The organism is Pseudomonas reinekei (assembly GCF_001945365.1).
In the GTDB taxonomy this organism is placed as follows: Bacteria; Pseudomonadota; Gammaproteobacteria; order Pseudomonadales; family Pseudomonadaceae; genus Aquipseudomonas; species Aquipseudomonas reinekei.
Window position 1 is genome coordinate 1 of sequence record NZ_MSTQ01000023.1, and the last position, 56,963, is coordinate 56,963.

At 57.8% G+C, this 56,963-nt stretch carries 56 protein-coding genes (1 of these 56 running past the window's edge); 33 read left to right on the top strand and 23 right to left on the bottom strand.

From position 1 onward, the window contains the following. Positions 1-111: 111 nt before the first annotated feature. The 5 genes from BVK86_RS25535 to BVK86_RS30240 form a co-directional block, all read right to left on the bottom strand. Positions 112-984: a DEAD/DEAH box helicase gene (locus BVK86_RS25535; RefSeq protein ID WP_231977846.1), complete on the bottom strand. Its 873-nt coding sequence runs from the start codon at positions 982-984 to the stop codon at positions 112-114. Positions 985-1,498: 514 nt separating this feature from the next. Continuing rightward, complete coding sequence (locus BVK86_RS29885) at positions 1,499-1,675, bottom strand: hypothetical protein (protein WP_167371520.1); 177 nt, start codon at positions 1,673-1,675, stop codon at positions 1,499-1,501. 104 nt (positions 1,676-1,779) lie between these two features. Beyond that, positions 1,780-2,277: a JAB domain-containing protein gene (locus BVK86_RS25540; RefSeq protein ID WP_075949024.1), complete on the bottom strand. Its 498-nt coding sequence runs from the start codon at positions 2,275-2,277 to the stop codon at positions 1,780-1,782. Between the two features lie 126 nt (positions 2,278-2,403). After that, positions 2,404-3,372: a DUF932 domain-containing protein gene (locus BVK86_RS25545; protein ID WP_075949025.1), complete on the bottom strand. Its 969-nt coding sequence runs from the start codon at positions 3,370-3,372 to the stop codon at positions 2,404-2,406. Positions 3,373-3,465: 93 nt separating this feature from the next. After that, positions 3,466-3,795 (bottom strand): hypothetical protein, encoded by a 330-nt coding sequence (locus tag BVK86_RS30240; protein WP_075949026.1) that lies wholly within the window; start codon positions 3,793-3,795, stop codon positions 3,466-3,468. Positions 3,796-4,403: 608 nt separating this feature from the next. Between BVK86_RS30240 and BVK86_RS25555 the strand changes: the two genes are divergently transcribed. Continuing rightward, on the top strand, positions 4,404-4,631 hold the full coding sequence (locus tag BVK86_RS25555; protein ID WP_075949027.1) for a helix-turn-helix transcriptional regulator: 228 nt from the start codon (positions 4,404-4,406) through the stop codon (positions 4,629-4,631). Between the two features lie 395 nt (positions 4,632-5,026). Further along, a complete protein-coding gene (locus BVK86_RS25560; RefSeq protein ID WP_170287967.1) occupies positions 5,027-6,085 on the top strand; it encodes a YagK/YfjJ domain-containing protein in 1,059 nt (352 codons plus the stop codon). A gap of 89 nt (positions 6,086-6,174) precedes the next feature. Here BVK86_RS25560 and BVK86_RS25565 read toward each other — a convergent pair whose 3' ends face one another. Both BVK86_RS25565 and BVK86_RS25570 read right to left on the bottom strand, forming a co-directional pair. Then, entirely contained in the window at positions 6,175-6,894 is a 720-nt protein-coding gene (locus BVK86_RS25565; protein ID WP_075949029.1) for a hypothetical protein, read from the bottom strand. Between the two features lie 66 nt (positions 6,895-6,960). Next, positions 6,961-7,833 (bottom strand): helix-turn-helix transcriptional regulator, encoded by an 873-nt coding sequence (locus BVK86_RS25570; protein WP_075949030.1) that lies wholly within the window; start codon positions 7,831-7,833, stop codon positions 6,961-6,963. A gap of 118 nt (positions 7,834-7,951) precedes the next feature. Between BVK86_RS25570 and BVK86_RS25575 the strand changes: the two genes are divergently transcribed. From BVK86_RS25575 to BVK86_RS25625, 11 genes are all read left to right on the top strand, one after another. Next, positions 7,952-8,206 (top strand): hypothetical protein, encoded by a 255-nt coding sequence (locus BVK86_RS25575; protein ID WP_075949031.1) that lies wholly within the window; start codon positions 7,952-7,954, stop codon positions 8,204-8,206. Between the two features lie 11 nt (positions 8,207-8,217). Beyond that, positions 8,218-9,270 carry an ADP-ribosylglycohydrolase family protein gene (locus BVK86_RS25580; protein WP_075949032.1) on the top strand — a complete coding sequence of 351 codons (1,053 nt, stop codon included), beginning with the start codon at positions 8,218-8,220 and terminating at the stop codon, positions 9,268-9,270. Positions 9,271-9,281: 11 nt separating this feature from the next. Next, the gene (locus BVK86_RS29625) at positions 9,282-9,695 is read left to right on the top strand and encodes a DEAD/DEAH box helicase (protein WP_139315805.1); all 414 of its coding nucleotides are present in this window, start codon (positions 9,282-9,284) and stop codon (positions 9,693-9,695) included. 122 nt (positions 9,696-9,817) lie between these two features. Then, positions 9,818-10,888 (top strand): helix-turn-helix transcriptional regulator, encoded by a 1,071-nt coding sequence (locus BVK86_RS25590; protein ID WP_075949034.1) that lies wholly within the window; start codon positions 9,818-9,820, stop codon positions 10,886-10,888. Further along, complete coding sequence (locus BVK86_RS25595; RefSeq protein WP_075949035.1) at positions 10,885-12,450, top strand: hypothetical protein; 1,566 nt, start codon at positions 10,885-10,887, stop codon at positions 12,448-12,450. Before BVK86_RS25590 ends, BVK86_RS25595 begins: the two co-directional genes overlap by 4 nt. A gap of 49 nt (positions 12,451-12,499) precedes the next feature. Next, positions 12,500-13,075, top strand: a complete 576-nt coding sequence (locus BVK86_RS25600) for a hypothetical protein (protein ID WP_075949036.1) — start codon at positions 12,500-12,502, stop codon at positions 13,073-13,075. Between the two features lie 10 nt (positions 13,076-13,085). After that, on the top strand, positions 13,086-14,114 hold the full coding sequence (locus BVK86_RS25605) for a hypothetical protein (protein WP_017849559.1): 1,029 nt from the start codon (positions 13,086-13,088) through the stop codon (positions 14,112-14,114). Positions 14,115-14,198: 84 nt separating this feature from the next. Next, on the top strand, positions 14,199-14,522 hold the full coding sequence (locus BVK86_RS25610) for a YkgJ family cysteine cluster protein (protein ID WP_075949037.1): 324 nt from the start codon (positions 14,199-14,201) through the stop codon (positions 14,520-14,522). Between the two features lie 191 nt (positions 14,523-14,713). Continuing rightward, positions 14,714-15,913, top strand: a complete 1,200-nt coding sequence (locus tag BVK86_RS25615; RefSeq protein ID WP_231977847.1) for a DUF6361 family protein — start codon at positions 14,714-14,716, stop codon at positions 15,911-15,913. Then, positions 15,907-17,682 carry a phospholipase D family protein gene (locus tag BVK86_RS25620; RefSeq protein WP_075949039.1) on the top strand — a complete coding sequence of 592 codons (1,776 nt, stop codon included), beginning with the start codon at positions 15,907-15,909 and terminating at the stop codon, positions 17,680-17,682. The genes BVK86_RS25615 and BVK86_RS25620 overlap by 7 nt, the downstream gene beginning before the upstream one ends. Continuing rightward, positions 17,679-20,891, top strand: coding sequence for a DEAD/DEAH box helicase (locus tag BVK86_RS25625; RefSeq protein WP_075949040.1), 3,213 nt, complete (start codon positions 17,679-17,681; stop codon positions 20,889-20,891). Before BVK86_RS25620 ends, BVK86_RS25625 begins: the two co-directional genes overlap by 4 nt. 264 nt (positions 20,892-21,155) lie before the next feature. On the opposite strand, the gene BVK86_RS25630 is transcribed toward BVK86_RS25625, so the two are convergent. The 9 genes from BVK86_RS25630 to exaC form a co-directional block, all read right to left on the bottom strand. After that, positions 21,156-22,421 carry a tyrosine-type recombinase/integrase gene (locus BVK86_RS25630; RefSeq protein WP_075949092.1) on the bottom strand — a complete coding sequence of 422 codons (1,266 nt, stop codon included), beginning with the start codon at positions 22,419-22,421 and terminating at the stop codon, positions 21,156-21,158. 392 nt (positions 22,422-22,813) lie between these two features. After that, on the bottom strand, positions 22,814-23,566 hold the full coding sequence (locus tag BVK86_RS25635) for a LexA family transcriptional regulator (RefSeq protein WP_075949041.1): 753 nt from the start codon (positions 23,564-23,566) through the stop codon (positions 22,814-22,816). A 222-nt stretch (positions 23,567-23,788) separates the two neighbouring features. Further along, positions 23,789-24,316 (bottom strand): inorganic diphosphatase, encoded by a 528-nt coding sequence (gene ppa, locus BVK86_RS25640; protein WP_003205933.1) that lies wholly within the window; start codon positions 24,314-24,316, stop codon positions 23,789-23,791. A 113-nt stretch (positions 24,317-24,429) separates the two neighbouring features. Next, the gene (locus tag BVK86_RS25645; RefSeq protein ID WP_075949042.1) at positions 24,430-25,242 is read right to left on the bottom strand and encodes a M90 family metallopeptidase; all 813 of its coding nucleotides are present in this window, start codon (positions 25,240-25,242) and stop codon (positions 24,430-24,432) included. Between the two features lie 6 nt (positions 25,243-25,248). After that, positions 25,249-25,905, bottom strand: a complete 657-nt coding sequence (locus tag BVK86_RS25650) for a DedA family protein (RefSeq protein ID WP_075949043.1) — start codon at positions 25,903-25,905, stop codon at positions 25,249-25,251. Positions 25,906-26,216: 311 nt separating this feature from the next. Then, entirely contained in the window at positions 26,217-26,678 is a 462-nt protein-coding gene (locus BVK86_RS25655; protein WP_034148104.1) for a GNAT family N-acetyltransferase, read from the bottom strand. A gap of 116 nt (positions 26,679-26,794) precedes the next feature. After that, positions 26,795-27,619, bottom strand: coding sequence for an ethanolamine ammonia-lyase subunit EutC (gene eutC, locus BVK86_RS25660; RefSeq protein ID WP_075949044.1), 825 nt, complete (start codon positions 27,617-27,619; stop codon positions 26,795-26,797). An 8-nt stretch (positions 27,620-27,627) separates the two neighbouring features. Continuing rightward, on the bottom strand, positions 27,628-29,022 hold the full coding sequence (locus BVK86_RS25665) for an ethanolamine ammonia-lyase subunit EutB (RefSeq protein ID WP_075949045.1): 1,395 nt from the start codon (positions 29,020-29,022) through the stop codon (positions 27,628-27,630). Between the two features lie 342 nt (positions 29,023-29,364). Then, positions 29,365-30,885: an acetaldehyde dehydrogenase ExaC gene (gene exaC, locus BVK86_RS25670; protein ID WP_075949046.1), complete on the bottom strand. Its 1,521-nt coding sequence runs from the start codon at positions 30,883-30,885 to the stop codon at positions 29,365-29,367. A gap of 325 nt (positions 30,886-31,210) precedes the next feature. Between exaC and BVK86_RS25675 the strand changes: the two genes are divergently transcribed. From BVK86_RS25675 to BVK86_RS25690, 4 genes are all read left to right on the top strand, one after another. Beyond that, a complete protein-coding gene (locus BVK86_RS25675; protein ID WP_075949047.1) occupies positions 31,211-33,124 on the top strand; it encodes a sigma-54-dependent Fis family transcriptional regulator in 1,914 nt (637 codons plus the stop codon). Between the two features lie 96 nt (positions 33,125-33,220). After that, complete coding sequence (gene mpl / locus BVK86_RS25680; RefSeq protein WP_075949048.1) at positions 33,221-34,570, top strand: UDP-N-acetylmuramate:L-alanyl-gamma-D-glutamyl-meso-diaminopimelate ligase; 1,350 nt, start codon at positions 33,221-33,223, stop codon at positions 34,568-34,570. After that, complete coding sequence (gene ubiX / locus BVK86_RS25685; RefSeq protein ID WP_075949049.1) at positions 34,567-35,199, top strand: flavin prenyltransferase UbiX; 633 nt, start codon at positions 34,567-34,569, stop codon at positions 35,197-35,199. Before mpl ends, ubiX begins: the two co-directional genes overlap by 4 nt. Continuing rightward, positions 35,192-35,476: a YceK/YidQ family lipoprotein gene (locus BVK86_RS25690; RefSeq protein WP_075949050.1), complete on the top strand. Its 285-nt coding sequence runs from the start codon at positions 35,192-35,194 to the stop codon at positions 35,474-35,476. The genes ubiX and BVK86_RS25690 overlap by 8 nt, the downstream gene beginning before the upstream one ends. Before the next feature lie 117 nt (positions 35,477-35,593). Here the strand turns inward: BVK86_RS25690 and BVK86_RS25695 are convergent, their stop codons facing one another. From BVK86_RS25695 to BVK86_RS25705, 3 genes are all read right to left on the bottom strand, one after another. Further along, positions 35,594-36,235 carry an oxidoreductase gene (locus BVK86_RS25695; RefSeq protein ID WP_075949051.1) on the bottom strand — a complete coding sequence of 214 codons (642 nt, stop codon included), beginning with the start codon at positions 36,233-36,235 and terminating at the stop codon, positions 35,594-35,596. Between the two features lie 27 nt (positions 36,236-36,262). Further along, positions 36,263-37,981 carry a C13 family peptidase gene (locus tag BVK86_RS25700; RefSeq protein ID WP_075949052.1) on the bottom strand — a complete coding sequence of 573 codons (1,719 nt, stop codon included), beginning with the start codon at positions 37,979-37,981 and terminating at the stop codon, positions 36,263-36,265. A gap of 113 nt (positions 37,982-38,094) precedes the next feature. After that, positions 38,095-38,550, bottom strand: coding sequence for a MaoC family dehydratase (locus BVK86_RS25705; RefSeq protein ID WP_075949053.1), 456 nt, complete (start codon positions 38,548-38,550; stop codon positions 38,095-38,097). A gap of 192 nt (positions 38,551-38,742) precedes the next feature. Here BVK86_RS25705 and BVK86_RS25710 point away from each other — a divergent pair, with 192 nt between their 5' ends. Genes BVK86_RS25710 through BVK86_RS25720 form a run of 3 tightly spaced genes read left to right on the top strand, consistent with a single transcriptional unit; the run spans position 38,743 to position 40,420 of the window. Beyond that, positions 38,743-39,105 carry a CidA/LrgA family protein gene (locus BVK86_RS25710; RefSeq protein ID WP_075949054.1) on the top strand — a complete coding sequence of 121 codons (363 nt, stop codon included), beginning with the start codon at positions 38,743-38,745 and terminating at the stop codon, positions 39,103-39,105. Then, on the top strand, positions 39,102-39,818 hold the full coding sequence (locus BVK86_RS25715) for an LrgB family protein (protein WP_075949055.1): 717 nt from the start codon (positions 39,102-39,104) through the stop codon (positions 39,816-39,818). The genes BVK86_RS25710 and BVK86_RS25715 overlap by 4 nt, the downstream gene beginning before the upstream one ends. A gap of 11 nt (positions 39,819-39,829) precedes the next feature. Further along, entirely contained in the window at positions 39,830-40,420 is a 591-nt protein-coding gene (locus BVK86_RS25720; RefSeq protein WP_075949056.1) for an LON peptidase substrate-binding domain-containing protein, read from the top strand. 88 nt (positions 40,421-40,508) lie between these two features. Here BVK86_RS25720 and BVK86_RS25725 read toward each other — a convergent pair whose 3' ends face one another. Together BVK86_RS25725 and BVK86_RS25730 are read right to left on the bottom strand one after the other, a co-directional pair. Next, positions 40,509-41,825, bottom strand: coding sequence for a bifunctional DedA family/phosphatase PAP2 family protein (locus BVK86_RS25725; protein ID WP_075949057.1), 1,317 nt, complete (start codon positions 41,823-41,825; stop codon positions 40,509-40,511). A 77-nt stretch (positions 41,826-41,902) separates the two neighbouring features. Next, on the bottom strand, positions 41,903-42,601 hold the full coding sequence (locus BVK86_RS25730; protein WP_075949093.1) for a DNA-3-methyladenine glycosylase: 699 nt from the start codon (positions 42,599-42,601) through the stop codon (positions 41,903-41,905). A 190-nt stretch (positions 42,602-42,791) separates the two neighbouring features. Here BVK86_RS25730 and BVK86_RS25735 point away from each other — a divergent pair, with 190 nt between their 5' ends. From BVK86_RS25735 to BVK86_RS25795, 13 genes are all read left to right on the top strand, one after another. Next, positions 42,792-44,063, top strand: coding sequence for a glutamate-5-semialdehyde dehydrogenase (locus tag BVK86_RS25735; RefSeq protein WP_075949058.1), 1,272 nt, complete (start codon positions 42,792-42,794; stop codon positions 44,061-44,063). 46 nt (positions 44,064-44,109) lie between these two features. After that, entirely contained in the window at positions 44,110-44,754 is a 645-nt protein-coding gene (gene nadD / locus BVK86_RS25740; protein ID WP_162279063.1) for a nicotinate-nucleotide adenylyltransferase, read from the top strand. A gap of 73 nt (positions 44,755-44,827) precedes the next feature. Next, positions 44,828-45,322, top strand: coding sequence for a ribosome silencing factor (gene rsfS / locus BVK86_RS25745; protein ID WP_075949060.1), 495 nt, complete (start codon positions 44,828-44,830; stop codon positions 45,320-45,322). Between the two features lie 9 nt (positions 45,323-45,331). Beyond that, complete coding sequence (gene rlmH / locus BVK86_RS25750; RefSeq protein WP_007937439.1) at positions 45,332-45,799, top strand: 23S rRNA (pseudouridine(1915)-N(3))-methyltransferase RlmH; 468 nt, start codon at positions 45,332-45,334, stop codon at positions 45,797-45,799. A gap of 10 nt (positions 45,800-45,809) precedes the next feature. Next, positions 45,810-47,705: a penicillin-binding protein 2 gene (mrdA, locus tag BVK86_RS25755; RefSeq protein WP_075949061.1), complete on the top strand. Its 1,896-nt coding sequence runs from the start codon at positions 45,810-45,812 to the stop codon at positions 47,703-47,705. Positions 47,706-47,736: 31 nt separating this feature from the next. Beyond that, complete coding sequence (gene rodA, locus BVK86_RS25760) at positions 47,737-48,840, top strand: rod shape-determining protein RodA (RefSeq protein WP_162279064.1); 1,104 nt, start codon at positions 47,737-47,739, stop codon at positions 48,838-48,840. Positions 48,841-48,857: 17 nt separating this feature from the next. Next, positions 48,858-49,868: a lytic murein transglycosylase B gene (gene mltB / locus BVK86_RS25765; protein ID WP_075949063.1), complete on the top strand. Its 1,011-nt coding sequence runs from the start codon at positions 48,858-48,860 to the stop codon at positions 49,866-49,868. Continuing rightward, positions 49,868-50,875, top strand: a complete 1,008-nt coding sequence (locus tag BVK86_RS25770) for a septal ring lytic transglycosylase RlpA family protein (protein ID WP_075949064.1) — start codon at positions 49,868-49,870, stop codon at positions 50,873-50,875. The genes mltB and BVK86_RS25770 overlap by 1 nt, the downstream gene beginning before the upstream one ends. A 196-nt stretch (positions 50,876-51,071) precedes the next feature. Next, positions 51,072-52,229, top strand: coding sequence for a D-alanyl-D-alanine carboxypeptidase family protein (locus BVK86_RS25775; RefSeq protein WP_075949065.1), 1,158 nt, complete (start codon positions 51,072-51,074; stop codon positions 52,227-52,229). 83 nt (positions 52,230-52,312) lie between these two features. Then, positions 52,313-52,588, top strand: coding sequence for a DUF493 domain-containing protein (locus tag BVK86_RS25780; RefSeq protein WP_056855803.1), 276 nt, complete (start codon positions 52,313-52,315; stop codon positions 52,586-52,588). Beyond that, complete coding sequence (gene lipB, locus BVK86_RS25785) at positions 52,588-53,235, top strand: lipoyl(octanoyl) transferase LipB (RefSeq protein ID WP_075949066.1); 648 nt, start codon at positions 52,588-52,590, stop codon at positions 53,233-53,235. Before BVK86_RS25780 ends, lipB begins: the two co-directional genes overlap by 1 nt. 1 nt (position 53,236) lies before the next feature. Next, positions 53,237-54,259, top strand: a complete 1,023-nt coding sequence (lipA, locus tag BVK86_RS25790; RefSeq protein WP_075949067.1) for a lipoyl synthase — start codon at positions 53,237-53,239, stop codon at positions 54,257-54,259. Between the two features lie 174 nt (positions 54,260-54,433). After that, positions 54,434-55,384 carry a S66 peptidase family protein gene (locus BVK86_RS25795; protein ID WP_075949068.1) on the top strand — a complete coding sequence of 317 codons (951 nt, stop codon included), beginning with the start codon at positions 54,434-54,436 and terminating at the stop codon, positions 55,382-55,384. A gap of 92 nt (positions 55,385-55,476) precedes the next feature. Here BVK86_RS25795 and BVK86_RS25800 read toward each other — a convergent pair whose 3' ends face one another. Together BVK86_RS25800 and arfA are read right to left on the bottom strand one after the other, a co-directional pair. Next, entirely contained in the window at positions 55,477-56,799 is a 1,323-nt protein-coding gene (locus BVK86_RS25800; RefSeq protein WP_075949069.1) for a lytic murein transglycosylase, read from the bottom strand. 62 nt (positions 56,800-56,861) lie between these two features. Further along, positions 56,862-56,963: the 3' portion of an alternative ribosome rescue factor ArfA gene (gene arfA / locus BVK86_RS25805; protein WP_056855798.1), read on the bottom strand. Its footprint extends 63 nt past the window's final position; 102 of the gene's 165 nt are visible here — the last part of the coding sequence; the start codon falls outside the window, past its right edge — the gene reads right to left on this strand; it ends in the stop codon at positions 56,862-56,864.

Sequence of the window (56,963 nt, forward strand, 5' to 3'; positions counted from 1 at the left end):
GCGACATCAGTCATTACCTGATGCATCGGTACAACTGGATTAGACCGCACCAATTCAACAACGGACTGGCCCCAGCTCAGGCCGAGAAAAAACTTAACGTCGTGTCCGGGATTAGTTGACCACTACATAAAGCCTCTGCTCGTCGTCGCTCGGGGTAAATGGGGTGGTCAGCGCATGGCGCTGGGTATAGGGCACGTACTCAAGTACATCCCTACGCAGGGTGCGCTTGATAAAGTGTTGCAAACGACGGCGTAGAGCTGCCAAGTCACCATCAGTGTTGTTGTACTGAGCACGAAAGCTGCGCTCATCGCCGAAGATGTCCTCGTCAATCAGCGAGCTGAGACCATACAACTCCATGAGTGAGTTCTGCAGCGGTGTGGCAGTTAGTAAGAGCTTGCGTCGCCCGGCCAGTGAGCGCTTGAGGGATTGCCCCGTTTCGTTGCTTTTTCTGTGGGCATTACGCAGCTTGTGGGCTTCATCAATGACGACTAGATCCCAGGGAATATTGCCTAGCTGCTCCTCCATACGGGCAGCGAAGTGGAGTGACATGATGCTGATAACGTCGCGGTCCAACGGATCGTAAATGCTGTCTTGGCGAAGCTGTTTCCAGGTGCGGGCATCCAGCACTTGAGCGGGTAAATTGAATTTGTCGGAAAGCTCCTGCGCCCATTGCTTGCGCAGTGCCGCAGGGCAGATAACCAAGAGGCGGCGACGGCGTTCGGCCCAGAGCTGTCCTAAGACCAGAGCGGCTTCAATTGTTTTACCCAGACCGACTTCATCAGCCAGCATCACGCCTTTGCTCAGTGGGTTTTGCAGGGCAAAAAGGGCGGCATCAATCTGATGAGGGTTGAGGTCGACACTGGCATCGAAAAGCGACTGGGAAAGCCGGTCCTCCTCGCTGGCTGCACGGCGACGTGTTAACTCCCAAGCGAAATACTTGGCGTGGTGGGGGGTGAGCGAACCTTTTGATTCAATGGTCGGCATTGATTGCTCTCGATGGTTTCTATCAACCTGTTCTGCTTCAAAGTGGCTTGGTATGCAGAGTTTTATTGAAACGACTATAGCCAGTTGCTTGGGAGTTACAGGAGATGGTTTTTTCGCTACCCGTTCTAGGTGGCTGATATTGCATGGTGTCGAGCTGTGTCAGCAGGCTGCCATGTTGAGCGTCTATCCGACAAGGTTTTCAGCTCAGCCAGGTTGTGCATCCCCAAGCAATGGAGGTTGTCCCTGCTTAGTGCGATTGCAACAACGTCGCTTGGCGGTTATTGCCGAGTACATGGTTTGTTCAACGAATGACGGGTAAGCCTAGAGCTTATTCAGTATGTGGTGGGGGTCTGGGATTTCGACCAGGTACGGAAACTCAAGCTTGAGCGCGTGATTGCGCCTGTGCCTGCGTGAGCTTGATATCCTGGGTCAAATGTCACCGCAGTCCGGATAAAAAAGAAAATAGCACTTGGCAGACAGGAGGCGCTTCAGCCTCCTGTCTGCCTTATGTTGTTTATCCGATTGTGGGGAGGCGCTTGAGCACCCAGTGAAAGACTACGAAGGCAATGCTTACTGCGATCAATATTGGCGGAAACCGCAGCATCAGAATCACAGCCAGCACTACCAGTGAAGCACTTGCCAATACACCGATGAAGGTGAGAAGTACGATCAGGAAACGTATCAGCGCCATGGGAGTCTCTTTGAATTGAGGCGATATTGGTTCATGTAGGGGGCGTAGCTGCCGCCCTCCTTGCTGGGGCGGCTTGCCTAGTGCATGCCAAGGGTAAAGCGCTTCTACGGATGTCTCTGTTCTGCCAGCGATACACAGCCCTCATCACCCACGACGACATGATCCAATATTTGGGTACCAATCATGTTGAGGGCAATTTTGAGGATTACGGCCAATGCGCGATCTGCTTGACCGGGCTTCGCATCACCGGAAGGACGGTTATGCACTAGGATCACCGCCGAAGCGTTGTGCTCCAAGGCGATCTTGACCACCTCTCGAGGTGACACGCAGGCAACTTCCAATGCGCCCCTGAATAGTTCCTTGAAGCCAATAACCCGGTGCTCGGTATCCAGCAATAACAAAGCGAAGACTTCGTATTCATGGAATTGCATTAGCGTTTGTAGGTGACTGAAGACGAGTCTGCGCTCAGTCAACGACCGTCCTTTAGACAGACGATACATTGCGAGTTGTTGAGCCATCTGCAGGATGTCGGCCTCAGTGACCGGTGACTCCATGACATAGGTGTCGGGCGTTTCGCCAACTTTGAGCTTGGGATATTTCATGCTGGTATTCCTATCCGAACGCGTAAAAATACTGGAGGGGCGGAGTTATTGGAGGGGGTGTGGGGAATAGATGATTCCGGACGCCCCTATAGGCGAGAGCGCTCGCGAGTGCTGTAGCTCGGTGGTTCAAGCAACGAGTTGTAAAGCTGCATCTAGTGCCTTTTGCTTGATTAATGCGCCTTGCCCAAACCACGCCGAATCCATTCGATACTCGGAGCTTGTTGCACGTCTTTCATGGTCCACGTATTCAGTCACTGCGTTCAGTAAGCCCCATGCTGTTCCGCGGGCAGACTCCAAATCAGATCCTCGGCCTTTACCTTCGTACAGGTTTTGTACCTTCTCCAAAGCTCGCTTGTTGGGCAGTACAGGGGGAATGGGAGCATGGGCGTTGGTGTCGCACAGCACGTCCATAAAGAAACCGAGGGCCTCTTTCGTCTGAACCTTTCGTTCGGCGAGGGTGCGCATCCGGTACATGAATTCGTCCCAATGCGAGACGGCGATGCCCAGTTGCTTTTTGACCGTTCGCGGATCAAAACGTGTGCTGTGCGGAGCCTTGATGGCGTGAGTGGTGCCGTTCAGGGAAATGCTCAAAGTGTTATTGCAGACCACGCGAACGGTGGTGGGAGTGGCGGTGGTCGCCAGTGTGCCGTCGCAGGAAGTTGCAAGCAGCAGATAGCCGTTTACCTGATCATTGCCTTTCAGAGCTGTTGCCTGACCGGTCTTGGCGAGTGCCCAGAACTTGCGACCACCTTTGAGCACGCCAGCAGTTTCCAACTCGTAACCCGAGAACTCCGTCAGGTCTCGATAGAACTCCAGAACGTCACGAGGCTGCACGACCTGATACCGATGCGAGACCACTGACAACGGTGCTTTGGTGTCGGAGCGGTACAGCACTTTTTGTTCCGGGAACGAGTGAGTGCTGCCCAGATGGCCAGCGGCATCGGCCTTGAAATGAACCGGGCTGTCCTGAATCTGCCAATTCATGCCTGCTTCACGTTGCCAGACTTCCAGTGGTTGTTTCGGTGACAGCGCAGAGCCCAGGCCATGCCAAGGGGTAGCGCCAACGTAAGCCATTTGTTCAATTAGATGAGCCATGGGAAAGATTCCTTTGGATGCAGGTCGGCATAAGCGCTGCGCAGAGCGCAGCACGGACCGGGATTAATGTGAGGGAGAGGAGTTGGTTGCTGATTAAGTAGGCAGGTTGAAGCGATGTCCGCAGACCAAGCAGAGATTGTTGGCCAGCACATGGCGATCCAGATTTTCGCCGAGTTGAGCGCCAAGAGCGCAGCCACGCACACCGGCAACTAGGCGTCCGAGGATGGCGCTGAAAACTGTACCGATAATGATGCCAGATGGACCAGCAATAGCGTCGAAAGTGGCACCCATTTGACTGCCGGCGAATGCGGGGTTCGCGCTTCGTGCAGCACCGCCGATGGAGCCAACAATAGCGCCAACCGTCATGGCTGTTCTGAGAGAGGCGACTTTTCTAGAGTTACAGCAAGGGCACTGAAATGACATGGTATTGGATTCCATGATGGATATTCAGTGTCGTGATATAGGTGTGAAATGCGTTTCAATGTGGCGTTTGAATGGAAGCGAGGAGTTGGTAATACCCCGAGCGGCCAGCGTTTTTCAGCCAAAAACGTGCGGAGTTAGTTCCTGTCAGCTACGTAGTTAGTTCCTATGGCACAGAAATGGCAAATTGCGAGCCACTGTAGGTTCTTGATCAACGGCTTGGAATGGATCGCATCGCAGGTAAAAAACTACGCGTGAGTGCTATGGCAAGTTCATTGACTAACCTTCCAAATAGCGCCTCCTGATTGATCAGTACGCTACCCCAAATGGGGTGCGACTCTGGAGCCCAGTCAGATACAGTCGGTGGACTTTTAACAAAACCAGCAGGGCTCACTCCGCTTTTCTCGGGGTAGGGGCGGAAGGCAATACCGGTGGTTTGTCGCCAGCCAGCAGCTCAAGCGGCTCTTCTGGGTAGATACCGTGCTCGCCACGCTCGTTTCTGAGCATGCTCCGGAATCTCGGGAAAAAAATACTTGTCGCTGTAGCCTTTTTGCAAGGGTGAGAGAGGCTTAAGGTTTCATCCCCGCTAGATATCCAACGAGAATGCAGTGATGAGCACACCGACTATTTTCTACCCGAAGATTTTGCGCCTCAAGCAATTAACCGAGCGTATAGGTCTAGGGCGGTCAACGATCTATGACCGCATGGACGTCCACTCCCCGAGGTACGACGCTACGTTTCCTAAACCGATCAAGCTGGGGGCTGCGGCCATAGGTTGGATTGATTCAGAAATCACTACTTGGATTGAGCAACGTATGACTGCCAAGGATATGCACTAATCATGGAAAGGCTGCTTAAGTGGTGAACATGCTGAAAAAAACCTTGCTGTTTAGTGCGGAATTCGAGCGCTAACTCTGTATAGCTTTTAAATACGTATTTTTGCGGCGAAGTGTACTGCTGGCAGTGCTTTGAATGCTGCTTGTCCGTCCTGATAATATTGGTTTATATGTTATTAGTTGTTGTTAGTTATATTGATGATTAAATATTGAGGGTGGCCATTGATAGTCAGTTGTTAGTATTCAGCCGATATTGATGAGTAGCAAACCTTGATAGTTCAATATCCTAGTGGTTGGTGGCGTATGCCTACTGATGGAGTGATAGAGCGACTTGATATTCAGTCAAGTCGATCGCTGTTGTTTCTAATGTATTTTTAATTAGTGGGTGGAGTGCCATGGTGGATATTGGTGAAGAGCGCTTTATGGCGTTAGCATGTAAGGAGGCAGTGGCGGTAGAGGGTGTTGGGGAGATGGGATCCCTAGACTTAAAGCTAATTTGCCTCTTGAATAATTCATCAGCTTTAGTACAGGAGCTTATTGAGTCGACGGGGGATGCATTTGGGATTACTCCCAAAGCTGATGGTATTGCTTGCTTGAGCGTTAACAAACCGGGAAGGATACTGAAAAAGATAGCCAACATGTCAATTCCTGATGATCCTCGGTTCAATGCTTTGTATAAGCTTGAGCCGTATGTCGGGATGGTGGTAAATCGCTTTAAGGAATGTGGTGTTCATCAAGTTTTACCTGCGGCGAGCTTGGATGCATATGTCGATACTGCTGTCTTGCGTATGAATTATTTAAATGATTTTGTGGAGGCCCTTCGTCAAGAGGTGAAGTCTACTCGGTTTCAATCTAAGCTCAACAGCTATCATCGGTCGAGCAATAAAAATTACAAAGAGCTAATGAAATACGTGGAGGTGTTGTTTGAGCGTTATTCCAGACTGCTGGTGCTGAGAGTTGATCTGTCCTATTCGAAAGAAAACTCCAATGTTACGCAGGCTGAAGCTAAGCGTGACCGAGAGCGGTTATTCCAAAACGCAAGATCGAATAATCTTTTTGACGCGATGGTGGGCTATATCTGGAAACTGGAGCATGGACCAGAAAAGGGGTTTCACTACCATGTTATGTTTTTTTTTGATGGGGCAAGAGTTCGAGAGGATGTGACTCTAGTCATGCGGATTGGCCAGTATTGGATGGATGTGATCACGAAAGGTCGCGGGCTTTATTTTAACTGTAATGCTGATAAGCGAAAATATAGAAAATGTGGTATCGGCATGCTCAACTACTATGATGAAACCCTGCGTGAAGGTTTGCGCGAAGCGGTAGTCTACCTTGCCAAGACGGATCTTTTTATGAAGCTACAGACTGAAGGGCGTGGTATGGGAAAAGGGTTGTACCCAAGCCCCAAAGACCCCCGTGGTAGGCCTAGGGCTGCCCCTCTTTCAAAAAACGCATGACCTAGGGGGGGACGCCGTCAAGGCCCTCAATCGAACTGAGGGCCTATGGTCACCGTCAAAGCCGTATTCGCGGCGTATCTAAATTTTTATTATTTTATTGAGTGATTTTTATTTTTCTCCCAAGCGCGAGCGACGAGCTTATCCTCACGTAACCAATCCCCTAGCCAACTTTCAATATTTGATACGCGTATGCGAGGGATTTTGTTTTTTTTGATAAATTCAGCCAAAGGCGGCTCAAGCGAAACAAGTACTTCCGACTTAGATGGCCAGCCTGTTTCTGGCCTCATCGCCACTAGCAATTTTGCAACTTCCTCTTTGACCAGTAACGTAGATTTGTTTCCTTCCATGGCATTTTTACTATTTTGCTTGGAGACTCTGTCAGACTCCATTTCGTTGAGGTGGGTGTTTATTTTTTCTAAAATACCACCGACTATCATCGTCGCATAATTGTTGAACGCCCAAGCTCGCTCATGGTTTTGTCCTTCCTCGGCAACGGTTGCCAGTTCTAGGTATAGGCTCGCATGCCTGACGTCTTGCAGTAGCATAGTGAATGCTCCGCTATGCTGACTTATCTCATTTTCCCAGCTTTGCACGAGCTCTGCTTGTAGCGCGACGTTGCTTGTGACTGCACGAATGTCCTCTAGAAGCTTGAGGTGTTCGCTGCGCTCAAAAAGCGGTTCAAAAAAATGCTCTCGGAGCAATAGTTTATTTCTGCCAATAGATGAGCTAATAGTAATATTGGTAATTTGCTCATTGCTTATCGTTGTGTATTGAGTTGGAGAGAATAGCGGTGGCTTAGCTTCTGTCATTCTCTATCTCTTGATGAAGGTTGTCAGGTGGTTGTCTGGAAATACTAAAGTCTGCAAATACCCGAGTCATTCGTAGAGCCAAGGTTTCAGCTCCTTAAGGTTCGTCACCACGATCTGCTGCGCCTCAGGATTTGGGTTGAGGTTTTTTGGATCGATTTGATAACGCTGCAGTATGTATTTCACCAACGCCCTACGACTCGGCACCATTAATTGGCCGTCAACCATGCCGAAGTCGGTCTCAATTATCGCCTGCTGCGCCTTGTTCAATCGCTCATCCGGAGCGATGACGACAGGAAGTTTAGTATTCCAGTCATCATCCATCGCGCTGAGGTTGTCAGACTTGCCGAGTAACCCCGGCTCACCACGCAACCGGCTGAGTACAAAGTCACGGTACTGCCGATTTTTTTCGCAGTACGCGCGCACATGCCATCGCATACCGGTGTAGATCAGCGTATGCGGAGCGATAAGGCGGATTTCGGTGTCAGGGTTCTTAAGCGAGACGTACTCGATTTCCAAGCGTAGTCCGTCACGACACGCCTTCAGCAGCGGACGCAAGATCTCGGGGCGAATTGAACGGTCCGGTACTTCCAGCACCTTAGTATGCGCATACGCTAGCGCCAGGCCTTCAATATGGGGCGCGCGCTCATTGTTCTGATTAAGGAGATGCAAATAGGCGCTGGCACTGTCGTCGATGAAAAGCGGTTTAAACACCTTGCTCGGCACGTAACCTTTTATTTTTTTGTCATATGTAAGGTTTTTAGGCGCGTGTTCGGTGATGTAGGTGTTGATGTCTTTTGATGCCTGTTGCCGGCTGATTCCGAAGCTCTGGATCAGGTGTCCCGTGGTAAGCCGGCCTTCCCACCAGGCCACGGTTTCGATCAAACGATAGCGAAGTGCCAGATCCCAGCGGACCTGTTCAATGGATTGCTTGCGTTTCATGTCCCCTCCATGTGCGTGAATACTTTACCTGTATAAGTCTACATTGTAGACCTGTCGCTTAACGCTACATATCGTGTGGGTGTCTTCGAGATTTCTCGAACTCACCAAGGAAGCGGACATGAACGTGTTAGACGTAGTTTCTATAGGTGCATTGATATTGCTGGTAGTGATCCTGCTGGTGCTGGTAATGCAGGCCCTGAGGTTACGAGAAATCTGGCAGATGTTGCTCGGCTGCCAAAAAACTGCGCGCTTGGCGAGCATCTGGGAACTGGAGAATAAAGAGCTGCGTTCGGCCTTGCGAGCGGAGAAAGAGCATGTCGAACAGCTCAAGGGGAAGGTGGTGATTTTACAGGCACTGGTACCGGCGGTTTGAGGTGGAATGACATGAACAGACTCGACAGAATCAAAGGTTGCTTGCTGGGTGGTGCCGTTGGCGATGCATTGGGTGCCCCAGTGGAATTCCTTGAATGGCCTGCCATCGAAGCGAAATTCGGCCCCGCTGGTATCATCGATTTTACGCTGGCTTATGGTCTCACCGGCGCGATTACCGACCACACACAGATGATGCTGTTCACCGCTGAAGGCCTGCTGCGTGCTTTTGTGCGAGGTAGCCTGGGGTATACCTGCCACGTGCCCAGCGTTATTCATCATGCTCTGCTGCGCTGGCTGATGACCCAAGACTGCCAGTCTGCAATACCTGTGAGTAGAGACGGCTGGCTAATCGACGAGCTCGCCCTTTGGTCCCGTCGTGCCCCCGGCACTACTTGCCTGAGCGCCCTCAAAGCCAGCACCCGACTCGGCATGCTGGCAGACAATGACAGCAAAGGTTGCGGCGCAGTCATACGCATCGCGCCCTGCGCCTTCTTCGGCAACGCTTTTGAATATGCCGCCGAATCCGCCCGCCTAACTCACGGGCATCCTACGGGGTACATGGCCGCTGGACTGTTCGCTGACATTCTCCAGCGCATGGTTGATCGTCAAGGCAGCCTGGAGCATGTGGTGACTGAAAGCCTAGCAAAACATGGGCAGAAAGTGGGAATTGAAGAGACCCGCAGCATGCTCGAACGTGTGTTGTTCTTTTTCTACGAAGACTATCGCCCGACGCCGCAACGCATAGCCGACTTCGGAGCGGGGCGGGTGGCGGAAGAAGCTTTGGCCATTGGGTTGTGGTGTGCCCTCAGCGCCGACTCCTTCGAACAAGGTGTGATCAACGCAGTGAACCACAGTGGGGACAGTGGCTGTACCGGGCTGATCGCCGGGCATCTGCTCGGTATTCAATATGGCCCAGTCGCGATCCCAGCGCGCTGGTATGAAAAGCTGGAATTACGCGACGTTATTGAACAAGTCGCCAAGGATATCGAAAGCGTACCTCGAGATTTCAGCGGGTACGGCGGGGATTTTGATTCGCAGATCGAGCAAGCCTATCCCCATCACTGAGAGGGAAGGTAATGCAAAACCCATTAAGTAAAGACGTGATGCTGGCTGACGAAGTCGGACTGAGTAAAACGATTGAAGTTGTCCAGGTGCTCTGCCTGCTGAGAGCCGTCGCTGGCTATTGTATCTGCCCAGCAGCACTGCGTAAGCAATGGGCACGTCAAGATGTGCACCACATAGTCGTTGTGGGTCAGGTACAGCGCCATCCAGCAAGCGACGCAGAATGTCGCATGGCTGGTGGAGCATGTTCCCCAGTATCCCAGTCAACCTGCGAGGAGTTCCCCATGAAGGAGTTGGTCTGCTTTGCCATCGGTTTGGTGATCGGTGCAGTGGTGATGAAAAAAAGCCAGGCGATCGATGAGCTGAAGAAAGAATTGGACCGCGAAAGGTTTCGTAACAGTCCTTCGAGCAGCCCCGAGCAGATATGAGGCTGCTATACGCTAATGGCGAACAGAGCTAGATAGTGTTAAAAAGCCATTAAATGGAATGTTCGCCGGGTATGTGATGCCCGCGAACCATTAGGTCAAGGTCGATTCGAGCACAGTCCCTCATGTCAGATCCCAAAGACAGGTTGTTCAGGCACCTAGCCTTGCTCCGCCTCATCCCGCGCGCGCCCAAGAGCATTTCCACCACAGAACTGCTGCAAAGACTTAAGGCCGAGAATTTCGACATTGACCGTCGGACCTTGCAGCGGGACCTCATCGGCCGCCTCGCTCTAGACTTTCCACTGCTCTGTGACGAAAGCCATCGCCCGTATCTCTGGAGCTTTCCCAAGGACACTCCACAATTCGACTTTCCGGCACTGGACACCCCCACCGCACTGGCATTCGTACTCGCCGAAAGTCACCTGAGCAAGCTGCTGCCGCCCAGTGTGCTGAGCCTGCTGGCGCACCATTTCGACCTGGCGCACCGGCAACTCCAAGGGCTAGAACATAATAACCTGGCGCACTGGGCCAAACGTGTACGCACTTTGCCCAACGGTAAGGCGCTCCAGCCCGCCGAAGTGGACTCGGCCATCTGGTCCCAGGTGGCGACTTCGCTACTGGAAATGCGACAACTGGAGATCGTTTATCTCAGCCGCAGCAAAGGCGAGCACAAGACCCTACGCATACACCCCGCTGGCATGATCTCGCGCCACTCCGTCAGCTACCTGATAGGTACTGTCGAAGGCTACACAGACGTTCGCCAATTCGCCCTGCACCGCATCCAGCAGGCTGCGTGCCTCGATGCGCCGACCCGCGAACAACCCGACTTCGAGATCGATCATTACATCCAGAGCGGCGGCTTCAACAGCTCCGGCCCGATCAAACACAACGAACTGATCGCCGACGTATCCCCGCATATCGCCTGGCTGCTGAACGAAACCCCGCTTAGCCCCGAGCAAAGCCTGAAGCCGTTGCCAGGCAGCGACTGGCAACGCCTGCGCGCGCGAGTGCCGGACGATCAGGAAACGCTTTGGTGGGTGTTCGGGCTGGGGGAGAGCGTTCACCTGCATGAGCCCAAACGTTGGGTAGATGTAATCAAAGAGAAGCTGACAAAAATGAGTGGGCTGTATACGCAACCTATGCAACACCACTCCGCCACCATTATCGATGCACACGCCTGCCAGGAGGCCCCATGAAGTCCCACGACACTTTTACGCCTGCTTCAACTGCGAGCGTGCAAGACGACAGCAGAGACGAAATCAAGCGGGATATCGGGCACACCGCAACGGCACTTTCCACGAGTGAAACCGTCAGCCGCTATGGCAGTGCCAATGCCGAGTTCGTCAAAGCCTATAGAGGCGTCGACAATGAAGCCGGGAAAGTACTGAGCAAGGGCCTGAAAGGCATCAGCCAGGAAAAAACCGGCGTCAAACAACGAGCGGGCTGGGCTGGCGAAGTTGCCGGTACCAGTCGTGACAACGCCGAAGCCATCATCAACAAATCTTCTGAGCGCACGATTCGCAGCGATGATTTGAAGCATTACGGCATTGATACCGATTCCAAGTACCGCGAAGCGGTGGATCGGGTCCGCGTGGATGAAAACGGCAAGATTATTTACGAAGCCCAGACCAAGTTGGAGGCTAGCGGAAACAAGGTTGCCAACCAGGTTAGTCATGAGGATCACAAGTACAGTAAATACTTCGGCAAAAAGCTGGAGCTACCCAGCGAACAGGTCGAAGACGCCAAGACTTACTGTCACAAGCGTGCAGAAGGCTTGAGAAAACACGCACTGCTGGCGGAGCAGAAGGGAAAACCGGAACTCGCCGAACAATTCCGCGACCGTGCCGACAGATTCGACAAGCTTGCCGAAGAAGACATCGTTGACCTTGGCTTCACTACCAAGCAGGCCATCGACTACGCTGAAAAGCCGCTGCGCGAGACGGTGAAAGATATCGCCCGTACCAGCCATCGGGCCGGTATAGAGGGCGCGAAGTATGGCGCGGTGATCGGTGGTGTTATTTCGCTGTTGACCAATGCGTTCAACGTCGCCCAAGACAAAAAGCAATTGGGTGAAGCTGCCCAGGATTTAGCCCTCGACACAGTTAAAGCCGGTGCCCTTGGATACACCACGGCTTTTGCTGGCTCCGCGCTCAAAGGTGGCATGCAACAATCAAGCAACCAAACCTTGCGTACGCTCGCCGGCACCAACGCTCCAGCGCTGGCGATCAACATCTGCCTGTCACTGGGCAGTTCGGTGAAACGCTACGTCACCGGCGAGATCAGCGAGGCACAATTACTAAGCGAAGTGGGTGAGAAAGGCGCAGGCATGCTTTCCAGCAGCATGATGGCTGCACTCGGACAATTGGCCATTCCCGTGCCCTTTGTCGGTGCTGCCATTGGCGGCATGATCGGCTACACCCTCTCTTCGCTCTTCTACCAAAGCGCATTGGACGCCGCCCGTGGCGTCGAGCTTTCCCGTCAGCAATTGGCACGCATTCGTGCTATTGAGGCCGCCGCCCGCGACCAAATTGCTGAAGAACAAGCGCAACTGAATGACTTCACGCGCCGCGAAATCCCCCAATTGCAGCAAGAAACTCAACACTTGTTTGCCATTGTGAATGTCGCCGGCAGCGGCAGCGTTGATGCCTTGGCAGCCGCTATTAATCAATACGCCACTTTGCTGGGAAAACAGCTGCAATTCCAATCAATTGAAGAATTCGACGACTTTATGGGCTCCGACAGCCCGCTGTCGCTGTGACCAACGTTGCTTGCCCTGACAATTCACCTGAAAAAAGGACGCCCCTACAATGCTGATCAAACTTCTGTCCGATTCGGACAAAAAACATCTGCTTGAACTTTCGAAACTGCTGGCCCTTGCCGACAAACCGCTGCTATGGGACGGAAAGACATCAGATGAATTCACTTCCAGTACCGATCTCAGTGCGCTTTCCATTCAGGAAGGCGCACAAGAGCGCGAGCTGATCGCCGAACTTGAAAAGTCTATCTCCCCTCCCTCCTCCACCGTTAGCTTACCTAGGATGATGAGGCCCGTTGACGTAGGGACACGACTCATCGAAGCCCTCAAAAAGTATCCCATTCCCAAAGCGGAAAAGCCTGAAACCCGCGTACAAGCTGCCACGACCGTTCTGAAAGAGATACTCAAAGGCAAGAAATTTGAGCTGCCGACCGCGCCCAAGGTCATCCTATTCGAGTTGCTATTGGTCGCCCTCCGTGACGGCACTATCACCAGCGTTGAATGGGCACTCCTCAAAGAGTTTCAGCTTCACCATCAATTGGAAGACTTCATTTTCGATGATCTCTTGGAGCGTGCAGAAACGCTGAATCAGGAAGTCAGCAAAACCATTTCGATTATTCTTGAGTAAGGAAACGACCATGCCTATTCCCCTGATCATTGGTGCTGTCGCAGCGGCTGCTGGTATTTACGGTGCGGCCAAAGGCGTCAGCGGTGCGATCGACCATAGCAACGCCAAAGACTTAAATAACGATGCACGCTCCATGGTGGATGCTGCCAACCACAAGGTGGAAGCGCAGCGCAAGGCCGCTAACGCCACACTGGAAGACTATGGCCAGCGCAAGCTGCGCGCGTTCAATGGTGTAATCGCCGAGTTTATTGAAACCTTCGAGCGCCTGAAAAACATCGAGCTCAGTCAGAGTCCAGAGTTGGACAAACTGAACGCTGGTGACTTTTCCAATAAGACCCTTGCTGGTCTGCGTCAAGACTATCAGGCACTCAAGGATGCAGGCCTCGGCCTGGGTGCTGGCATGGGTGGTGGTGCAGCGCTGGCCTTTGGTGCCTACAACGGCACCATGCTGTTGGCCACGGCCAGCACGGGCACGGCCATTTCCTCGCTCGGCGGCGTGGCAGCCACCAACGCCACACTGGCCTGGTTGGGCGGCGGTTCGTTGGCAGCCGGTGGTTACGGCATGGCCGGCGGCATGATGGTACTGGGTGGTATTGTCGCCGGGCCGGCGCTGGCCATCTTTGGCCACGTGCTGGGTAACAAGGGTGAAGAAGCCCTGAACAATGCCCGCAGTAACCTTGAGCAGGCCCGCACCATAAGCGATCAAGCCAATTTAATGGCCGGCAAACTGCAAACCATTGAGAGCGTGACCTCCCTGGCGAACACCACGTTCTCCAAGATTAGTTCGCAACTGCGCCGGGCCGTGAGCGAGCTGAAGAAAGTCATCGAGAACAATGGTGTGGATTACCGGACCTTCTCGGATGAAAGCAAGGAGGTCGTTTTCCGCTCGGTCAAGTTTGCTCAGTTACTCAAGGCCATGATCGACACTGCGATCCTGGATCAAGACGGAAATCTGGTACTGGCAACGGAAAAGCGCATCAAGGATGTCGCAGCCGTGGCGAGCGGGCAGAAAGCGAGCCTGGACACACCCTCTGCATAAAAACATTGCCCGCGTGTATGCGCGGGCAACTCCCCAACTGCTCCGGTTGCTTATGGCACTACTTCATCGCGGTAATACTTTTATATGCACAGCCATATCACGCCACCCTCCACCTTCCCATGCACCCAATGCGGGTTGTGCTGCAAGCACGTGCATGTGGCTGCGGAAACCCAATTTCTGGATCGTGGCGACGGCACTTGCAGGCATTACGATGCAACTAGCAAGGGCTGCACTATTTACACGGAGCGCCCGGACATCTGTCGGGTGGATAGGCAGTACGCCGTGCGTTATGCCCAGCATTACACCTGGGACGAGTATGTCACTCTGAATCTGCAGGTCTGCATGTATTTGCAGGCGCAAGAGGAGCCGGTAGTCCTTCAAACGATCAAAACATTGCCCATCCATTGATGACATAACTCAGATCTGAACTGTATCCAAGCTCCTCTTGTTCTCGCGTCCAGCTGAAGCGGAGTATTGCTTTACCATGCCCAGAAAAACTCATCAGGCAGTTGCCCCAAAAAGCTAGCTGTGATCGACCAGAACTCAGGCTCTGAGTCATTGGCTAGTCGCTACTCCACTTTCCAGAGAAAGGGTATTACGTGCAAAAAAGCGAAATGGGCTGGGTGGACTTCTCCGCTGATGACCGGGAACGGGTTAAACATGCTCTCAAACAGCTCGCCGAACCTGGCACTCTGGACGAGTTGGGCATTGGCAGCCTCCGAGACGGTTTCGCTGACCTGCTTTTTCCGGGTTTCTCCACCATTCAAACCCGTGCCAAATATCTGATCACAATTCCCAGGATGCTTAGGGACTATCTGGCGCTTCCAGTTGTAGTGCGTCGCCGCCAGTCTCCGGAGCAATATCTCGTGGAGCGTGAAAATAAACTCGCCGCTTCACTCACCAAACGCCATGTGGGTGAAGGGGTGACCGGGATTATTGGTTCGTCGATGGGTGAAGGGGAGGGTGTGACGCGACACCCGTCCTCGGTGTATTGGGTTGCATTGCGAATCTGGGGAATAGTCGCGACGACTGCTTCGCGCAATCAGTTTCTTCGATCGCTGCGCTCTGATGAGGACCCGCTTGGCAGCACCCTCCTCGATGAGGTGGATGACCAGGACGCAGGCTCATGGGGTAGTCGCATCAAACTTGATCGTTACGCGCACGACTGGTTCGAGAATGTTGGCATTCATTTGACGAATTCTGAAGCTGCCTTCCTAAGCGAAAAATTAAGAGCAGGGCCTTTCCATAGCTTGCCCACTCAGTTTGAACATCATGACCTTTGCAACGAGATGTTGGGCTACCGAAGTTTCCCCGCGCTGGCGGAGGGCATTCGAAACAAGACGGATCTGCCGGTTAAAACCCGCGATGCTGTTGAAATGGCCCATAGCTTCAGCGAGTTGATTTGCGGCGCTCATATCCGGTTCAACCACTTGGTTGCGGTCAAAGGCGGCCGTGATGATCTAATTACTGCCTACGGGCAAGAATGGGAGGTCTGGAGCCAGTCACCCCATGTGGGGCCTGAAAGCGTCGCACAATGGGTGCGCGAGACAGGGGCAAGACCGAATGTCTATACGCTGCAGTTTCTCAACGATTGGAGCGGGGCGGTGGCTAAAGGCGCAACGCTTTCAAGCCTAGATGAGCTCGTACGCCAACAGGCAGTTCGCAACAAGCGGGAGCGCTCAATCCTGAACAAACCCTTACCCAGAGAGTTCGGCTGGATAGGCATGAAAAGGCTGGATTATCGCTGGTCCCAAGTGCGGACAATACTTAGCGACATCCGCGAGGGCCTAGCATGCTAAATCCTCGTACCGATCGCTTAGATTACGGCGACAAGCTGCGCTCCCCTCCTGGGTTTGAGCTGACGTATGCGTTGGCCACCAGTTATTCACTCGAACTGGATACGTTGTTGTGCCTGCCTATGGCGTTATCGTTCGACGCCACCCTTGAGGGTGATTGGCGTGAAAAGGAGCTGGCATTGCTGGAAGCGATCGGCACCCTGAAGGGGCGGCTGAAGGTGTTTTTCCAGCAGGGCTGCATAAAGGTGCCGCGTCAGTTTCACAAGCTGTTCACTTTGCTTGAACCCTGCCTGGTGCCAATGGTTCCGACCCAGACCTACAGTTCTTTTCACCCCAAGATATGGCTGCTGCGCTTTACGAACGACTCTCGGGACGTTCATTACCGTCTTCTTGTGCTCTCCCGAAACCTAACTTTCGATCGCAGTTGGGATCTTGCAATAGCGCTCGAAGGCAGGCTGACCAATACAGTGAAATCGGAGAGCGAAAGTCAGGGATTGCTCGATCTCCTCGGTGATCTGGCGCCCCAGGCCAAGGACTTCGTCCAAGCGTTCAAATGCTTCAAAAAAGAACTGCCGAAGGTGGAATGGCAGCGGCCGGTTGGATTCCATGGCTTGAAAACCTTGGCTGGAGTGCACTCCCGGATGCCCCTGGACTTTGGTTCAGGGACCGACACAGTGTTGGTGATGTCGCCGTTCCTGCATGCCGAAGCGTTGACGATGCTACGGGCTAGAGGCGCGCGGCATTGGCTTTTCAGTCGTGCCGAAGAGCTCGAACGTCTCGGTGCCGCTCTGTTGGAAGGCTGGGAATGTTTTGCCCTCAACGCCCGTGTAGTCGAAGGGGAAGACGAACTGGAACACCGTAAGCCGCAGAATCTTCACGCCAAGTTGATACTCGTTCAGAACGGCGCGACGAGTCACTGGCATGTTGGTTCCGCGAACGCCACCAAAGCCGCGTTGGGGGGAACTAGTCCAGGTTCTGCGCGGAACACCGAATTCATGCTGCGTCTGTCCAGTTCCTCTCCAGAATATTGCGCTGAGCAGTTGAAAACCCAGTGGGTCGGTACTGCGGATAATCCCACCAGGATATTCCTACCCTATTCCTTTGATCTTTCGGCTGTGCGCGAACCGGCTGATGACGAGCTTGTCTCCCGTGAAGTGCTGCAGACGCTCATCAGCGCGAAATGGAGGCTTTCGGCGCATCCAGATGAAATGGGCACTTATACCTGCGCCATGGAGTGCAGTGCCGATCTGCTCGTACTTCCGATCGGTGTTGAGGTGCAGTTGTTGGCTGGGTCTAAGCGCCAACCACTGGCTGCACAAATTAGTTGGGAAGGTCTTGGGCTGACTGATTTGACGGCATTCCTGGTGCTTCGGTTAACTGCGAATGGGGAAAGCGTCGAACGAGTCGTTAAGGCTGAGCTGGATATCGTCGGCGGTGATGGTCGGGAGCGCCAGATTGTGGCCGGCCTTATCGATAGCCCTCAAAAACTCATGGCCTATCTGCATATGCTGTTACAGCCGAGTCGAGAGAAAGGCGAATGGCCTACCAACGATCAGGGCGGCACGATAAATACTCCAGCCGATGGACTCGAAGCGTTCATGAGTGGGCGGGTCTACGAGTCACTGCTTCGTTGCGCGGCCCGAGAGCCAGAGAGGTTAAACCGCATTGAGGCAGTACTGGAGCATCTGCGAGAAATCGAGGACCGGATACCGGCCGACTTCTCGACATTATGGAAGCACTTCAAACCCTTCATGGTTAAGGAACGATCATGAGCTCAACAAGCTATCTGCCGGGCTCTGCTCACCACCAGCTTGCCGCCACACTGTCGAGCCTAAAGGATTTCCAGCGGGCAACCGTCGATCGCATCATCGGGTTGTTTAAGAATCCAGAACACAGCCAGCGAATTTTGGTAGCCGACGAGGTAGGTCTGGGAAAAACCATCGTCGCCAAAGGCGTGGTCGCCTCGCTGTTAATGGAGTGGCACGAATCACGGCCATTCAGGGTCACCTACATCTGTTCAAATCTGGCGCTGGCTAGTGAAAACCGTACCAAACTTGCTGTTTTCAAAAAGAACAGCCAGGCCAGATTCGTCCGAGAGCCGGCTTACTCACGACTCGCTGAAGTAGCCCTGTTACCGGAGGCGAGCGCCACGGATGATGCCCTGCTTGAGTTCTGTACGTTAACTCCCAGCACTTCATTTTCGATGACCTATGGCGCGGGTAACCGAAGAGAACGTCTGATCATTTTTGCTGCGTTGTTGAAAGATCCTGAAATAGGTCCTTTGCAAGACCAACTCTCGGATCTGTTTCGCGAGCGAGTACAAGATGTGAATGGCTGGGTGTCAGATCTGAAAGCCATCAAGGCTCGCACTCTAGATGTTCAGGTGGTGGCTGATTTCCACCGCAAGCTACGCAGCACGAAAGTCCCGTGCGAACGCTCGATGCTGGAGGTGTTACAGCACATTGCCCAATTTGGGGTAGACCGTGATAGGTCTGAAGAGCGCGGTATATTGCGTGAGATACGGCTAGTGTTTGCTCACTGCTGTGCCGCGCAGTTGAAGGCTGATCTCTTTATTCTCGATGAGTTTCAACGCTTCGATAGCCTCCTGGACCAGAGCGATGAGAACGAGCATTCACTGATCGCCCAGCAGGTTTTTCGCAATCGTCGTCGCGACAAGATCCTGCTTCTGTCCGCAACGCCGTTCAAGGCAATGAGTACAATCAACGACGATGAAAACGATGACGGTCACCTGATCAAGCTTCAGCAGATACTTCGGTTTCTCAATCTGACACCACTAACCACCTATGAACCGGCGCGAAAGTCGTTGCAGTCGGAATTGATGCGTCTGAGGCAACCCGGTATCAAGGTCGACCAGCTTTCATCTGAACCACGCCATGCCTTGGAAGAGCTGTTGCGCCCATTGATCTGTCGTACCGAACGTAGCCAGATCGCCGGTAAAGGTGACGGGTTGACAGCGGACTTCGAGATTGACTGCACTGCCGAGGTCAGTCCCGATGATGTACGTGCCTACATTGAGCTTGATCAGCTCAGTAAACAACTCGAGCAGAAGGCTCAGATTCGGGTGTCCGGGCAGATGATGGACTTCTTCAAATCCGCTGCATGGCCACTATCGTTCAGTACTGGCTACAAGCTACAGGAGGTATTACAACGCTGTTACCAAGCTGAAAATCGGGATGTTTATCGGCAGGTAAGGCGTAGCAAGACGTTATGGCTACCTCGGGAGCGGGTTGCCAGCTATCAACTGAACGTTGCGCTTGAGGCACCAAACCCGAGCTTTCGAGCATTGACGAAACATCTGTTCACCAGCACCCGAAAAAATGGGCCCGAGATGCTTTTGTGGGTCCCACCCACCCGCCCGCATTACCCTTTGGCAGGCTTTTATTCCGGGCATGAGAACTTCACCAAGACCCTGGTCTTCTCCGCTTGGGCGATGGTCCCGCGCATGATGAGTGGGCTGCTCAGCTATGAGGCGGAGCGCCGCGCATTAGGCAAGCGGGCGGCGAAGCTAGAGTATTTTCCAACCAGAGGGCGTGGCGATGACTATACCCGGACCAGCCAGCACCAGGAGACCCATAGACTGTTCCGCCTGGAGTCCTGTGATCTCGCTATCTGGTCACTGCTCTACCCTAGTAAAATGCTGGCGAAACTACCTTTGGATGTAGGCGGGGCTTCACTTGAGTCTCTGATTGCCTCGCGCATCACGCACTTCAAATCGCTGCTTGCGCCGCTAGGGGCGGGCCATGCGGGCACGCGGAATCAAAACCACTGGTATCTACTCGCGCCCATGTTATTGGACCAGTGCCATTTTTCGGGTTGGTGTGAGGCTTGGTTGGCGAGTGAAGAAATTGCGCCAGAGCGTGCCGAAGAAATTCAAAAACGACTGAACAATACGAATCTGCTTGGCGTCATGCCCGATGATCTGCCGGAATATTTGGCGTGGCTATCCGTTGGCTCGCCCGCAGTATGCGCTTATCGAGCGCTGCTGGTATCCGGTAGGGAGAGCGACGGGCACCAACAGCAAGCAACCCAGGTTGCCCACTCGTTCATGACATTGTTCAACACCTTGAATGGCAGCGCCGCCATCCGCCGTATGCCTGATCGCCAGCACTGGTGGAGCATGGTTCGCTATTGCGCAGAGGGCGGATTGCAGGCCGTACTCGAAGAGTACTTTTATATGCTCGCGCCTGAAGGCAACGCTGAGAAAGTCGTCGAGGCGGTCAGCAACGTTTTGCATACCCGCGCTTCGAGCGTCAAAGTCTGGAAGGCGGGTGACAAGACCGATCACACGCATCTGCGCTGTCATTACGCTGTGCAACTCGGCACACAGAGCATCAGCGATAGTAAGGGACAGGAACGTGTGGTCAGCATCCGAGAGAGTTTCAACTCGCCGTTCCGTCCATTTGTGCTCACCTCCACGTCCATCGGCCAAGAAGGTCTGGACTTTCATTGGTATTGCAGTGACATCGTGCACTGGAACCTGCCCGGTAATCCAATCGACCTGGAACAGCGGGAAGGTCGCGTGAACCGCTATCAATCGCTGGTCGTGCGTAGGCGTGTAGCCCAAGCACTTGCTGACCACCCTGAGGCGCCTCAAGGATGGCACGCTTTGTTTGAAACGGCTGCAGGGCAAGATCGGAGCACTGATCTCGTACCTTATTGGCACTACCCAACCGGCGACGCCAAGATTCGCCGCTTGGTGCCAATGCTTGCCCTCAGCCATGAACATCAGCGATATCCGCAGATGTTGAAAATACTGTCGTTGTATCGACTGGCGTTCGGGCAGCCTGGCCAGAGTGAGTTGGTGGCGTATTTGAATGGTTTGAATCTCAGCGAAGGGGAGCTTGATGAACTCAAACAGCGTCTGATGATTCAGCTGGCACCAGTATTGTACGGAGGCGGGGGGCAATCCGGTGAGTACCAGCAAGCGTCGTACTCCCAAGAGCCGATTTATGCAGTGTGATCATTCGAGGTTTTCAGTCACTGGATGTGTTACCGGCAAATAAGGATGGGGCGCCAGGACTGTCTGTCACAGTGCCGGAGGGGGACAAAAAATGTGGTCGAGCAGTACTTGTAAGAATTAGGCCAAGTGTGAGACTTGGCCTGATATGGGGAGTATTCAGATAGCCTTATATTTGCCATAGAAGGGCGGCCTCTGATTGAGTTTGTCGTCATAGCACCCGTATGTTTTCAAAGGATCAACAGAGAAAGATGGGTTGTGTCAGTCTCAGGCATTGGCTCGCAGTAGCTGCTGCTTTCTTCCCGAAGCCGGATTAGCGGCTTTTTCGAGATCGACAATTGGTTTGCTGAAGAAGTCGGCCCAATCTGACATAAGTGCACGTCGCTTATCGAGAAAGTCGGAGCGAGAGTAGGCCCCTTCAGTCTGATCCCGCTCATCATGGGCTAGGGCCATTTCGCAAACCTCGCGTGGGTAGTGAGTACATTCACCGGCCCAGTCTCGAAATGAGGATCGAAAGCCATGTCGCGTGATGTGTTCGTATCCCATTCCATGAAGGAGCGTGCGTATGGCATTTGCGTGCATTACCCCGCTCTTGCCCTGGCCTGGGAATAGATAAGGACTTCCCTCATTTCGAGGAATGCTCTGCACCAGCGTTACGACTTTATCGGCAAGTGGGATTACGAATGCTACTCGCATCTTCATGCGCTCATCTGGCAGCGACCACGTAGCAGCTTCCAAATCAAACTCATCCCACCGTGCAAACCTCACCATATGGGCTCGTGCACTGGTGAGAATGAGCAATTGAGCAGCCAGTGACGCTGGTGTGTTGCTTGCTCTGAGTTTGTTCATTAGTGCTGGCACGTCCTGCCATCGCAGCGCTTCAAAGTGCTCGCGTTTCCGTGCCTTCTTCTTTTCAGCGCGACTCAACAGATTGTCTAGGTGCCCACGCCAGCGAGCAGGGTTTTCGCCTTCTCGTAAATTCCGTGCCTTGGCGGCGTCCAGAACCTGCTCAATCTGCCCTCGTACCTCGTCGGCCGTTCTGGTCTTGGTGGTCCAGATGGGTTGCAGCACCTTGAGCACTTGGGGCGTGCCTACTTCCTCGGCAGACAGTTTGCCAATATGGGGAAGCGCATACAGCTCCAGCTTCCGTAGCCAGCCCTTACGCCACTTCTCTGACCAGGTGCCTCCGTGGGCCTCGCAGTATTCTTTCGCGAGCGTCTCGAACTTCAGCTGTTTTGCCTCGCTGGTTCGTTGGGCTTCGCGTTGAGCGGCGCGCTCGATGTCGCGAGCGGCTAGAGGATCTACACCATCGCTTAATTGACTGCGTTTGGCGCTGGCTTCAAGCCTCGCTTTCTTTAAACTCACTTCAGGGAATGAGCCCAGGCCCATCTCCCTACGACGCCCCGCTAGTTGAAAGCGAAGCAGCCAGGATTTACGCCCGGTAGGTTTGACAACCAAGCGAAGCCCATCACCATCTTCATAGGTGCCGGGTTCGGTTAGGTTTTCGACTTGTTTCGGATTCAGCTTACCCATTGGATTTCCCCTTTCGTCCCTTTTGTCCCCCCACCTGTCCCCCCACTTCATCGTCGGATGAGGTCAAATGGCGTTGAACACCATCGGACAGGGGAATGCCTGAAACCCCCGGAATAGCTAAGCTATCAGGAAGATTCTCGGGCGGGATAGGATTATTTTGGACAATTAAAAAGCCGGCTTGTGGCCGGCTTCTCGGGGACTGGCTTGGATCATTTTTGGTAAACCGCGCCAGCCTTCAAAACGTACACCCGGATCTTGCGTCCGGCTGCGGGACTTGGCGAGAAAATCATCTGCCTTGTCGGTGCGATCTGGGCCGCGGGGCGGGTCGATGCGCAAATGTGGGGCGCAGCATACTGATTTTTTTGGGGAATTCCCAGTCTGGTGTACGGGCGCTAGAGGAATGGCACTTCCGGCCTGCGCTTGTTCAGTGTCGACCACCAGAACACCCAACCCAGGACTCTGATGTTCTGTTCGTCGATTTGCGCGGCTCTGAAGATTTCGTCCGGGTGCTCGGCGCTGTTGTGGCTGCGCATGCGCAACGCGTTGCCAGGGACTCGGTGCAGGTATTTGATTCGTAGCATGCCGTCGTGCTCGATGGCGTAGATCTCGCCATCGACAATTTGCGTGAGTCCGCGATCAATGGCGAGCAATGAGCCGTCTTCGATTTTTTCGGCCATGCTGTTGCCGATCATGCGGGTGCAAATGGCATCCGCGTGGTTGATTTCCAGGGAGTCGAGATCGCTGCGCAGCATGCGTATGGATTGCTCGGGATCTCTGATAACGTGGGTTTTGAGCTCGCCGGGTGTTATCGCCACTTCTTTATAGAAGGGCAGTTCCACGTCATTCGGCTCGATGACTCTGTAGGCGCCGCGCATTGCCTGAGCGTCGAAGGTGTTGCCGGAATCGTCGAGCAAACGCAGTTCCATTGCGTCTTTGGGCCCTTCGCCGATTTTTAGCCACTTGACGTTGACGGACAGTTTTTTTGCGACTTCTTCCATGCGGTAGTGGGGCACTCCGCGGGTATACCAGTTGTGGACATTTTGTGGCTTGGGAATATTCAGGAATTCGGCAAATGCCGTCGTCGTGATATTCGCCTCTTCGAGGAGCATTTTGAATCGTGGACCGCAGGTTTTGTTCTTTTTCATAAACGCGAGTCTACCGGCGTCGCGTAAGGCTTTGGTTCAACGAGGCGTTCAAATTTCGCCAGAATTTTACGACCGGATGTAAGACGCTCCCGGGGAAAATTAAACAAGAAAAACCGAAGCCAACCTAGCCTAAACGGTCGGTTTAGTCAGGCTTTATGAGCGCCCACAAAAAACCCCGGATCAACCGGGGTTTTTCTTGAAGCCTGAAGCTCGCAGCAGTGCTCAGCCTTTGTAGGCAGCAACCGACTTGGTGATCGCTTCGCGGGCGGCGTCTGCACCGGCCCAGCCTTCGATCTTCACCCACTTGCCTTTTTCGAGATCTTTGTAGTTCGCGAAGAAGTGCTCGATCTGCTGGATCAGCAGCGGCGGCAGGTCGGTGTATTCCTTCACATCGACGTACAACTGGGACAGCTTGTCGTGTGGAACCGCGATGACTTTGGCATCGCCGCCGCCGTCGTCGGTCATGTTCAGGATGCCAACTGGACGAGCGCGGATCACCGAGCCTGGCGCAACCGGGTAAGGGGTCACGACCAGCACGTCGAGGGGGTCACCGTCGTCAGCCAGGGTGTTCGGGATGTAACCGTAGTTGGCCGGGTAGAACATTGGGGTGGCCATGAAACGGTCAACGAACAGGCAATCGCTGTCTTTGTCGATTTCGTATTTGATCGGCGCGTGGTTGGCCGGAATCTCGATCGCGACGTAGATGTCGTTCGGCAGGTCTTTGCCAGCCGGAATCTTGCTGTAGCTCATTGGGCGTTGCCCCCGTTAGTTGACCAGAAACACTTGGCCGGATTGACCAAAAAGTGGCGGCGATTATAGGCATATTCCTACGCCGACGCCATGTACCAGAGGTCGTGTAGACCTTAGTCGTGTGCCTGATAGACCGGATCATGCGCCTGAAGTTGCTTCAGTCTCCCGAGCGGGTCCTGACGATAGAAAAGCTGCAACTGCTCATACACCTGCGGGTAAGCCTCATGCAGCAAATCCGGAGCGCTGAAGAAGTATTCGCTGGTGACGGCGAAGAACTCGGCAGGGTTTTCGGCGGCATACGGATCGATTGCGGTCTCGGCGTCCGGATTGCGCTCCAGTTGCCGGTCGAGGTCGTCGTAGGCGTCCTGCATGACGTTGGCCCACTCGCTGATCCGCATGTCGGCGTGCAGCGGTGGCAAGCCGTTGGCATCGCCGTTGAGCATGTCGAGTTTGTGCGCCAGCTCGTGGATGACCAGGTTGTAGCCTTCCCAGCCGCCGCTGGCCATCACGCCCGGCCAGGCGAGGATGATCGGCCCTTGCTGCCAGGCTTCGCCGCTGTGCTCGCCGTCCCATTCGTGTTCGACGCCACTGGCGTCACGATGACGCTGGGGGCTGAGGAAGTCGTCGGGGTAGAGGACGATTTCGTGAAAACCCTGGTACCAGTTCAGGTCACCCAGGTTCATCAAAGGCAGTTGCGCCTGGGCGGCGAGCAGCAGGCGTTCCTCCTGGTGCAATTCGACGCCGGGCAGGGCGGTCAGGTGCTTGTCTTCGAGGAACAGCACGCTGGCCTCTCGCAGCCATTGGTCCTGGGCCGGGGTGATACCGTCGAGAAAGGTCAGATGATGGCGCACCCGCTGCCACATGTCGTCGGCAATCGGGTGTCTGGCCAGGATGCGCCGGCGACGCCAGGCGCTCAGGGACCACATCTAACGTCAGCGCAGGTGAGCTTTGGACGCTGCGTTGCCGAAGCGACTGCGCACGACCCCGATGATCATCGGCACGAGCGACAGCAGGATGATGCCGACGACCAGCAACGACAGGTTCGACTTGATGAACGGAACGTTGCCGAAGAAGTAACCGAGGGTGACCAGGCCACCAACCCAAAGGATCGTGCCAAGTACGCTGAACCCGAAGAACCGCGGGTAAGGCATCCGTGCAACGCCGGCGACGAACGGTGCAAAGGTGCGAATGATGGGCAGGAAGCGCGCCAGGGTCACGGTTTTGCCGCCGTGCTTTTCATAAAAGTCGTGAGTTTGCTGCAGATAGTCGCGGCGGAAGATCTTCGAGTTCGGATTGCTGAACAGGCGTTCGCCGGCCGTTCGTCCGATCACGTAGTTGGTGCTGTCGCCCAGTATCGCCGCCAGCATCAGCAGGCCACCCAGCAGCACCGGGTCCATGCCGCCGCCTGCGGCGACTGCGCCGGCGATGAACAGCAGCGAGTCGCCCGGCAGGAATGGCATCACCACCAGGCCGGTTTCACAGAAGATCACCAGAAACAGAATGGCGTAGATCCATGGCCCGTAATTGGTTACCAGCAAATCGAGGTAAACATCGAGATGCAGGATAAGGTCGAGCGGGTTGAAATCCATGGAAAGCACCTGTGATAACGGTCCGGGTCTGCGGGCCTGTGCGGATGACTTCGCGAAAGCCTACGGAGGGGTGTAGTTTTTCTTACAAGCCGGAAAGGTCGGCATTATACGAGTTGGGAGGTGAAAAGCGCGTCGAGATTGTAGCGGGGCATGTCGAGGGCGCGATGAGCTACCGAGTGACAATTAATAACGTACAACCCTGCGGGAGCGAGCCTGCTCGCGTTGGTCATGAACGATAACGCGGGGAATTTGATACCCCGCGTAGTCCTTGAGTCCATCGCGAGCAGGCTCGCGCCTACAGAATCTTCAACTTACAACTCGTCGCTGATTGGCAACACGTAGTTCTTGAACTCGGTGTCTTCCTTGAACCCGATGGATTCGTAGGTTTTCTGTGCCACTTCGTTGTTGCTGCTGGTGGACACCCGCATGCGCACGGCGTTGGTTTCCTTGGCCATTTTCTTCGCGGTGCGAATCAGGTTATCGGCAACCAACTGGCGGCGTGCGTCTTCGGCGACGTAGATGTCGTTGAGGATCCACACGCGTTTTAGCGAAAGCGATGAGAAGCTTGGGTACAACTGACAGAAGCCCATCAGTTTGTTGTTGTCATCATCGGACAGGGCCAGGTAAATCACCGACTCCTTGCGACGCAGGCGTTTTTCGAGAAACGCCCGGGACGAGTCCGGGTAAGGCAGGGAGCCATAAAACTCGCGATATTTGACGAACAACGGGGTCAGCAGGTCCAGGTGTTCGAGGGTCGCTTGAATAATCCGCATGGTAGGTCTCGTCTTCAAGTGGCTGTCTTCACGTGCTCTGGCGGCAAAGGGTACACACTGGCAGCCGTGGGTCGATCCTGCCTGAAACTGGAACGAATGTGCAATGCGGAAGCGCTTCAGGCATCCGGTGGGCTCAGTAGGAAATTACCTTTCATGTCCGCGCCGGCATCTGACTCCAGCGTCTGAACGTGCGCTTCGTCCTTCAGATTGACCCCGGATAGCTGCCGCCGACAGGCTTCGCGCATCAAATACAGCAAACGATGTGCCGCCATGCCGTAACTCAAGCCTTCCAGGCGCACATTGGAGATGCAATTGCGGTAAGCGTCTGTCAGACCGACCTTTGGATTGTATGTGAAATATAACCCCAGACTGTCCGGCGAGCTCAGGCCAGGGCGCTCGCCGATCAGAATCACCGTCATTTTGGCGCCGAGCAATTCGCCCACTTCATCGGCCACGGCAACGCGCCCCTGTTCCACCAGCACGATCGGGGCGACGGACCAGTTTTCGGCGCGGATCTGTTCCTCCAGCCGTGCCAGAAACGGCAACGTATGGCGATGCACGGCCAAAGCGGACAAACCATCGGCGACCACAATCACCAGATCTACGCCGCCCGGATGGGCCGAAGCGTGATCACGTAAGACGTGTGCCGATGCATCGCTCAGTTTTCGCCCAAGGTCGGGACGTTGCAGATAGCTGTTGCGGTCGATTGCCGCGCTGTGCAGCAAAACACTGTCATGCCCGCGTTCGGCCAGTTGCGAGCGCAGTACGCCGTGGTCAAACGGCAGATGCACCGCATCCCGCGCCTGGGCGTGGGCGTATTGAAAGTCCAGCTGTGCGCGGGTGGGCAGGCTGGTGCCGGTGCGGCCAAGGGCAATGCGCGCGGGTGTCAGGCGTCGCAGTTCCAGCCATGGGTTGTGGGGGTCGTAGGGTGGTTTTTCCATATCAACACTTATCCCAGTTGCGCCAAGGCCTGGCGGAAGGCCGGTGGCAGGCTGTTGCCGAAGAGCACCCGGCCGTCCGCCTGGGTGAAGATGCCCATTTTCGCCAGCCACTGCTCGAACTCCGGCGCTGGCTTGAGCCCCAGGGTCTGCCGGGCATAGAGCGCATCGTGGAACGAGGTGGTCTGGTAATTGAGCATGATGTCGTCGGAACCGGGGATGCCCATGATGAAGTTGATCCCGGCCACGCCCAGCAGGGTCAGCAAGGTGTCCATGTCATCCTGGTCGGCCTCGGCGTGGTTGGTGTAACAGATGTCGCAACCCATCGGCACGCCCAGCAGCTTGCCGCAGAAGTGATCTTCCAGGCCGGCGCGGATGATCTGTTTGCCGTTGTAGAGGTATTCCGGGCCGATAAATCCTACGACAGTGTTCACCAGGAACGGGTTGAAATGTCGCGCTACGGCGTAGGCCCGAGTCTCGCAGGTCTGTTGATCGACGCCATGGTGGGCGTTGGCTGACAACGCGCTGCCTTGGCCCGTTTCGAAATACATCAGGTTCTGCCCAAGGGTGCCGCGATTGAGGCTCAACCCGGCGTCGTAACCTTCCTTGAGCACATTCAGATTGATGCCGAAGCTCGCGTTGGCAGCCTCGGTGCCGGCGATCGACTGGAACACCAGGTCCAGAGGCACGCCGCGATTGACCGCTTCGATCGACGTGGTGACATGGGTCAGCACACAGGCCTGGGTCGGAATTTCGTAGCGCTGGATGATCGCGTCGAGCATTTCCAGCATCGCGCAGATCGAGGCAATGCTGTCGGTGGCCGGGTTGATGCCGATCATGGCGTCGCCGTTACCGTGTAGCAGGCCATCGAGAATGCTCGCGGCAATGCCGGCCGGTTCGTCGGTGGGGTGGTTGGGCTGCAGGCGAGTGGACAGGCGGCCGCGCAGGCCGAGGGTGCCGCGAAATTGCGTGACCACGCGGATTTTCTGCGCCACCAGCACCAGATCCTGCACGCGCATGATCTTCGACACGGCTGCAGCCATTTCCGGGGTCAGGCCGGGGGCGAGGGTGCGCAGGACCTGTTCGTCGGCGGCATCGCTGAGCAGCCAGTCGCGAAAGCCGCCCACGGTGAGGTGGCTGACGAGGGCGAAGGCCTGCTTGTCGTGGGTGTCGATGATCAGGCGGGTGACTTCATCGTCTTCATAGGGAATCAGGACTTCCTGCAGGAAATGGCTCAGCGGAATATCGGCCAACGCCATTTGCGCCGCGACGCGCTCACCATCGTTGAGGGCGGCGACGCCGGCCAGAAAATCCCCGGACCGCGCCGGGCTGGCCTTGGCCATCACGTCCTTGAGGTTGTCAAAACGATAGGTCTGGGCGCCGACGGAATGGGCATATACGGCCATGGGCGGTGTCCTCCAATTCGTTGAGAGCACTGACAATCCCTGTAGGCGCAAGCTCGCGTCCAGAAGGGGCCTCTGTGCACTGTAATAAAGCAGGCATCGGTCCATATTCCGGTGCCGGTGTATTTAAATACTGTCGAGCATAGCGTCCTGTGGTGCCTGCGCGCATTCGGTTGGAAATCCAGATAGCCGGCGCATTTGCGTGTAAAGCGAGTACGCAAGGCGCGTGCCAGAGCCGCCACGCTGTGGGTGGGGTGTGGTTCAAAATGCCATCGCCCGCCAGCCGGCTTCTACAGGTATACGCGGTCTGTAGGAGACGGCTGGCGGGCGATGGCAGTGTCGTGCTTAGAAGAAGCCCAGCGGATTGATGTCGTAGCTCACCAGCAGGTTTTTGGTCTGCTGATAGTGGTCGAGCATCATCTTGTGGGTTTCACGGCCGACGCCGGATTTTTTGTAACCACCAAACGCGGCGTGCGCCGGGTACAGGTGGTAGCAGTTGGTCCACACACGACCGGCCTTGATGGCGCGGCCCATGCGATAGGCGCGGTTGATGTCGCGGGTCCAGAGGCCTGCACCGAGGCCGAACTCGGTGTCGTTGGCGATGGCCAGGGCTTCGGCTTCATCCTTGAAGGTGGTGATGCTCACCACCGGGCCAAAGATTTCTTCCTGGAACACGCGCATTTTGTTGGTGCCCTTGAGCAGGGTCGGCTGGATGTAATAGCCGCTCGCAAGATTGCCCTCGAGCTTTTCCACCTTGCCGCCGGTGAGCAGCTCGGCGCCTTCGCCCTTGGCGATTTCCAGGTACGAAAGAATCTTGTCGAATTGCTGCTCGGAAGCCTGGGCGCCGACCATGGTGTCGGTGTCCAGCGGGTCGCCACGTTTGATCGACAGGACTTTTTTCATGACTTCTTTCATGAAATCGTCGTAGATCGACTCCTGTACCAGCGCACGGGAAGGGCAGGTGCAGACTTCGCCCTGGTTGAAGAACGCCAGCACCAAGCCTTCAGCGGCTTTTTCGATGAAGGACGGTTCGGCCTTCATGATGTCTTCGAAGAAGATGTTCGGCGATTTGCCACCCAGCTCCACGGTGGACGGAATGATGTTTTCGGCCGCGCATTTCATGATGTGCGAGCCGACCGGGGTCGAGCCGGTGAAGGCGATCTTGGCGATGCGTTTGCTGGTGGCCAGGGCTTCGCCGGCTTCTTTGCCGAAACCCTGGACGATGTTCAAAACGCCCGGTGGCAGCAGGTCGCCGATCAGTTCGACCAGCACGGTGATGCCCAGCGGCGTTTGCTCGGCAGGCTTGAGCACCACGCAGTTACCGGCGGCCAGGGCCGGGGCGAGTTTCCAGGCGGCCATCAGGATCGGGAAGTTCCACGGGATGATCTGCCCGACCACGCCCAGCGGTTCATGGATGTGGTAGGCCACGGTGTTGCCGTCGATCTCGGCAGCACTGCCTTCCTGGGCGCGGATGCACCCGGCGAAGTAGCGGAAGTGGTCGGCGGCCAGCGGGATGTCGGCGTTGAGGGTTTCGCGAACGGCTTTGCCGTTGTCCCAGGATTCGGTGATTGCCAGCAGTTCCAGGTTTTGCTCGATGCGGTCGGCGATTTTCAGCAGCACCAGCGAGCGAGCCTGGGCGGACGTGGCGCCCCAGGCATCGGCCGCTGCGTGGGCAGCGTCCAGGGCCTTGTCGATGTCTTCGGCCGTGGAGCGGGGGAATTCGGCAATCGGTTGGCCATTCACTGGCGAGGTATTGGTGAAGTACTGACCTTTGACAGGCGCGACGAACTCGCCGCCGATGTAGTTACCGTATTTGCTCTTGAACGAAACGATAGCGCCTTCAGTACCGGGGTGAGCGTAACGCATGATGTTTTCTCCTTGGCTTTTTGTATTTGTAAGGAAGAGCGCATGTGCGCTTGCTATAAGCGTAGAGCAAAGGTCGGGCCACTGCCCCGCAGCTCAGGCAAATCAAGGCCTTGCGCAATTTTTCTCGGACGGGCGGGTGGCGCCTGTGACGCTTTCGGTACACCCGCTGTGACAGTTTGTACCGCTTGTGGCACATCCTATGACTGACGCGTCTTGCCAGCATTGCAATGCGCGCCCGGCTGGAGGATGCTCGGCGACGGGACGCCATAAGGTGCGTGCCCATTCCTTTAAGGGCGGGCACTGCTTTCGGGGAGAATAATAAGAAATGCACGACAATCATTTGAGTCGCCATGCCCAGCAAGTGTTGACCGTCAAGCAGGGGAAAACCCACCTGCACGGTCCAGGCAGCGATCCGTCCATCGCCCGTTCCTGGCTGCGCTGTCTTGAGGATTATCACCTCGACCCGGCCCTGACCATGGCGCCGACGGTGCTGGAGCATGGGCGCGTCCTCGAAAGCCGCGAGCGCCTGCAGCAAGTGCTGCACATCGCCGGCAATGAAATGACCAGCCTGCATCAGCAACTCTCCGGCGCCGGTCATGCGGTGCTGTTGACCGACGCGCGCGGGGTGATCCTCAATTGCGTGACGGCCCCCACCGAACGGAAGATTTTCGAGCGCGCCGGCCTTTGGCTCGGCGCCGACTGGAGCGAAGCCTGCGAAGGCACCAACGGTATCGGCACCTGCCTGGTGGAGCGCCAGGCGCTGACCATTCATCAGGACGAACACTTCCGTGGTCGTCACACGGGCCTGACCTGTTCGGCGAGCCCGGTGTTCGACCCGCATGGCGAATTGCTGGCCGTGCTCGACGTGTCCTCGGCACGTCACGATGTCTCGCGCCAGAGTCAGTTTCACACCATGGCCCTGGTCAATCTTTCGGCGAAGATGATTGAGAGCTGCTATTTCCTGCGATGTTTCGACAACCAGTGGCTGCTGCGTTTTCATTTGCAGGCCGAGTCCGTCGGGCTGTTCAGCGAAGGGCTGCTGGCGTTTGACGGCGAGGGGCGGATCAGCGCGGTCAACCAGAGCGCCCTGAACCTGCTGGGTGTGGTCCGCGGTGGCTTGCTGGGCAAACCGGTGGAAGCGTTTTTCGACTGCACGCTGGATGAATTGCTCGGCCGCGCGAGCATCAATGCCAGTGCGAGCTGGCCGCTGCGAACCCGTGACGGGCGCCGACTGTTCGCCGTGTTGCGCGGAGAGTCGCGACGCGCACCGTTGCCGCTGGTGCCTGCCCCGGTTATTGAGGACCGGGCCGCGCTGGCGGGTATCTGCCTGAGCGATAGCGCCTTGCAGGCGGACTTTCGCAAGGCCTTGCGAGTCTACGAGCGGGACGTGCCGCTGCTGATCAACGGTGAAACCGGCTCGGGCAAAGAGGCCTTCGCCAAAGCGGTGCATCAGGCTAGCCAACGCGCGGAAAAAGCGTTCGTTGCCCTCAACTGCGCCGCCATTCCTGAAAGCCTGATCGAGAGCGAGTTGTTCGGCTATCGCGGCGGCAGCTTCACCGGCGCACGCAAGGACGGCATGCGCGGAAAGCTGCAGCAGGCCGATGGCGGCACTTTGTTCCTGGACGAAATCGGCGACATGCCCCTGGCTCTGCAGACACGTTTATTGCGGGTGCTGGAAGACCGCCTGGTGGTGCCGATCGGCGGCGAGCCGGAATCGGTCAACGTACGGATCATCAGCGCCACCCACCGCAATCTGCTGGCACGGGTGCAGGACGGCAGCTTTCGCGAGGATTTGTATTACCGGCTCAACGGGCTGGAGGTGGGACTGCCGGCATTGCGTGAACGCAGTGACAAATCACAACTGCTCGACTTTTTACTGGCCGAAGAGGCGCGCGGTGAAACGGTGGTGATTGATGGGCCGGCGCGGGAAGCCTTGCTGGGCTTTGTCTGGCCGGGCAACGTGCGGCAGTTGCGCAATGTGTTGCGCACGTTGGCGGCGTTGTGTGACGACGGGCGGATCGGGTTGGAGGATTTACCGGCGATGATTCGTTCGGCCCGGTCGGCGGTGGCGCAGGTTGTCGAAGAGCCATCGGAGCATCCGCTGGAGGACGCCGAACGGCTGGCGTTGCTCAATGCGCTGGAGCAGACGCGCTGGCATATGACCAATACCGCCGAGCAGCTAGGCGTAAGCCGCAACACCCTCTATCGAAAACTGCGTAAACACGGTATCGCCCGGTAAAGCGCCCTCGCCACACGGATCGCGGTTAATCTCAGCTAAAGAGTGCGAATTTTCCCACCCTAAGCTAACCTGCGGCCATGTTTTACGAGGTCGACTATGCACATTCATATTCTGGGTATCTGCGGCACTTTCATGGGTTCGATGGCGGTTCTGGCCAAAGAGCTGGGCCATCACGTGACCGGCTCCGATGCCAACGTCTATCCGCCGATGAGCACGCAGCTTGAGGCTCAAGGCATCGAGTTGACCCAAGGTTACGACCCGTCGCAGCTCGACCCGGCCCCTGACCTGGTGGTGATCGGCAATGCCATGTCCCGTGGCAATCCGGCGGTTGAATACGTACTGAACAAAGGCCTGCCTTACGTCTCCGGCCCACAATGGCTGGCCGATCACGTGCTGCAAGGTCGCTGGGTGCTGGCGGTTGCCGGTACCCACGGCAAAACCACCACCAGCAGCATGCTTGCCTGGGTGCTGGAGCACGCGGGCATGAGCCCGGGCTTCCTGATCGGCGGTGTGCCGCAGAACTTCTCGGTGTCGGCGCGTCTGGGCGATACGCCGTTCTTCGTCATCGAAGCCGATGAATACGACAGTGCCTTCTTCGACAAGCGTTCCAAGTTCGTTCACTACCGTCCGCGCACGGCAATCCTGAATAACCTGGAATTCGACCACGCCGATATTTTCCCCGATCTGCCGGCCATCGAACGCCAGTTCCACCATTTGGTGCGGACCATTCCGAGCGAAGGCCTGGTGATCCATCCGACCACTGAGCCGGCCTTGCAACGCGTCATCGACATGGGTTGCTGGACCCCGGTGCAAACCACCGGTGCGGGCGGGCAGTGGCAGGTCAAGTTGCACAGCGAAGACGGCTCGAAGTTTGAAGTGATGTTCGAAGGCGTTTCCCAAGGCGTGGTGGAGTGGGACATGACCGGCCAGCACAATGTCGCCAACGCGCTGGCCACCTTGGCTGCCGCGCGTCACGTGGGTGTGGTGCCGTCCATGGGCATCGCCGCGTTGAGCGCTTTCAAAAGCGTGAAGCGGCGGATGGAAAAAGTCGCGGAAGTCCGTGGCATCACCATTTATGACGACTTCGCGCATCACCCGACCGCAATCGCGACGACACTGGACGGCCTGCGCAAACGCATCGGTGACGCCCCGTTGATCGCGATCATCGAGCCGCGCTCCAACTCGATGAAGCTCGGCGCGCACCGAGACGGCTTGCCGGAAAGTGTGGTCGATGCCGATCAGGTGATCTGGTACGCACCGGCCAACCTGGGCTGGGACCTGGCCGGCACCGCGGCGCTGTGCACCGTGCCATCGATCGTCAGCGATTCGCTGGAAGGCATCATCGAACGCGTGAAGAGCCAGGCCCAGCCCGGCACTCATGTGGTGATCATGAGTAACGGCGGCTTCGGTGGCCTGCACGGCAAACTCGCCGAGGCGCTGAAATGAATAACGGTCCGGACCGCATCACGCTGGCAATGACGGGAGCTTCTGGCGCTCAATACGGCTTGCGTCTGCTCGACTGCCTGGTGCGCGAAGACCGCGAAGTGCACTTCCTGATTTCCAAGGCGGCGCAGTTGGTGATGGCCACCGAGACTGACGTGACACTGCCGGCCAAGCCACAGATGATGCAGGCCTTTCTCACCGAATACACCGGCGCTCAGGCCGGGCAGATTCGCGTGTACGGCAAGGAAGACTGGATGTCGCCAGTGGCTTCGGGCTCCGGCGCTCCGGCGGCGATGGTGGTGGTGCCGTGCTCGACGGGCACCTTGTCGGCCATCGCCACCGGCGCCTGCAACAACCTGATCGAACGCGCTGCCGACGTAACGCTCAAGGAGCGTCGTCAGCTGATTCTGGTGCCCCGTGAAGCGCCGTATTCAAGCATTCACCTGGAGCACATGCTCAAGTTGTCGAACATGGGCGTGACGATTCTGCCGGCCTCGCCGGGCTTTTATCATCAGCCGCAAACCATCGACGACCTCATCGATTTCGTCGTGGCGCGAATCCTGAACCTGCTGAACATTCCCCAGGACATGCTGCCTCGTTGGGGCGAACACCATCTGACCAGCGATGAATAAGCTGTTAGTTGTTGTGCTGGCATTGCAGCTGGCCGGATGCGCCACGGCGCGCACGCTGGATGCGGCGAAGCCAGGCGCGCCGGTGGTGTATGCCGGAACGCGGCTGGATTTGTATGCGATCAATGGCGGCTGCTGTGCGATGGATCGATTCGGCGCTGAGGCACCGAGCTATCCGGGTGTGGATCTGCCGGCCAGTGCGTTGCTCGACACGCTGCTGTTGCCGCTGTCGTTGTTGACGGTGATCGGTGTGAGTTTTCAGGCGACGGGCGGGCTGTAGGGCGGACCTGGCTTTTGTGGCGAGGGCGCTTGCTCTCGCTGGACTGCGCAGCAGGCCCTCATTGGGGCGGCTTCGCCACCCAGCGAGAGCAAGCGCCCTCGCCACAAGGCTCGTCGATTATTTGCCCAGCTTCCTCAATTCATCCGACTCGACAATACGCACCCCATCCTGCTCCTCCAGCGCCAGGCGCCACATCGCTCGGGCCAGTTGGCAGGCTTCGATGCCATGGTATTTGCCGGGGATCAGTCGAGACAGCGGACCGGCGACTTTCTCGGCCAGGCGCGGTTCGAGCCGCTCGCCCAATAGCAGTGATGGTCGGCAAATGGTCAGTTGCGGCCAGTCCTGCGCGCGCAATGCGTGCTCCATCTCGCCTTTGACTTTGTTGTAGAAAATCGAGGATCTTCGATCGGCGCCCAGGGCACTGATGACGATCAGGTGTCGTGCGCCCATCTCCCGCGCACGTTTGCCGAAGGCCACGACCATGTCCAGATCCACGGCGCGAAACGCCTCTTCGGAACCGGCCTGCTTGATGGTGGTGCCCAGGCAGCAGTAGGCGATATCGACCCGGCCATTCAGCTGCGGCAGGAACACCGCCGGGTCGCCGACCGGGTTTTCAAGGTGCGGATGCTTGGCCAACGGCCGGCGCGAGGGGGCCAATACTCGCGATATCGTAGGCTCGTTGAGCAAGCGGTCCAGTAGATGTTCACCGGTCAAACCGGTGGCTCCGGCAAGCAGCACATGCTGAGGCGTCAAGTACATAGTGTTTCTCCCTTGATACTGATCAGCTTAGTTGTTCTTTGCGTCCTTGTTGTCAATGGAGACACTTTGCAGTGCTTTTCGTGCCTGTTGTTTACGCAAAAGCTGCCAGTGTGAGAGGACGGTTTTCGGTGCCCAGATCTGCGGCTCGGAGGCTTCGAAGTTGTCGGCCAGCTCCCGCTCGGCGACGGTGGCCTTGGCCAGCTTGAAGGCTTGCTCCAGGTCGTCGGTCTGGTTCAATGCCTGGGCGAACAGGGCATCGCCGAAGTAGGTGAAATTGGCTTCCTCAGAGCAGCCGAACGACACGCGGTCGGCCCGCGATGCGGTCATGATCAGGGTGCGCTCGTCCTTGAGGGCGGGGATGAAGCCGCCGGAGTAGCAGGTCGAGATCACGACGATCTTGTCACGGTTCTTCAGCGGGGCGAGGACGGCCGCCAGTTCATCCGCCGGCAGATCGGCCAGCTCCATGCGCGGCTGGTCGAGTATCAATTCGTGTTCGCTGGTGCCGTGGCTGGTCAGGTAGATGAAGACCAGGTCTTCCGGGCCGCTGCGTTCGGCCAGGGCAAGCGCGGCGCGGCGCAGGTTTTCCCGGGTGGCCATCGGCCGGTCGCTGAGGTGGTCGCGATGGTTGACCAGGCGGATCTGGCCAAAGGCGCCGAATCGACTGGTGAGCATGTTGGCGACATAGTCGGATTCGCGCAGGAATACACTCTGCTTGCCGTCGCCGCCAAGGGTCAGGGTGTACAGCTCTATCGCCGGCGTCGAGGCCGGTACGTTGCCCAGTGCTTCTTCAAGCAGGCGCCCCTGGGCCAGCAGGCCGAGTTCGAGGGGGGCCGGCAGCAACTTGCCATCGGCATCGCGCACGCGCTGGCCGTTGACCCATGTGCCGCTGAGCACCGAGCCATCGGTCAGCACCAGAGTGCCGCGCCCCTGATAGCTGTCGCTGTCGAACTGGCCGACGTAGAAACTGCCGTCGGCCAGGTTCAGTCGGCCCTGACCGCTGAAGCGCCAGTCGTTGAAGAGGCCGATGTAATGACTGCCGTCTGCGCCGATCAACTCGCCTTTGCCGTTGAGCGAGCCTTCCTTGAATTGACCCAGCCAGACGTCGCCATCGGCGTTTTCGTAGCGACCTTTGCCGTGCAATTGATTGTTCTTGAAACCGCCGACGTAGATATCGCCGTCGGCACTGTTGAATGTTCCTTTGCCTTCCAGCTGACCGTCGACGAAGTGCCCGGTGTATTGGTTGCCGCTTGCGTCGCTGCGCTGGCCTTCGCCGTTGGGTTTGCCGTGGGCGAACTGGCCTTGATAGGCGCTGCCGTCTTCAAGCTCGAGACGGCCGAGCCCGGAAAACTGATCGGCCTTGAACTCGCCGCGGTAGGTCATGCCGTTTTCTTTGAGGGTGCCTTCACCATCGCGCCGACCGAGTTTGAAGCCGCCGTTGTAACTGCTGCCGTTGGTCGTCAGTGTGCCTTGACCGTCGAACAAGCCCTGATTGAATTGCCCGCGAAAGACCTCGCCATTGCTGCCGTGCCATTCACCCTGGCCGTGCCATTGGCCCTTGTCGAATTCGCCCGCGTACCAGCTACCGTTCGGGTAATCGATGCGGCCCTGGCCTTGCAGCAAGCCATTGACCATGTCGCCGCGATAGCGTCCGCCGTCCGGCAGGCGGGCGTCAGGTGGCAGCAGCGATTCGCCGTCACCGCAAGCGGTGAGCATCAGGGTCAAGGCAATGAGTGCAAGTGAGCGCATAGCGGGTTCCGGGCAATTAGGCGACCGAGTATGCCGCAGCTATGTGTCCTTATACAGTCGATACAGAGGCGGGAAGCGCGAAACAGCGGGAGCTGCTTCGCATCCCTCAAGATTTATACGAAGCAGAGTGACAGCGGTTCGGCGATGTACGCCGGTTTGTCCGAGCCTTCGATTTCCAGCGTGGCGGTGGCCTTGAGCAGCCATTGGCCGGGTTTTTTCTCGGTGACTTCGGTCAGGTCGACCTTGAGGCGCACTTTCGAATTGACCTTGACCGGTTGAATGAAACGCACGCTGTCCAGGCCATAGTTGACCACCATTTTCAGGCCTTCAGGCAGGACGAGAATGTCTTCCATCAGTTTTGGAATCAGCGACAGGGACAGGAAACCGTGGGCTATGGTGCTGCCAAAGGGCGTTTGCGCGGCTTTGATCGGGTCGACATGGATGAACTGATAATCCCCGGTGGCTTCGGCGAACAGGTTGATACGCTCCTGATCGATGGTGAGCCATTCGGAACGTCCAAGTTCCTTGCCGACATAATCATTGAGCTCTGCAACTGGAACATAGGGCATTGAGACTCTCCTTGGGTTCATCGGTTTTATAGTTTTAAGGTGCGGGATTCGACTTCCCGGATTACCACTTTAGATCAACATGGCAATTCGCTCCGGTCAACCGACCATGCTTTTGGCGAATGCCGATGTATAGCGCAGGCATGCTTATAATGCCCGGGCCAATGCGGGTGACGGATTTGCGGGAGATGAAAGATGTTGTTACGTGGCCTGACCTGGCTGGTGCTGTTTCAATTGCTCGGCACCGCGATCAACCATTTGTTTTTGCCGTTCCTGCCGGGGCCGATCATCGGCCTGCTGCTGTTGCTGGTGTTTCTGATCAGCCGGGGGCAGGTCGGTGAACCGCTGAACCTGGCGGCCAGCAGCCTGTTGCGCTACCTGCCCCTGCTGCTGGTACCGCCGGCCGTGGGTGTGATGGTGTATGCCGCCGACATCGCCGCGGACTTCTGGGCCATCGTTGGTGCGCTGTTCCTGTCGCTGCTGCTGTCGATGGCGTTCGCCGGTGTGCTGATGCAGCGGCTGGTCAAACGCCACGTTCATCCCGAGGACAGCCAATGATCTTCGACTGGCACGGCGCCTGGGCGTCGGTGATTCATCATCCTCTGTTCGGCATCGGCATCACCCTCGGCGCCTATCAGCTTGTATTGGCCGCCTACGAGAAAACCCGCTGGATCTTTTTGCAGCCGGTGCTGGTGTCCATGTTGCTGGTGATCGGCGTATTGGTGGGCTGCGGCCTGACCTATGTCGAGTACCGCAAGAGCACCGAGATCCTCAGCATTCTGCTGGGGCCGGCGACGGTCGCGCTGGCTGTGCCGCTTTACCTGAATCTGCGGCGGATTCGGCAGTTGTTCTGGCCGATATTTACTACGCTGGTGATAGGCGGTGTGGTCGCCACCGTTCTGGGCGTGTTGCTGGGCTGGTGGTTCGGTGCCGAGCACATGATCCTGATGACCATGGCGCCGAAGTCGGTCACCTCGCCGATTGCGATGTTGGTGGCCGAGCAGATTGGCGGTGTCGCCGCGTTGGCCGCGGTGTTTGTGTTGATCACCGGGGTGATCGGCGCGATCTTTGGTCCGAGTCTGTTGACCCGTCTTGGCGTCCACAGTCCCGAGGCCCGGGGCATGGCGCTGGGGATGACCGCCCATGCCGTCGGCACGGCGGTGGCGATGCAGGAAAGTGAAGAATGTGGTGCCTTCGCGGCGCTGGCGATGAGTTTGATGGGCGTGGCCACGGCGGTGTTGCTGCCGTTGGCGGTGTCGATGGTGGTGTAAAGGAAATGTCTATGAACATGCCGCTTTTCCCGCTGAACACAGTGTTGTTTCCCGGCTGCATCCTCGACTTGCAGATTTTCGAGGCGCGCTACCTGGACATGATCGGTCGCTGCATGAAGCAAGGCGGCGGCTTCGGCGTGGTCTGCATCCTCGACGGCGATGAGGTCGGCATCGCCCCGGCAGGGTACGCGCTGGTTGGCTGTGAAGCGCTGATCACCGACTTCAAGACCCAGGACAATGGTCTTTTAGGGATTCGGGTTCAGGGCGGGCGGCGCTTCAACGTACTGCGCACCGAATTACAGCGTGACCAGTTGATCGTGGCCGAGGTCGAGTGGCTGGACGAAGGGCCGGAACAGCCGCTGCAGGATGAAGATGCCGATCTGGTGGCCTTGCTCAAGGCCTTGGCTGAACATCCGATGGTTGAAGCCCTGAACATGGGCACTGAAGCCACCGGGCAGCAGTCGCTGGCCAACCAGCTGGCTTACCTGTTGCCCTTTGCCGAACTCGACAAGATCGACTTGCTGCAACTCGATGATCCGCAGCAACGACTGGATGCGATTCAGGCGCTACTGGATGAGTTGCAGGGCGAGTTGTTTGCCTGAGCAGATGCGCATGCTTCAACGTGCTTGAGTGGTGATGGGCTGAAGATGTTTTAAAAAGCACCCCGGCCTGACAGGTCGGGGTGTTTATTTAATAGGCGTAGCGCAGCATCGTGTGCGGTAAATGCCGCAACACGAAGAACCCGAACAGAGCCACCAGCGACGGCAATATCAGCCACCATATTTTCGGCGGCATCGCATTGAGCGATGCCTTGCGCTGGATCAGCCACAGGCTCGCCGCGCAGACGCATGACGCCAGCATGGCACCTGCCAATACATCCGTTGGCCAATGGGCGCCGAGGTACACCCGCGACAGGGCGATCGCCAGCGCCGGCAGACAAGCCACCAGCAACCAGGTCAGGCGCATCCGCGGGGGTTGTCCGCGACCCGCCAGCACGGCCAGGGTCAGGAACAGCGCAAAGGCACCTGATGCATGGCCACTGGGCATGCTGTAGCTGGTCAGGGGGTCGCTCAACACCTCCGGGCGCACGCGGGCGAAAAAGTTTTTGGTGGCGGTGTTGGCCAGCGCAGTGCAAAGCAGCGTACTGCAAGCGAAGATCGCCTGACGCCATTGCCGGGTGATCAGCAACAGCGCCACCAGCAGGACGCTGAACAACAGCATATTGCGGAATTCGCCGATCAGCGTGAGGACCACCGCCACTTCATCCAGCATGGGCTTGCGATGTTCCTGGACCAGGGTCATCACACCTTGATCCAGTGCGTTCAGATGCGGATAGCCGATAAACAGTCCGGCGAGAATCAGCAGACTCAATCCGGTAATGAATACCGTGGCGTTGCGATGTCGACGCAAACTGCTGGTTGCACTCAACCCGACCATGACGGCGATGGCGCCGGCAACGATCCCTGCTTCCGGCCAGAAACCTTCGGGCAACGGCAAGCGAATGGCTGCGCCGGTGGCCCAGCCCGGCAGCAGATACGCCACCGACCATCCGGCGCCAGCCAGCAGGCTGACGGCGAAGAAGCGCGGGAAGGGCATGTCGAACATCCCGGCCACCATCGGCAGCATGGGGCGCAGCGGGCCGATAAAGCGTCCGACCAACAGGCTGGCGATGCCATAGCGCTGGAAGTACGACTCCGCCCCGGCGATCCACTCGGGGTGATGGCGCAGGCCTGGCAGGCGCCGGATATTTTGATGGAAGTGGCGTCCGAGGAAATACGACACCACATCACCCAACACGCCGGCCAGGAAGCCCAGTAACAGGGTTTCACTCAGCGACAATGCGCCACTGCCGGCCAGTACCGCGACGGCGAACAGCAATACCGTGCCGGGCACGATCAGGCCGGCAATCGCCAGGCATTCGACAAAGGCCACGAGGAACACCGCCGCCGCCAGCCATTGCGGGTTGAGCGTCAGCCAACCGGTCACGCTATCGAGCCATGGGCCCATAAAAACAACTCCATTGAAATTTCAGTCCGCCCTCGTGAGAGCGAGCAGGCTCGTCCTCACGAGGGATCTTTCCATTCTCAAGTCAGCACAAAATAGTCGCGCCCTTCGACCTGCCCCCGTCGCAGCGGGTTCCGCGTGCACCAGGCTGCGTAGGTCGCGTCGACGAAGCGGTACATCAAATGTTCGTCTCGCCCATGGGGAATGCCCAGGCGCGTGGTCTGGATAATGTGGGCAGGGGACTGGCCGACGTCCTCAACCAGCAGCACCTCGTGGTCGAAGCGTTTGGCATCCCAGACCGGCACCTTCAAACCCAGCGACTTGCACAGCAGCGTTTGCCCGGCGCAGAGCTTTTGCGCCGGGCGAGGGCGCCCTTGGGCGTCGGGGTTGTTCAGCAGCATCTGCGCCAGGCTGGCCGGCCCGCTCAGTTCATCGACCCAAGGGTAGGCGGACTTGATCAGCACCGCATTGCCCGGCCCCTGGGCGCTGAAGTTCAGCGAATCACCGCCACGGGCGTAATACATATAGATGTGGCCGCCATCCAGAAACAAAGCCTTACGCTTTTCTGTGTAGCCAAGGGACGCATGGCTACCTTTTTCGGCGCAGTAATAGGCTTCGGTCTCAATGATCCGGGCACTGAGCCACAGGTCGCCGACCCGATGGCGGATGATTTTGCCCAGTAGATCCCGTGCAAGAATTTGCGCATCGCGGTCGAAAAACGCGTCCGCAAGGCCCGCGGGCGGGCTCGTGGCGGACGCTCGAACAGTCAGGTTGGACATGATGAACGGCATTTGTCAGGGCTGATTGAGTCGTGATGATAACAATTTGCAGCTTAATCCCGGCTTAACGTCGGCTATTTGCCCTCCATTTCGACCATCCGCCCGTCACCGCTGTTAGTCAGGAGACACGACAGCTATAATCTGCCGCTTTACTCTTTACCAAGACCTTAGAAAAGACCACGCCCAGACCATGACTGAGTCCGTTCTTGACTACATGACCCGCTTGGGTCGCGCCGCCCGCGAAGCGTCTCGCGTGATTGGCCGCGCCAGCACCGCGCAGAAAAACCGCGCCCTGCAGGCTGCCGCCAACGCACTGGACGCCGCCCGCGCCGAGCTGACGGCAGCCAATGAGCTGGACCTGGCGGCCGGTCGCGCCAGTGGTCTGGAGCCGGCGCTGCTTGAGCGTCTGGCGCTGACCCCGGCGCGCATCGACGGCATGATCGTCGGTTTGCGTCAGGTGGCCGCGCTGCCGGACCCGGTTGGTGCGATCCGCGACATGAGCTTCCGTCCGTCGGGTATCCAGGTCGGCAAGATGCGCGTGCCATTGGGCGTGATCGGGATCATCTACGAATCCCGTCCCAACGTGACCATCGACGCCGCCAGCCTGTGCCTGAAGTCCGGGAACGCGACCATCCTGCGCGGCGGCTCCGAAGCCATTCATTCCAACCGTGCCATCGCTGCGTGCATTCAACGCGGCCTGGCCGAGGCCGATTTGCCGGCCGCCGTGGTGCAAGTCGTCGAAACCACGGACCGTGCTGCCGTTGGCGCGCTGATCACCCTGCCTGAATACGTCGATGTCATTGTGCCTCGCGGCGGTCGTGGCCTGATCGAGCGTGTCAGTCGTGACGCCCGCGTGCCAGTGATCAAGCACCTGGACGGTATCTGCCATGTTTATGTCAGCGAACACGCCGACCTGGCGAAAGCCCGGCGCATCGCATTCAACGCCAAGACCTACCGGTATGGCATCTGCGGTGCCATGGAAACGCTGCTGGTCGACCACACCGTTGCCAAAGATTTCTTGCCCGCCATGGCAGCCCAGTTCCGCGAAAAAGGCGTCGAACTGCGTGGCTGCGAACGCACCCGGGCGATCATCGATGCCGTGCCGGCCAGCGAAGACGACTGGAGCACCGAGTATCTGGCGGCGATTCTGTCGATCCGCGTGGTCGACGGTCTGGACCAGGCCATCGAGCACATCAACCATTACGGCTCGCACCACACCGATTCGATTGTCAGCGAACACCAGGGCGACAACCGGCGTTTCGTGGCTGAAGTCGATTCGTCGTCGGTGATGATCAACACCCCGACCTGCTTCGCCGATGGTTTCGAATACGGATTGGGTGCCGAGATCGGCATTTCTACTGATAAGCTGCACGCCCGCGGCCCGGTCGGCCTCGAAGGCCTGACCTGCGAGAAGTATGTCGTGGTCGGCGATGGTCAGCTGCGCGGACAGGAGCCGGCCTGACTTGGGCGACTTCGACCCGTCAGCCCCGTCGACCGTCAGCGAGCCATTGCCTCGCCGTATTGGTGTGCTGGGCGGAACGTTCGACCCGGTGCACATCGGTCATTTGCGTGGTGCGCTGGAAGTCGCCGAAACCCTGGCACTCGATGAGCTGCGCCTGACACCCAGTGCCAGGCCGCCTCATCGGGAGACGCCGCAGGTGTCGGCGCAGGACCGTCTGGCGATGGTCGAGTGCGCGGTGGCCGGCGTGGCACCGTTGGTGGTGGATGACCGCGAATTGCAGCGGGACAAACCGTCCTACACCATTGATACCCTGGAGTTGATGCGTGCCGAAATGCTCGCAGAGACCCAGGTTTTTCTGCTTTTGGGCTGGGACGCATTTTGCGGCCTGCCCACTTGGCACCGCTGGGAAGAGTTGCTCCAGCATTGCCATATCCTGGTGTTGCAACGCCCGGATGCCGACAGCGAACCGCCGGATGCCTTGCGCAACCTGCTGGCAGCGCGCTCGGTGAGCGACCCGCTGGCCCTCAAAGGGCCGAGCGGACAGATTGCATTCGTCTGGCAGACACCGCTCGCGGTATCCGCCACCCAGATCCGTCAACTGCTGGCCAGCGGTAAGTCGGTACGTTTCCTGGTGCCCGACGCGGTCCTGGCCTACATCGATGCGCACGGACTCTACCGTGCGTCGAACTGAATAGGAGTGCCTCAAGGCACGTAGCAACAACGTGTATTGAAGCGCCCGAACATACGAGCAAAACGAGTTTTATATGACGAGCAACAACGAAAGCAAAGTAAAACGCAAAGGCACCTTCAAGAGCGCCCCGCTGCCTGAGAAAGTGCTGGCTGCCGAGCCGCCTAAAGGCGACGAGCTGGTCAAGATCGCCGTAGCCGCACTGGAAGATGTCAAGGCCCAGGACGTGCTGGTCATCGATGTCCGCGACAAGCAGAGCATCACCGACTTCATGATCATCGCCACCGGTACCTCCAACCGCCAGATCGGCGCGATGCTGGACAAGGTTCGCGAAGCCGTCAAAGCCCTGGGCATCAAGCCGCTGGGTGAAGAAGGCAAGGGCGACAGCGACTGGGTGCTGCTGGACATGGACGACGTGATCGTTCACATGATGACTTCCAACGCCCGTCAGTTCTACGACCTGGAGCGCCTGTGGAAAGGTGCCGAACAGAGCCGTGCCGCCGACGGCAAACACCACAGCCCTGAAGTTGGTCACGAGCATTTCACCAAGCTCAACAAAGACCAGGAATAAGGAACGGCTGTGCGACTGCGACTGATCGCCGTCGGTTCTCGCATGCCCAAGTGGGTGGAAGAAGGCTGGCATGAATATGCCAAGCGTCTTCCGTCCGAGCTGGCGCTGGAACTGGTGGAAATTCCGCTCAACACCCGGGGCAAGAACGCCGACGTGGCGCGCTTTATCCGTCAGGAAGGTGAAGCCATGCTGGCCAAGGTCGGGCCGAACGAGCGTGTTGTCACTCTCGAAGTCCACGGCAAGCCCTGGAGCACAGAGCAGCTGGCGGTGGAACTCGATCGCTGGCGACTGGACTCGCGCACCGTCAACTTCATGGTGGGTGGCCCCGAAGGGCTGGCGCCGGAAGTCTGTGCCCGTGCCGATCAGCGCTGGTCACTGTCGCCGTTGACGTTGCCGCATCCGTTGGTGCGAATCCTCATCGGCGAACAGCTGTATCGTGCCTGGACAGTCCTGTCCGGCCACCCTTACCACAAGTAGTTCTGCCCTCATGCCTCAGCCGATCCGCATCAAGGACCACGAAAAAGACGCCCGTCTGGTGCGTGGCCGTGTCGTGTTCGGGGCCATTGCGGTGGTGGCACTGATCGGCGTGCTGATCGCACGTCTGTATTTCCTGCAGGTGATCCAGTACGAGTACCACTCGACCCTGTCGGAAAACAACCGGGTCCACGTGCAGCCGATTCCGCCGACCCGTGGCCTGATTTTCGACCGCAACGGCGTCGTGATTGCCGACAACCGGCCGAGTTTCAGCCTGAGCATGACCCGCGAGCGGTCGGGCGACTGGCAGCAGGTGCTTGACGTCATCGTCGAAGTGCTGGAGATGACGCCCGAGGACCGGGTGATTTTCGAGAAGCGCATGCGTCAGGGGCGCCGGCCGTTCGAGCCGGTGCCGATCCTGTTTGAGCTGACCGAAGAGCAGATCGCCCGGATCGCCGTTAACCAGTTCCGCCTGCCGGGGGTGGAAGTGGTTGCGCAGCTGGTTCGTCACTATCCGCAGGGTGCGCATTTCGCGCACTCGGTGGGTTACATGGGGCGGATCAACGAGAAAGAGCTCAAGACCCTGGATCCGGTCAATTACAGCGGCACCCACCACATCGGCAAAACCGGTATCGAGCGCTTTTACGAGCCTGAACTGCACGGCCAGGTGGGCTACGAAGAAGTGGAAACCAACGCTCGGGGCCGGGTATTGCGGGTGCTCAAGCGTACCGATCCGATTCCCGGCAAGGACATCGTCCTGAGCCTGGACATCAAGTTGCAGGAAGCCGCCGAGGCTGCACTCGGCGGGCGGCGCGGCGCTGTCGTGGCGCTGGACCCTAAAACCGGTGAAGTGCTGGCGATGGTCAGCCAGCCGAGTTTCGATCCGAACCTGTTCGTCACGGGCATCAGTTTCAAGGCGTATTCCGAGCTACGCGATTCCATCGACCGGCCGTTGTTCAACCGCGTGCTGCGCGGTCTGTACCCGCCGGGTTCGACGATCAAGCCGGCGGTGGCGATTGCCGGTCTGGACGCGGGCGTGGTGACAGCTTCGTCCCGGGTGTTCGACCCGGGCTACTACATGCTGCCCAACTATGATCACAAGTATCGCAACTGGAACCGTACCGGTGACGGTTTCGTCGACCTCGATACGGCGATCATGCGTTCCAACGACACCTACTTCTATGACCTGGCGCACAAGCTGGGGATCGATCGGTTGTCGGCCTACATGACCAAGTTCGGCATTGGCCAGAAAGTCTCCCTGGACATGTTCGAAGAGTCGCCAGGCCTGATGCCGACGCGAGAGTGGAAGCGTGCAACACGTCGTCAGGCCTGGTTCCCGGGGGAGACGCTGATTCTCGGGATCGGTCAGGGCTACATGCAGTCGACGCCGTTGCAACTGGCCCAGGCCACTGCGCTGGTGGCCAACAAAGGGGTCTGGAACCGTCCGCACCTGGCCAAGACCATCGAAGGCGAGAAGCCGGTGGACCATAACCCGATGCCGGACATCATCCTGCGCGACCCGGCGGACTGGACCCGAGTGAACCATGGCATGCAGCAGGTCATGCACGGTGCCCGAGGCACTGCACGCAAGGCCTCGATTGGTGCGCAATACCGGATTGCCGGCAAAAGTGGTACGGCTCAGGTGGTCGCGATCAAGCAGGGCGAGAAATACGACCGCTCCAAGGTCCAGGAGCGCCATCGCGACCACGCATTGTTCGTCGGCTTCGCACCGGCCGACGATCCGAAAATCGTGGTCTCGGTGATGGTCGAGAACGGTGAGTCGGGCTCCGGCGTGGCTGCGCCGGTCGTGCGTCAGGTCATGGATGCGTGGCTGCTGGATCAGGACGGTCACCTCAAGGCCGAGTACGCCAACCCTATCAGTGCTGAGGCTACTGCCCGTGATGAATAATTTTGATCGCATGCTCTCCAGCGAGGATGTGATGCGGCGTCGCGCGACGTTGTTGCAGCGCCTGCACATCGACGGACCGCTATTGATTCTGCTGCTGACGCTCGCCGCGGGCAGCCTGTTCGTGCTGTATTCGGCCAGTGGCAAGAGCTGGGATTTGCTGGCCAAACAGGCCACTTCGTTCGGTATCGGCCTGGTGTCGATGATCGTTATCGCCCAGCTCGAACCCCGTTTCATGGCCCGTTGGGTACCGGTCGGGTATGTGGTCGGCGTGCTGTTGTTGATCGTAGTGGATGTGATGGGTCACAACGCCATGGGCGCCACGCGCTGGATCAACATCCCCGGTGTCATCCGCTTTCAGCCATCGGAGTTCATGAAGATCCTGATGCCGGCGACCATCGCCTGGTACCTGTCCAAACGCACGCTACCGCCGCAGCTCAAGCACGTGGGCATCAGTCTGCTGTTGATCGGCGTTCCGTTCATATTGATCGTGCGCCAACCGGACCTCGGCACGTCGCTGTTGATTCTGGCCGGTGGCGCATTCGTGCTGTTCATGGGGGGGCTGCGCTGGCGCTGGATCCTCAGCGTGCTCGCCGCCGCGGTGCCGGTGTCTGTCGCCATGTGGTACTTCGTCATGCACGATTACCAAAAGCAGCGCGTCCTGACGTTCCTCGACCCGGAGAGCGATCCGCTGGGCACTGGCTGGAACATCATCCAGTCGAAAGCCGCCATCGGTTCCGGCGGCGTGTTCGGCAAGGGTTGGCTGCTGGGCACCCAGTCGCACCTGGACTTCCTCCCGGAAAGCCACACCGACTTCATTATTGCGGTGATGGGTGAAGAGTTCGGCCTGGTGGGCATCTGTGCGCTGCTGCTGATCTATCTGCTGTTGATCGGGCGCGGGCTGGTGATTACCGCCCAGGCCCAGACATTGTTCGGCAAATTGCTGTCCGGCGCGTTGACCATGACGTTTTTTGTTTATGTTTTCGTCAATATCGGTATGGTCAGCGGCTTGTTGCCGGTGGTGGGGGTGCCGTTGCCGTTCATTAGCTACGGAGGAACTTCGCTGGTGACGCTGCTGTCAGCGTTTGGGGTTTTGATGTCGATCCATACCCATCGTAAGTGGATCGCACAGGTTTGAATAAGGTGAAGAGTTCAATGCAAGTAATGCGTGGCTGGGCGACTCGATATGCGCCGTGGGTCGGCCTGGTAAGCATCCTTGGCACTGCGCAGGACGCATTGGCCGGCGATTACGAAGGCTCACCGCAGGTCGCCGAATTTGTCGGTGAAATGACCCGCGACTACGGTTTTGCCGGTGAACAGCTGATGGGCGTGTTCCGCGAGGCCGAGCGCAAACAGTCGATCCTGGACGCCATTTCGAAACCCGCGGAGCGGGTCAAGCAGTGGAACGAATACCGCCCGATGTTCATCACCGATGCGCGCATCGCGCGGGGCGTTGATTTCTGGCGCCAGCACGAAGCGGTGCTGGCCCGGGCGGAACAGGAATACGGCGTGCCGGCCCAGGTGATCGTCTCGATCATCGGCGTTGAAACCTTTTTCGGCCGCAATACCGGCAATTTCCGGGTAATCGATGCCTTGTCGACCTTGGGTTTCGACTATCCTCCCCGTGCCGAATTTTTCCGCAAGGAATTGCGTGAGTTCCTGCTGCTGGCCCGTGAAGAACAGATCGACCCGTTGACCCTCAAAGGCTCCTACGCCGGGGCGATGGGGCTGCCGCAGTTCATGCCCAGCAGCTTTCGCGCCTATGCGGTAGATTTCGACGGTGATGGCCACATCAATATCTGGAACAACCCGGACGATGCCATTGGCAGCGTCGCCAGTTACTTCAAGCGTCATGGCTGGGTCGCCGGCGAACCGGTGGTGAGCCGCGCCGATGTGCGGGGCGAGCAGGTCGATGAAGGTTTGACCACCGGCATCGAGCCGACTAAAACCGTTGGAGAGTTGCTGGCCTTGGGCTGGTCAAGTCATGATGCGCTGCGCGATGATATGCCGGTTACCGCATTCCGACTGGAAGGCGACAATGGCCCTGAATACTGGATGGGCCTGAAGAATTTTTACGCGATCACGCGATATAACCGCAGCGTGATGTACGCCATGGCCGTACATCAACTGTCTGAACAGCTGGTCCAAGCACGGGGCGTCAAGTAATGCGGGCATTGCCTATGAATAAACCCCTGAAGCTCATGGCATTTGCCGCGTTGGCGGTGCTGGTCGCCAGTTGTTCGACCAGCCGCGCGCCGGCCCAGAAGTCCTCCACTGCCGTGCGTTCGACACCAGGGCTGGACATCAACCGGGCTCACAAAGATGGTGCACCCTGGTGGGACGTCGACGTTTCGCGCATCCCGGATGCCACGCCGACCCTGCACACCGGCCCGTACAAGGCCGCGCCGTATTCGGTACTGGGCAAAACCTATTTCCCGCTGCAAGAGTCCAAAACCTACGTGCAGTCGGGCACGGCGTCCTGGTACGGCACCAAGTTCCATGGCCAGAACACCGCCAACGGCGAAGTCTATGACCTGTACGGCATGAGTGCCGCCCACAAGACTCTGCCACTGCCAAGTTACGTTCGGGTGACCAACCTGGACAACAACAAGACGGTGATCCTGCGGGTCAATGACCGCGGGCCGTTCTATTCGGACCGCATCATCGACTTGTCCTACGCGGCCGCCAAGAAGCTCGGCTACGCCGAAACCGGCACCGCACGGGTCAAGGTCGAAGGCATCGATCCGCAACAATGGTGGGCCGCCAAGGGCCGTCCGGCGCCTTTAATGCTCAACGAGCCGCAAGTCGCGCAGAATAGCGCCCCGGTTATCACGGCTTCGGCCGGTACCGTTGAGCAATGGACTCCGCCGCCGCAGCAACACGCCGCCGCTGTCGTTCCTGTACAAATCGATGCAAAAAAAAACGCTTCTGCACCAGCGTCTGGCCAGTATCTGCAGGTGGGCGCGTTCGCCAACCCGGACGCTGCAGAACTGCTGAGGTCGAAGCTCAGCGGGATGGTGAGCGCTCCGGTGTTCATCAGCTCGATCGTGCGCAATCAGCAGACCCTGCATCGGGTGCGCATGGGGCCCATCGGTTCGCCGGGTGAAATCCAGCAAGTGCAGAACAGTGTGCGCCTGGCCAATCTCGGTTCGCCAAGCGTAGTGACCGAGTAAGCCACTGAGTAATATGTAGAACTTGATTGACGGTTCATCTGCGGTTTTGGGGGGTGAACCAGGTTGTTGGCTCGTTGAAGAACAAAAGCCCGGCAAGGGTTACTGAGTGAGCAGCTGAACACGCGATGGCCCGTTAGAAGGCTGTCTGAATAGTTTTGCCCTCGGGCAAGTTTCCATTAGCGATTTCGAGAGACGGATGAACATCACCACCTTTGCCAAACGCCTGTGCCTTCTAGTCCCGCTGCTCCTCTCGCCTGCCGCCTTCGCGGTCGAGATGATGCCGTCCCCACCGCAACTGGCCGCCAAGGCCTACGTGCTCATGGACGCCAGCAGCGGCAACGTGCTGGTCGAAAACAACGGTGATCAGCGTCTGCCGCCAGCCAGCCTGACCAAGCTGATGACGGCTTACATCGCGACCCTGGAAATCCGTCGCGGCCAGATCGGTGAAAACGATCCGGTTACCGTCAGCGAAAACGCCTGGCGTACCGGCGGTTCGCGGATGTTCATCAAGGTTGGCTCGCAGGTGACTGTCAGCGACTTGCTGCACGGCATCATCATTCAGTCGGGCAACGACGCCAGCGTTGCACTCTCCGAGCACATCGCCGGTAGCGAAGACGCGTTCGCCGACATGATGAACAAAACCGTTGGCGACCTGGGCATGACCAACAGTCACTTCATGAACCCGACCGGTCTGCCGAACCCGGAGCACTACTCGTCGGCTCACGACATGGCCGTGCTGGCTCGCGCGATCATCCACGAAGACCCGGCTCACTATGCGATCTACTCGCAGAAAGAGTTCTTCTGGAACGGCATCAAGCAACCTAACCGCAACCTGCTGCTGTGGCGCGACAAGACCGTCGACGGCCTGAAAACCGGCCACACCGAGGAAGCAGGCTACTGCATGGTGTCCTCGGCCGTGCGTGATGGCATGCGTCTGATCGCCGTGGTATTCGGTACCAACAGCGAAGTGGCTCGCGCCGCTGAAACCCAGAAGCTGCTGACCTACGGTTTCCGTTTCTTCGAAACCCAGACCTTCTATCAGAAAGGCGCCGAGCTGGCTCAGGCACCTGTCTGGAAAGGTTCGACCAACCAGGTCAAGGCCGGCCTGGCTGAAGACCTGACCATGACCCTGCCGAAAGGCCAGCTGAAAAAGCTCGCGGCCAGCATGACCATGAACCCGCAACTGGTTGCGCCAATCGCCAAGGGCGACGTGATCGGTAAAGTCGAAGTCAAGCTGGACGACAAGGTGGTGCACAGCGCTGACCTGATCGCTCTGGACGGCGTCGAAGAGGGTGGTATCTTCCGTCGCATGTGGGATAGCATCCGTCTATTCTTCTACGGCTTGTTCAACTGATAGTGTGCACCTGCAAAACCCCGCGCTGATCCGGCGCGGGGTTTTGCCGTCGCCACGGCTTACGCTTACGAGGCCGTTACGCCATGACCGATACTGAAGTAAAGGCGCCCAAGATCGAATTCCCTGCCACTGATTATCCGGTTAAGGTGATCAGCGACACGGGTGTGGGCAACAAGGACAAGATCATCGACATCGTCCGCAAACACGCCAAGATCAATGACGAGCGTGTTGACGAGCGTCAAAGCAGCAACGGCAAATACACCACTATCCAGTTGCACATCGTCGCGACCGACCAGGACCAGCTGTACAACATCAACAGCGAACTGCGGGCCACCGGTTTCGTACACATGGTGCTGTGATGTCCGGCACGCTGGGCTTTCGCGAACTTGGTCAGATGGCTTACGAGCCGGTCTGGCATGCCATGCAACGCTTCACCAACGAACGTGGCACTGATGCTGCCGACGAGATCTGGCTGGTCGAGCACCCGCCGGTCTTCACCCAGGGCCAGGCTGGCAAAGCCGAGCATTTGTTGCTGCCGGGAGATATCCCGGTGGTGCAGGTCGACCGGGGTGGGCAGGTTACCTATCACGGCCCCGGACAACTGGTGGCGTACCTGTTGCTGGATGTGCGCAAGCTGGGTTTCGGTGTGCGTGACCTGGTGAGCCGCATGGAGTCATGCCTGATCGAGCTGCTCGCCAGCTACGGCGTGACGGCGGCAGCCAAGCCGGATGCGCCGGGAGTCTATGTCGACGGCGCGAAAATCGCTTCTTTGGGTCTGCGGATCCGCCACGGTTGTTCCTTTCATGGCCTGGCCTTGAACGTGGACATGAACCTGGAACCGTTTCGACGGATTAATCCCTGCGGCTACGCCGGGCTGGCGATGACCCAGCTGAGCGATCACGCAGGATCGATTGAATTTGCCGAGGTAAGTGCCCGGCTGCGCGCGCAGCTCGTCAAACACCTCGACTATGCTGAGCAGACGACCCTAACGGGCGGAATCGACTGATATGACTACTGATGCAGTGCAAACCATGATCCCGACGCAGGATGTCACCGAGCGTCCGGCCCCGCGTGCCAAGGTTGAAGCCGGCGTAAAGCTGCGCGGCGCCGAAAAGGTTGCACGCATCCCGGTCAAGATCATTCCGACCACGGAGCTGCCGAAAAAGCCTGACTGGATTCGCGTGCGCATCCCGGTGTCCCCGGAAGTCGACCGTATCAAGGCGCTGTTGCGCAAACACAAGCTGCACAGCGTCTGCGAAGAGGCTTCCTGCCCGAACCTGGGCGAGTGCTTCTCCGGTGGCACGGCGACCTTCATGATCATGGGCGACATCTGCACCCGTCGCTGCCCGTTTTGCGATGTCGGCCACGGCCGTCCGAAGCCACTGGATGTCAACGAGCCGGAAAGCCTGGCCATCGCCATCGCTGACCTGAAACTCAAATACGTGGTGATCACCTCCGTAGACCGCGACGATCTGCGTGACGGCGGTGCCCAGCACTTCGCCGACTGCATCCGTGAAATCCGCAAATTGTCGCCGAACGTTCAGCTGGAAACGCTGGTGCCGGACTACCGTGGCCGTATGGACATTGCCCTGCAGATCACCGCCGCCGAGCCGCCGGATGTGTTCAACCACAACCTGGAAACCGTGCCGCGTCTGTACAAGGCTGCGCGTCCGGGTTCGGATTACCAGTGGTCGCTGACCCTGCTGCAACGCTTCAAGCAGATGATGCCGCACATTCCGACCAAGTCCGGCCTGATGCTGGGCCTGGGCGAAACCGACGAAGAAGTCATCGAAGTCATGAAGCGCATGCGCGAACACGACATCGACATGCTGACCCTCGGTCAGTACCTGCAGCCGTCGCGCAGCCACTTGCCGGTGCAGCGCTTCGTGCACCCGGACACCTTCGCCTGGTTCGCCGAGGAAGGTTACAAGATGGGCTTCAAGAACGTCGCTTCCGGTCCGCTGGTTCGTTCGTCGTACCACGCCGACGAGCAGGCGAAGCTGGTCAAGGCCGAGCTGATGTCGTCCTGATCCGCCCAAAGAAATACAATACGCCCGCAAGGTCTTCAGCCTTGCGGGCGTTTTTTTGCCTTGCCCACGGCCACTGCCGTCTTTTCCTGCAACCTGCGGGGCGACAATCGCTCTTCTGTTTGTCCCCGTTCCTGACTACTGTGTGCTCAAGTGTTCACGCAGGGAGATTCATGGATGACCGTTCGACCGACCCACACCCTTTGTCCTCACACCCCGGTTCCGGCCTTGCCGTTGGAAGGGGTGATCGGCGTCATTGCGCCTGCCGGGCCGGCGCCGCTGGACACTGATAAAGCCGTGCAATGGATGCGCGCCCGAGGCTATTCACTGAAGATTTACCCCGGTGTCTACCAGAAGGAGGGTTACCTGGCCGGCAGCGACGAGGTCCGCCTCAAGGACTTGCATGCCGCATTCGCCGATGACGAGGTCGATGCGATCATTTGCCTGCGCGGTGGTTATGGCACGCCGAGGTTGCTCGATCGCATCGATTTCGAATTGCTGCGCCGTAACGCCAAACCCTTCATCGGCTATAGCGACATCACCGCGCTGCACCTGGCGATCAGCCGCTATGCAGGCTTTGTGACGTTTCATGGCCCGTTGCTCAATGCCGATCTGCTGGGCGACAGGCAAAAGCCCACCGAGCCTTCTTTTTTCAACATGCTGCGCGGGCAGGTGAAGGCGGGTAGCGTTTTGGTACATCCGGTGGCCTACCCCTTGAGCACAATCGAGCCTGGCATCGCCCATGGGCGTTTGCTGGGGGGCAATCTGTCGATGATCGCCGCGACCATGGGCACGCCCTACGAAATCGATGCCGAGGGCGTCATTCTGTTCATCGAGGACATCAACGAGCCGCTGTATCGCATTGACCGTCTGCTGACTCACCTGCGACTGGCCGGCACGCTGGGCCAGCTGCGCGGGGTGCTGGTGGGCGATGTGGCGGGGGTGGACGTGCCCGCGCTGGAGCGGTTGCTCAAGCAGACGTTCGAGCCTTTGCGGATCCCGGTGTTGTCCGGGTGGCGCAGCGGCCACTGTGATCCGAACCTGACGCTGCCGATGGGCGCGCTGGTCAGGCTGGATGCGGGGAGCAAGGCGTTGATGCTGGAGCAGGATGTGGTGGTCAGGCCCTAGAGCTTCATCGCCTGATAGTCAGTCATCGCGGGCAAGCCCGCTCCCACGGGGATTGCGAATGACCTGTGGGAGCGGGCTTGCCCGCGAAGCTTTTAACGGTTACGCAACCCTTCCAGCAATTTGTGCGTCGGATATCCGTCCGCCGGCCAGCCAAACGACTGCTGGGCGCTGCGGATCGCTTTGCGTGTGTTGGCGCCGATGATGCCGTCTGCCGTGCCTGCGTCGTAATTCTGCGCGCTCAGGAGGTTTTGCAGCTCGATCCGTTCGGTACGGCTCAGCGGCAGATCATCCTTTGGCCACGAGCCGTTGATCAGGCCCGCGCCATTGAACCGCTCGGACAGCAGGCTCACGCCCAAGGCATAGGACGAGGAGTTGTTGTACTTGAGAATCGCGCGGAAGTTGTCCAGCACCAGGAAGGCCGGGCCACGGTAGCCGGCCGGCAGCAGCAGCGCCGCGGACAGGTTTTCAGAGCCTGCCGGAACCCGGCCGCCGTTGGGCAGGGTGACGCCCAATTGCTGCCACTCTGCGACGCTCTTGCGGATTGTGCCGTCGGCCAGCACGTAGTTGAAGTTGCCTGGCAGTTGCACTTCAAAGCCCCACGGCTGGCCTTTCTGCCAACCGGAGCTTTGCAGGTAGTGGGCGGTCGAGGCCAGTGCATCGGTGGCGCTGCCCCAGATGTCGCGACGCCCGTCACCATCGAAGTCCACGGCGTGGGTGTTGTAGGTCGTCGGGATGAACTGGGTCTGACCCATGGCGCCGGCCCACGAGCCGAGCATTTTCTCCGGCGCGATATCACCCTGTTGCAGGATTTGCAGCGCCGCAATCAATTGTGCGTGGGCGAAGCCCGGGCGGCGACCTTCATAAGCCAGGGTCGCCAGCGAGTTGATCACCGACTTGCTGCCCTGGAACTGGCCGAAATTACTTTCCATGCCCCACACGGCAACGAGGGCCTGACGATCGACGCCATAGCGCTGTTCGATGCTTTGCAGGATATCGGCGTACTGGTCGACCAGCGCCTGACCTTTGCGAACCCGCAGCGGCGACAGGGCGCCATCGAGGTATTCCCACACCGGTTTGGCGAACTCCGGTTGGCTGCGGTCGGCACGGATCACGCTGGCGTCGAAGCTGATATTGGCAAAGGCACGGTCGAACAAATCGGCCCGAATACCGGCTGCCAGGGCATCCTTGCGGAAACCCGCCTGCCATTCGGCGAAGGTCTGGGTGGGCTGGATGTCGAGGTTTTCACCGTTGGGAACCACAGGCGGAAGAACCGCGGGGGCGGTGGCGACAGGCAGGGTCTTTAATGGCTGGGCATCGGCGGCGGTGGGTTTTTCCGCGCAGGCGACTAGCAAAACGAGGCTGGAGGCAGCAATCAATTGGCGCAGGTGCCAACGACGGGAAAGACAAAGGGGCATGCACGGGTCCAGGGAAAACGGATCAAGTGCAGACCTTAACATGTTGAGCGGGCGCATGCCTTTCAGGCCGCCAGAAAGTAAGAAGCCTCCCAGTTGTCAGACTGGAAGGCTTCGCGGCGGTAGCTGCCTTTGCCCTTGCCGGCTCGTTCCTGGCGGCTGCGGAA

Coding starts and splice junctions, on each gene's coding strand:
- BVK86_RS25595 (WP_075949035.1), top strand. CDS start 10,885: ATGAAGTCCCACGACACTTTTACGCCTGCTTCAACTGCGAGCGTGCAA.
- BVK86_RS25650 (WP_075949043.1), bottom strand. CDS start 25,905: ATGGATTTCAACCCGCTCGACCTTATCCTGCATCTCGATGTTTACCTC.
- BVK86_RS25555 (WP_075949027.1), top strand. CDS start 4,404: ATGAGCACACCGACTATTTTCTACCCGAAGATTTTGCGCCTCAAGCAA.
- BVK86_RS25535 (WP_231977846.1), bottom strand. CDS start 984: ATGCCGACCATTGAATCAAAAGGTTCGCTCACCCCCCACCACGCCAAG.
- BVK86_RS25630 (WP_075949092.1), bottom strand. CDS start 22,421: ATGGGTAAGCTGAATCCGAAACAAGTCGAAAACCTAACCGAACCCGGC.
- BVK86_RS25625 (WP_075949040.1), top strand. CDS start 17,679: ATGAGCTCAACAAGCTATCTGCCGGGCTCTGCTCACCACCAGCTTGCC.
- mltB (WP_075949063.1), top strand. CDS start 48,858: ATGCAAGTAATGCGTGGCTGGGCGACTCGATATGCGCCGTGGGTCGGC.
- mrdA (WP_075949061.1), top strand. CDS start 45,810: ATGCCTCAGCCGATCCGCATCAAGGACCACGAAAAAGACGCCCGTCTG.
- BVK86_RS25695 (WP_075949051.1), bottom strand. CDS start 36,235: ATGTACTTGACGCCTCAGCATGTGCTGCTTGCCGGAGCCACCGGTTTG.
- BVK86_RS29885 (WP_167371520.1), bottom strand. CDS start 1,675: ATGGCGCTGATACGTTTCCTGATCGTACTTCTCACCTTCATCGGTGTA.
- rsfS (WP_075949060.1), top strand. CDS start 44,828: ATGACGAGCAACAACGAAAGCAAAGTAAAACGCAAAGGCACCTTCAAG.
- BVK86_RS25730 (WP_075949093.1), bottom strand. CDS start 42,601: ATGTCCAACCTGACTGTTCGAGCGTCCGCCACGAGCCCGCCCGCGGGC.
- lipA (WP_075949067.1), top strand. CDS start 53,237: ATGACTACTGATGCAGTGCAAACCATGATCCCGACGCAGGATGTCACC.
- BVK86_RS25620 (WP_075949039.1), top strand. CDS start 15,907: ATGCTAAATCCTCGTACCGATCGCTTAGATTACGGCGACAAGCTGCGC.
- BVK86_RS25545 (WP_075949025.1), bottom strand. CDS start 3,372: ATGGCTCATCTAATTGAACAAATGGCTTACGTTGGCGCTACCCCTTGG.
- mpl (WP_075949048.1), top strand. CDS start 33,221: ATGCACATTCATATTCTGGGTATCTGCGGCACTTTCATGGGTTCGATG.
- lipB (WP_075949066.1), top strand. CDS start 52,588: ATGTCCGGCACGCTGGGCTTTCGCGAACTTGGTCAGATGGCTTACGAG.
- exaC (WP_075949046.1), bottom strand. CDS start 30,885: ATGCGTTACGCTCACCCCGGTACTGAAGGCGCTATCGTTTCGTTCAAG.
- rodA (WP_162279064.1), top strand. CDS start 47,737: ATGCGGCGTCGCGCGACGTTGTTGCAGCGCCTGCACATCGACGGACCG.
- BVK86_RS25575 (WP_075949031.1), top strand. CDS start 7,952: ATGAACGTGTTAGACGTAGTTTCTATAGGTGCATTGATATTGCTGGTA.
- BVK86_RS25725 (WP_075949057.1), bottom strand. CDS start 41,825: ATGGGCCCATGGCTCGATAGCGTGACCGGTTGGCTGACGCTCAACCCG.
- BVK86_RS25580 (WP_075949032.1), top strand. CDS start 8,218: ATGAACAGACTCGACAGAATCAAAGGTTGCTTGCTGGGTGGTGCCGTT.
- BVK86_RS25645 (WP_075949042.1), bottom strand. CDS start 25,242: ATGTGGTCCCTGAGCGCCTGGCGTCGCCGGCGCATCCTGGCCAGACAC.
- BVK86_RS29625 (WP_139315805.1), top strand. CDS start 9,282: ATGCAAAACCCATTAAGTAAAGACGTGATGCTGGCTGACGAAGTCGGA.
- BVK86_RS25780 (WP_056855803.1), top strand. CDS start 52,313: ATGACCGATACTGAAGTAAAGGCGCCCAAGATCGAATTCCCTGCCACT.
- BVK86_RS25795 (WP_075949068.1), top strand. CDS start 54,434: ATGACCGTTCGACCGACCCACACCCTTTGTCCTCACACCCCGGTTCCG.
- BVK86_RS25600 (WP_075949036.1), top strand. CDS start 12,500: ATGCTGATCAAACTTCTGTCCGATTCGGACAAAAAACATCTGCTTGAA.
- eutC (WP_075949044.1), bottom strand. CDS start 27,619: ATGGAAAAACCACCCTACGACCCCCACAACCCATGGCTGGAACTGCGA.
- BVK86_RS30240 (WP_075949026.1), bottom strand. CDS start 3,795: ATGTCATTTCAGTGCCCTTGCTGTAACTCTAGAAAAGTCGCCTCTCTC.
- BVK86_RS25720 (WP_075949056.1), top strand. CDS start 39,830: ATGAACATGCCGCTTTTCCCGCTGAACACAGTGTTGTTTCCCGGCTGC.
- BVK86_RS25710 (WP_075949054.1), top strand. CDS start 38,743: ATGTTGTTACGTGGCCTGACCTGGCTGGTGCTGTTTCAATTGCTCGGC.
- BVK86_RS25775 (WP_075949065.1), top strand. CDS start 51,072: ATGAACATCACCACCTTTGCCAAACGCCTGTGCCTTCTAGTCCCGCTG.
- BVK86_RS25770 (WP_075949064.1), top strand. CDS start 49,868: ATGCGGGCATTGCCTATGAATAAACCCCTGAAGCTCATGGCATTTGCC.
- BVK86_RS25735 (WP_075949058.1), top strand. CDS start 42,792: ATGACTGAGTCCGTTCTTGACTACATGACCCGCTTGGGTCGCGCCGCC.
- BVK86_RS25540 (WP_075949024.1), bottom strand. CDS start 2,277: ATGAAATATCCCAAGCTCAAAGTTGGCGAAACGCCCGACACCTATGTC.
- ppa (WP_003205933.1), bottom strand. CDS start 24,316: ATGAGCTACAGCAAGATTCCGGCTGGCAAAGACCTGCCGAACGACATC.
- ubiX (WP_075949049.1), top strand. CDS start 34,567: ATGAATAACGGTCCGGACCGCATCACGCTGGCAATGACGGGAGCTTCT.
- BVK86_RS25635 (WP_075949041.1), bottom strand. CDS start 23,566: ATGAAAAAGAACAAAACCTGCGGTCCACGATTCAAAATGCTCCTCGAA.
- BVK86_RS25700 (WP_075949052.1), bottom strand. CDS start 37,981: ATGCGCTCACTTGCACTCATTGCCTTGACCCTGATGCTCACCGCTTGC.
- BVK86_RS25605 (WP_017849559.1), top strand. CDS start 13,086: ATGCCTATTCCCCTGATCATTGGTGCTGTCGCAGCGGCTGCTGGTATT.
- BVK86_RS25610 (WP_075949037.1), top strand. CDS start 14,199: ATGCACAGCCATATCACGCCACCCTCCACCTTCCCATGCACCCAATGC.
- BVK86_RS25675 (WP_075949047.1), top strand. CDS start 31,211: ATGCACGACAATCATTTGAGTCGCCATGCCCAGCAAGTGTTGACCGTC.
- BVK86_RS25715 (WP_075949055.1), top strand. CDS start 39,102: ATGATCTTCGACTGGCACGGCGCCTGGGCGTCGGTGATTCATCATCCT.
- BVK86_RS25800 (WP_075949069.1), bottom strand. CDS start 56,799: ATGCCCCTTTGTCTTTCCCGTCGTTGGCACCTGCGCCAATTGATTGCT.
- BVK86_RS25705 (WP_075949053.1), bottom strand. CDS start 38,550: ATGCCCTATGTTCCAGTTGCAGAGCTCAATGATTATGTCGGCAAGGAA.
- BVK86_RS25570 (WP_075949030.1), bottom strand. CDS start 7,833: ATGAAACGCAAGCAATCCATTGAACAGGTCCGCTGGGATCTGGCACTT.
- BVK86_RS25590 (WP_075949034.1), top strand. CDS start 9,818: ATGTCAGATCCCAAAGACAGGTTGTTCAGGCACCTAGCCTTGCTCCGC.
- BVK86_RS25655 (WP_034148104.1), bottom strand. CDS start 26,678: ATGCGGATTATTCAAGCGACCCTCGAACACCTGGACCTGCTGACCCCG.
- BVK86_RS25690 (WP_075949050.1), top strand. CDS start 35,192: ATGAATAAGCTGTTAGTTGTTGTGCTGGCATTGCAGCTGGCCGGATGC.
- BVK86_RS25565 (WP_075949029.1), bottom strand. CDS start 6,894: ATGACAGAAGCTAAGCCACCGCTATTCTCTCCAACTCAATACACAACG.
- BVK86_RS25665 (WP_075949045.1), bottom strand. CDS start 29,022: ATGGCCGTATATGCCCATTCCGTCGGCGCCCAGACCTATCGTTTTGAC.